Here is a 57,671-nt window from a genome sequence, read left to right as displayed (position 1 = left end):
CCCCCCCCGCAGTGCCTTCCTCTCCACCGCTGATCCAGTTGAAGCTCAAGACAACACGACCGCCAAGCCGATCCCGACCTCCAAGCTGGCATAGCACCGCTTGACACGGCCAGCCAGACGCCCGTTCGTCTGTTCGTCTGTTCATCGCCGGAGAGTTGCGAGCCGGTGTTAGTGTCACGACGGGCCTTGAAGCTTCGGCCGCAACGACTGCCGGCCGCCCCGACCCGAAGGGCCCGACCGGATTCCCTTATTTGATTGGAACTCATGAGCATTCAGACCAAGCTCACCCCTGTCCGTCGTGCCACGGCCCTGGTCGGCGGCGCTTTTGCCGTAACCTTGGCGCTCGCCGCCTGCGGCGGCGGCAGCGACACCCCCGATGGCGCGGTCGAGAACTTCCTCGACAACGGCATCGAAAGCATCGTCAACGACATCGCCGCGGGCGAGTTCGAGAGCGGGATCGACACGGCCGGAGACTACTTCTGCGCCGACGACGTCGCCAGCCTCCAGGACATGGCCGACATGTTCGCCGACATGTCCGCCGAAGATCGCGAGATGGCTCTGGGCAGCATGAGCGACGAAATGACGATCCCGGAGGACTGGTCGTACGAGATCGGCGAGACCACCGAGGAAGAGGACACCGCCACGGTCGAGGTCTCGATGACCGAGAGCGGCGAGACCACTGACGAGACTTTCGATCTGGTCAAGGAAGAAGACGAGTGGAAGATCTGCGGCGAGTTCTAGACCGCGGATCTGAATAGGACGGGGCCCGGCGACCTTCGGTCGCCGGGCCCCGTCCTATTCGGCTCGGAACGGGCGCGCACCGAGCCGTGGCTTCCGGCATCAGAACACAGGACACCGCCGGGGCGGATCTTCTCCTATGCCTGCGCGCGAGTGCGGCGGGCCGCGCGCCTTCTGGCTCCTCTCGAGGCCTGGACCGGGATTCGCGGCTCGACCGGCGGTGCGGCAGGCCGCTCCTCAGGTGGCCGGACGGCGGCTCGTTCCTCGATCGGTTCCGGCGTCTCAACCGGCTGCCTTCGCAGTCCGATGAGGTGTGCGACGGTCGCGGCTGGGCTCGGATGCGCGAACAGGTCGACGACGTCGACGTCGTGACCACGTGCTCGCAACTCCCGGTGCGCCGTCACCAGCGTCAGCGATGTGGCGCCCAGGTCGAACCAGCTCTTGTCTCCGGTCGCCTCGGCGTCGATGAGTGCCCCGAACACCGCCGCCACGTCCCGGCGCACCGCCTCGGCCGCGTCATCCGGGCGCGACCGCCGCGGAGGTTCGAGCACGAGCGCGTCCATGCCCTCGGTCAAGCACGCGAACATCCGGTCCGCCCAGACCGCGTCCACGCGCGACTGGTCGATGTCGAGGACGATCTCCAAGCGGTCCTCGACGCAGAAGAGCTGGACGTCGACGAGCACCTGCGGCGTCTGGCTGACCGCGTACTCCGTCCTGCCGATCACCTCCAGCAGCTGCGAGGCGTCGATCGAGGACGATTCGAGCGCGGCGGACACGGCGACCGGGAGGTCTACTTCGACGTGTTCGGCGCGCATCCGGCGGATGACCTCGTTGCCGTGGACGCCGCCGCGCCCGGTGCCGTGTTCAAGCGCGGCCATCAGGCGCTCCTGCAACTCGGCGGCGCTCGACCCGGTCCTGCCTGCGAGATCGAGCAGCACGGTCGAGGTGTAGTCGCCGACGACGCCGCCGTGGCCCGCCGGTCGTCCGCTCACGGTCAGAACGACGGTCGCGGACGGACGGCTCTCGGTCGCCAGGACGCCGCCGAGCAGGTCGAGCAGCAGCGCCGAAGGCGTCACTCCCTGGCGTTGCGCCTGCTCGCGCACGGTCGTCCACTGCGCCTGCGAGTATGAGCGGCGCCGACGCACCACCGCGGGATCGGCCGCTGGGTCCGTCCGACGTCCGATCTCGGGCCCGGGAGGGAGCTCGGCGGCCTGACGTCGCGCGTGGGCCAGTGCCTCGGGCGAGGGTTCGAGGGCCCGGGCCCAGGCGAGGAAGTCGGTCGCGGGCGCGGGCGGCAGCGAACCGGGCCGTTCGTATTCGGTCGCCAGCTCGCCGACCCAGACGCAGGCGCTCTCGGCGTCGAAGAACAGCAGGTCGAGGTCGAGGTGGAGCCGCCACTGCCGGTCGTCGAGGCGGACGGCGGCCGCGGCGGCCATGGGTGCCCGCCGCGGCGAGAGCAACCGGTGCGAGCGTTCGCGCCGCAGCCGCTCGCGCAGCCGCTGCTGCTCGGCCGGGGCGCGGTCGCGGGCGTCGATGACTTCGAGGTCGGGCTCGGTGGTTTCGAGGACGCGCTGAGTGCTGTCGTCGGTGACGACCGCGCGCAGCATCGGGTGGCGGGCTACGACGGTCCGCCAGGCCCGTTCGAGCCTCGCGGGGTCGAGGTCCTCGACCAGCGCCTCGGTGTAGTAGTGGGGCGCGGCGACGCGGCCGTCGCGGTCCGGGGCGCGGCCGACCAGGTAGGCGAGTTGCATCTCGGTCATCGGGGCCTCGACTGCCGCGACGGCGGCGAGGTTGGCGGGTGCCGCGGGAGGCGGCGCCGGACGGGTCCGCGAGGCGATCTCGATCGGCAGTCCGATCGCGTCCGCGCGCGACGACACCTCGTCGAGCAGGTCCGCCAGTGTCCTGAGTTCGGCGGCGAGTCCGTCCGGCGTGGCAGGGACGGTCGTGCGGGGCGGGCTCGGCGTCTCGGTCGGAGGTTGCGGTGCGGGTTGCGGGGCAGGGGTGGGGGTTGCGTCAGGTCGGGCTTCCGGGTCGTCGGCGGCCGACCACTGGTCGACCAGTGCCCGCAGCGAGGTTGCGGCGAGCAGGTCGGTCAGTGCGGGCCGGTCTCGGCCGGCGTCTTCGACGGCGTTGGCGATCCGCACCAGTTGCAGGCTCGTCAGTCCGGCGGCGACGGGTGCGCGGTCGAGGTCGACGTCGGGGCCGATCGCGGTGAGGATCGCGGCCCGTGCGGGGTCCTCGGCCCGGTCTTCGCGCTCGGCGGCGGGCGGATCGGCCGCTTCGGCGTCTGCCGGTTCCGGCTCCTTCCGTTTCGGGGCGAAGGGGTTCTCGAGCTGTTCGGGGTCGATCTTGCCGTTGGCGCTCACCGGGAGCGCCTCGACGACGACGAGTCGGCTCGGCTTCATGTACTCGGGGACCTCCTCACCCAGCTCGGCCAGCAGCCTGGCCGCGAAGGCGTCCTCGTCTTCGGCGGTGTCTCCGAGGTGGCGCGCCACGTGGGCCACGAGGCGTTTTCGGCCGTCCGGTCCGGGCATCGCCGAGACGAGGGCCTGGCGGACGTCGGGCAGGCGCGAGAGCGCGGCCTCGACTTCGCCCAGTTCGATGCGGTGGCCGCCGATCTTGACCTGGCGGTCGACGCGCCCGAGGAACTCGAGGGTGCCGTCGGGTCGCCACCGGCCCAGGTCTCCGGTGCGGTAGAGGCGTCGGCCGAGGGCGGGGTGTTCGATGAACCGCTCCGCTGTGATGCCGGGGTCGCCGATGTAGCCCTGGGCGACGCCGTCGCCGCCGATGAACAGCTCGCCGTCGACGCCGGCCGGGACCGGTGCGAGCGCTTCGTCGAGCACGAGGAAGGACTGGCCGCGCAGCGGGCGACCATAGGGGATGCTCGCCCAGCGGGGGTCGACCTCGCCGATCGGGTGGGTGATCGACCAGATCGCGGCCTCGGTCGCGCCGCCGAGGCTGTGGACCTCGGCGTGCGGGGCGAGCGCGCGGAGCCGGTCGGGCAGGGTCACCGGGATCCAGTCTCCGGAAAGCAGGCACACCCGCAGTGCGGCGAGCGCGCGAGCGGCGGCGCCGGGATCGGCTTCGGCGTATTCGACGAGCATCTCCAGCAGCGGCGGCGCGGAGTTCCAGACGGTGACGCGGTGGCGTCCCATCAGGTCGAGCCAATGCTGGGGGTCGCGGGCGCGTGCCGCGTCGGGCACGACGATCGCGCCGCCCGCGCCCATGGTGCCGAAGAGGTCGTGGACGGACAGGTCGAAGGAGAGCGCCGAAACGGCGAGGACGCGGTCGGCCGCGCCGATCGCGAAGCGGTCGTTGACGTCGTCGATGGTTGCGCGGGCCTGGCGGTGCTCGATGGCGACGCCTTTGGGTTCGCCGGTGGAGCCTGAGGTGAAGATGACGTAGGCGAGGTCGTCGTCGCGTGCGTCCCATGCGGCGGCCGGTTCGGTCCGGGGGCCTTCGGGTCCGCGTCCGAGCAGGTCGACGCCGACTCCTCGGACGCCGTCGGGCAGGTCCGGCGCGGTGCCGGCCTGTGTCACGGCGAAGGTGAGGCCGGTCTTGCGGGCGGCGGCTTCGAGGCGGCGGGTGGGCCAGGCGGGGTCGACGGGGACGTATCCGGCTCCGGCGGTCTCGACGGCGAGGGCCGCGACGGCTTGTGCGGCGGATTTGGGCAGGGCGATCATGACGAGGTCGCCGGTGCGCACGCCGGCCTCGCGGAGGCGGGCGGCGAGACGGTTGGCGCGGTGTCGCAGTTCGCGGTGGCCGATGGCGGACTCTGCGGTGATGACCGCCGGGGTGTCCCCGCGGGCGGGCTCGGCGAGGTGATGTCGCCACAGGTCGTGCAGGAGCGGCCCGGCCTCGGTGTCGCGCGGGGTCGGTTCGGCGGCCAGGCCAGAGGGGTCCCACACGGGTCCGGGCTCGTGCCATCGGTCGGCTTCGGCAAGGCCGGCGAGGAGCGCGCGTTCGGCTTCGGCGAGGCCTTCGACGACTCCCTCGGCGTAGGCGCCCTCGACCATGTCGTGGACGAGCACGAGGTCGCCGTCCTCTTCCCAGACCAGGTGGTCGAGGAGGACTTGGGGTGTCTGGGAGACGCCGAAGACGCGGTCGCCGAGCCACCGGTCGGCTTCGGCCGAGGACTGTCCGAGTCCGGAGGTGAACACGATCGGCCAGGCGGCGCCGTCGCCGCGGTCGCGGGCCACTTCGACACCGCTGTAGGCGCGGTGGTCGAGGGCCTCCCAGAAGTTCCGGCCCACGGCGCGGGCCTGGTCGGCGAAGGGGGCTGGGCCGGCCGCGTCGATGCCGTCGTTCGTGCGCAGCGCCAGCAGGGCGGTGCCGGAGAAGTCGCCGACGACGCGTTCGATGCCGGGGACCTCGGGGCGGTCGTAGACGGTGAGGTTGACGGTCAGGTCGCGCTGTCCTTGGCTGCGGCGCTGACACAGCAGCGCGAAGGCCGTCAAGACCACTGTGGTGGGTGAGACGCCGGCGGTCGCGGCGTGCGCCTGCACGGCCTGCCAGGTCTGGGCCGGGACGACGTGGCGGAGCCTGCGGAAGCGCGCGCCGCGTTCGGGTGGGCTGTGGAGCGGGAGGCCCGGGGCGGGCGGGAGGTCCCGGGCGCGCCACCAGTCGCGGTCGCGTGCGCGGGCAAGGCGCCGGTCGGGGTCGGCGGCGCGCTCGGCGAGGAGTTCGGCGAAGGTGGCGGGCGGCTCGTCGAGTTGGCGGTGGGGCTCGCGGTCGATCGCGCCCCATTCGGTCATGATCAACCCCCAGCTGGCGAAGTCGACCAGGAGGGCGTCGAGGCCGACGCACCAGCGGACGCGGCCTTCGGGGAGGAGCACGGCGGTCACGTCGCACAGCGGCCAGGTGTCGGTGGGGCGCAACTGGTGCGACAGCTCGTGGCGCAGTTCGTCGAGGCGTTCGCGCCAGGCGGGGTCGTCGCGGAGGTCGACGCGGCCGACGCGGAAGTCGCGGACGTCGTAGGTGGCCACTTTGGGCACGGCGTCGCGTCCGATGACGGTGCGGAGCATGGGATGGCGGGCGAGGACGCGTCGCCAGGCGCGTTCGAGCCGGTCGACGTCCTCCTCGGCGGTGCGCCCGGCGAACCGGTCGGGTTCGCGGTCGTATTCGTTGTACCAGAAGGTGGCGACGCCGCCGAGCGGGAAGTCCCGGCCTCGGCCGGCCCAGTAGGCCTGCTGCACCTCGGTCAGCACCGGCGAGGGCGGCGCGGGGTCGGCGCCGGAGGCGGCGGGGGTCGCGTCGGCGCCTTGCTCCGACCAGGCCGCGGCGACCTCGCGCAGGGTCCGGTCGCCGGTCATGGCGACGAGCGGGACGGTGACGCCGGTGTCGCGGGCGAGTGCCGATCGCCAGCGCAGGGCCGTCAGGGAGTCCACGCCGAGGGCGGCGAGCGGGCGGTCGTCGGGCAGGTCGTGCGGCTCGACGCCGAGTTGCTCGGCGAGCAGTCGGCGCGGCGGCGCGGCGGGCTCGGGGCTGTCGTTGCGCATCTGCGGCTTCACCGTCCCATGGGAAATCTTATTGATAATGATTATTGATATCATTTCACGGTGACCGACTCCCTTCGAGCGCTCCTCCGATTGACGCGACCCGTGCGCGGCCTCGTCGCGGCGGCACTGGCCTTCGAAGCGGTCGCCGCGACCGCGCTGCTCGCCCCCGTCTTCGCGGCGAGCCGCCTCGTGGCCGACTTCACCGCGGCCCAGGAGACGGCGTGGACCTGGATCGCCGTCGCCGCCTGCGGGGCGGCGCTCCACACCGGGACCCACGCGGCGTCCTCGTGGCTGCTCCACGTGGCCGACAACTGCCTCCAGCTGTCCTTGCGCCGCCGTGCGCTCGCGGTCTTCGGACGGCGGCCGGTCACCTGGATCGACCGGGAGGGCACGACCGCCGTCAAACGCGCCGTCGGCGAGGACGTCGACGCGCTCCACCATGTGATCGGCCACGGCCTGCCCGACGCGGTCGCCTCGGCCGCCACGGTCGCGGCCGGGCTGACGCTGATGGCGGCCGTCTCGCCGCCGCTGGCCCTCGCCGCGCTCGCGCCGGCGGCGCTGGCGGTGCTGCTCCAGCACCGCCAGCGCCGCCGTCTCCCCGAGCAGATGGGCCGCTACCTGGCGGCCGGGGCCGAACTCGACCGGGCCGCGGTCGAACTCGCCAGGACCGCGCCGGTCCTCAAGGTCTACGGCGCCGGCACCGACCGGTTCACCGCCGCCGCCCGCGGCTGGGCCGACTTCGTGCGCGGCTGGGCCAGAACCGTGACCCCCACGATGACCGCCCAACAGGTGCTGCTGTCGGGCACGGCCGTGCTCTTCGTCCTCGGCGGCGCCCTCGCCGCCGGCGCCCTCGACGGCCCGACCGGGCTCGCCGACTCGATCGCCGTCGCCCTCATCGCACCGTTCGTCGTCTCGCCGCTGTCGTCCATCGCCTTCGCCACGCAGGACCTCGCCGTCGGCGCCGCCGCGGCGGTCCGTGTGCGCGACCTGATGGAGGCCCCGGACGAGCGGCCCGAGCCCGGCGGCGGGCGGCCGTGGCCCGGCCGAACCCCCGGCATCGACGCCGACGGGCTCACACTCACCTTGGAAGGCCATCGCGTCCTCGACGAGATCGCGCTCCGCTGCCCGGCCGGAGGACTCACCGTCGTCGTCGGCGGCAGCGGCGCGGGCAAGAGCACCCTGCTCGAATGCCTGGCCGGCTTGGTCCGACCCGACTCCGGCGCCATCGCCGTCGACGGCGTGCCCCTTGAGGCGATCGGTCGCGAAGGGACCGCCGACCGCGTCGCGGCCGTCTGGCAGACGCCCCTGCTCGTGCGCGGGACCGTGCTCGACAACCTGCGGCTCGGACGTCCCGGCCTCGACTCGCGCCGCTGCGCCGAAGCCCTCGACGCGGTCGGGCTCGGCGAACGGATCCGGACGCTGCCGCACGGCGAGGACACCGTCCTCGGCGACGACATCGCACTGTCCGGCGGGGAACGCCAGCGCCTGTGCCTCGCCCGCGCCCTCGCCGCCGAACCGGACCTGTTGATCCTGGACGAGCCCTCCTCCTGGATCGACCGGACGAACGCGGCACTGATCGACCGGGCGGTCGCCGAGCTGCGGGCCGAATGCACCGTCGTGCGCGCCGACCACCGACTGGAGGTCGCGCTCGCCGCCGACCACGTCGTCGTGCTCGACCGCGGCCGCGTGGTCGACAGCGGCCCGCCCGGCCGGCTGCGGGCCTCGGGCGGCCCGTTCGCCGCCCTTCTCGACGCCCGGGCCGAACCCGCGGAGGCGCAGGCATGATCAGACGGCTGCTTCCCCTGCTCGACCCGGCTTCACGGCGGCGGATGCTCGCCGCGATCGCGCTCGCCGCAGTAGCCTCCGCGCTCGAAGCGATCACGATCCTGTCCCTGCTCGCTCCCGCCGGTCAGCTACTCGACGGCCGGGAGCCCACGGCGGCCTGGGCGGTGGTCGCAGCCGCCGCCCTGTGGGCCGCGGCGACCGCCGCCGCTACTTCGCTCGCTCGCGAATGCGGGTACGGGCTCTCGCTCGATCTGCACAGGCGCACCGCCGACCACCTGCTCCGGCTGCCGCTGCGGTGGTTCGGTCAACGCCGCGTCGGCGAGGTCAGTCGCCTGGCGGGGAGCCAGGTCATGGAGGTGATGGCCTACCCGGGCCACCTCATGCTCCCGGCGGTGCGGGCCGCGGCGACGCCGGTCGCTCTGGCCGCGGCGATGCTCGCGGTCGACCCGGTCACCGGGCTGGTCGCCGCGGCGACGCTGCCGCTGCTGCTGTGGTGCCACCGCTGGAGCCTGCGGCGCGTGACCTCGGGCGACGCCGCACTGGCCGAAGCGCGAGCCGAAGCCGCCGGCAGGGTCCTCGAATTCGCCGAGATCCAGCGCGTCAGCCGCCTCACTCCCGACCCGGGCCACGCCGAGCGGCTGACAGACGCCGCGCTGGTAGAGGCGTCCGGTCGCAGCGGGCACCTCATCCGCTCGGTCATACCGGGGATAGCGGTCTTCGCCCTCGCGGTCCAGTCCGCCGGGGCGGCGCTGCTCGCCGTCGCGGCGGTGCGCGCGGCCTCCGGATCCGTCACCGCCGTGGACGCCTCCGTGCTCCTGCTGCTGGCGGCGGCGCTGGTCGCGAGCCTGCGGTCGGCCGCCGAGCTGGGCGCCGCGACCCGCACCGCGCGTGGCTCGCTCGACCGGGTGCGCGCGTTCCTCGACCTGGAGCCGCTGCCCGAACCGGACCGGCCGCTCGCGCGTCCCTCCGATGCCGGGGCCGCCCGGATCGAGCTCTGCTCGGTCACCGTCCGCCACGACGGCGGCACCACTGCGCTTGACCGGATCGACCTCGTGGCCGAGCCGGGCACCTGCACCGCCGTCGTCGGCGCCTCCGGCTCGGGCAAGACGACCTTGTTGGGGTTGCTGGCCCGCGCCGCCGACCCCGATGAGGGGTCGGTGCTGCTCGACGGCGCCGACCTGCGTGACCTCGGCACCGTCGAGACGGTGCGGCACCTCGCCCTCGTGCCCCAGGAGCCGCTGCTCGCCGAGGGCACGATCCGCGGCAATGTCCGTCTCGCCCGCCCCGAGGCCACCGACGCCGAGGTGGACGCGGCCGTCCGCGCCGCCGGGCTCGAGGAGGTGGCGCGCCGCCTGCCGGAGGGCCTGGATTCGCCGGTCGGCGAATCGGGCGGGCTCCTGTCCGGAGGCGAACGCCAGCGCGTGTGCCTCGCCCGCGCCCTGCTGCGCGACGCACCGGTGCTGCTGCTCGACGAGCCGACCGCCGGCCTCGACGCCCGTCATCAGGGCGTGGTGGACGACGCCATCGCACAGCTGCGGGGTCGCCGGACGGTCGTCATGACCGCCCACAGACTCGAAAGCGTCCGGGAGGCCGACCAGATCGTCGTCCTCGACGGCGGCCGCATCGTCCAACGCGGCGGCCACGACGAGCTGCTGGCGCAGCCCGGCGCCTACCGCAGCCTGTGGGGCTCCCACACGACCACCGAACCTACGAGCCAGGAGGCGACGACATGACCGATACGACACCCACATCGAACGGCGACGACGTGGAGGTGCTCGTGATAGGCGCCGGACCGGCCGGGCTCTCGGCCGCACTCGTCCTCGGGCGTCAGCAGCGCCGGGTCCTGGTGGTCGACGACGGCCGCCCTCGCAACGCGCCCGCCGAGCACATGCACATGTACCTCACCCGCGACGGCGAGAGCCCCGGCCGGTTCCGGGAGCTGGGCCGCGGGGAGATCGCCGGCCATCCGCAGGTAGCGATCGAATCCGCCCGCGTCAGTGCCCTGGAGGCCGCCGACAACGGATTCGTCGCGACGGTCGGTCCGGCCGAGGACGGCCCGGCCCGGCAGGTGCGGGCCCGGCGGGTGCTCCTGGCCTCGGGCGTTCGCGACCGGCTCGACGGCCTTCCCGGGCTGGCCGAGAGATGGGGTTCGGACGTGGCCCACTGCGCCTACTGCCACGGATACGAGTCGCGCGGCCGCAGGATCGTGGTCGTCTCGGCCCAACCGGTCGACACCATGTTGGCGCGCTACCTCGCCGACCGCTTCTCCAAAGAGGTCACCGTCTGCACCAACGGGCACGGCCCCGACCCCGAGGTCGCCGAAGCGGCGGCCGCCGCCGGGGTGCGCATCGTCGCCGAGCCGGTCGCGGCGCTGTCGGGACCGGCCGGGGCTCCCGCCGTCGAGCTGGCCGACGGGACGGTCCTCGACGCCGAAATGGTCTTCCACCGGCCGGACTTCGAGCAGTCCAACGGCCTCGCCGCCGCGCTCGAATGCGAGACCGACGTCTCGGGTCTACTGGTCGTCGGCCCGACGATGGAGACGAGCCACGCGGGCGTGTTCGCCGCCGGCGATGCGGCGGTCCAGCGTGGAGCTCCGGCCCCGACCGCGTTCGTCGCCGGCGCCGTGGCCGACGGCCAGCGCGCCGCCGTCTGGATAGAGCAGCAGCTGTTCCTCACCTGACCGCGACTCGGTGAATCGAGCCCCGATGGCGCGCCGGCCGACTTGCAGCCTTCACATTCCGGCGGTGAGTCGCTGCTCGCGGCCGTGACGTCGTCGGAGGAGGTCGACCGGCCGCGGATCGAGTCGGCGCTGGATGCGGGGAGGACGGCGTGTCGACCGACGCGGTGAGGGCATACGTCGGGTCGTGCGCCGCCGGTACGGCGATCCGCACTTTCGGACCGTCATAATCGGCGGATGAAATCTGTCCGGCTCCCCGCACCGGTACTCCGCGCGGCCTCGCCGGCAGTGCGGTTGTGGTGGAGGATCCGCAAGCCCGAGACCTTCGGGGTCAAGGCGCTCCTGATCCATCCCGACGGCTCGGGCCGGTTCCTCGCCGTCCGGCACTCCTATGCCGACACCCGTCGTTGGGCACTGCCCGGCGGCGGATTCGAACCCTCCCGCGAGACACCGGAGAGTGCAGTGTCGCGGGAGATCTGCGAGGAGCTCGGCCTCAAGGTCCCCTCCAGCCGCTTCGTGGTGCTCGACACCGTGGTCACCACGCTCGAAGGCAAGCGCGACACCTTGACGATCCTCACCGCGACCGCCGCCACCGCCGTCCTCTCGCTCTCCCCGGAACTCGCCGAAGCCCGCTGGATCGGCGATCTGGCCGAGCTGGGTGACGCCCCGGTCTCCCGCTGGCTGCTCGCCGCACTCGCGCACTGCTCCTGAAGCCCGCGGCTATCGCTCCTCTTTCAAGTACTGCGTGACCGCCCGGGCGACCTCTGCGACGGCGGGGCGCTGCACGATCGAGTAGTGGTGGGCGTCGACGCCGATGATGTCCATGGGGCCGGTCACCCACGGGCGCCATCCGAGCGCATCGTCCGCGGCGTCGTCGACGCCCATACCTACGCCCGAGTTTCGCGGCGAGGTCTGGTCGGCGCGGAGCAGGAGGGCCGGCACCGATGCGGGCAGCGGGCTGGCGCGGTGTCCGGCCAGGGCGTTCAGGTGGGCGGCGAAGACCGGGGCGCGGCCGGTCAGCGCCTCCGGGTTCGGGGCGGCGCCGACCTCGACCAGCGCCTCGGCCAGAGCGCGCCAGTCGGCGTGCTCCCCCAGTTCGAGTCCGAGGAACGCTTCGACCGAGCGCAGTTGACGCAGCAGGTGGACCTCGCGGGACTGCTCGACGTCGAGCCCTTCGCGGGCGACGATCCGGTCGGGGCTGTTGGAGTCGACCATGATGAGGCGGTCGACTCGCTGCCCGGCCTCGGCCATGCGGCAGGCGACCTCGTGGGCGACGGTGCCGCCCATGGACCAGCCGCCGATCGTCCACGGGCCCTCGCCCTGGCGGTCGGTGATGAGCGCCCGGTAGGCCTCGGCCATGGCGGGGATGTCGGCGAACGGCTCGCCGCCGTCGAGGGCGGGGTCGCTGATGGCGTGGACGGGCCGGTCGGTGCCGAGGGCGCGCGTCAGTTCGACGTAGCAGAGCACGTCGCCCCCCGAGGGGTGCAGGAGGAACACCGGGCGTCCGGTGCCGCCGCGCAGCTCGACCAGCGACGGCCGCAGCCGGTCGAGGTCTGCAGCGGTGGACGACTGGTCGGCCGTCTCGGTCCGGGCGCAGGCGAGCAGTCCGGCGAAGGTCGGCTCGGCCAGGAACTCGCGCGGCGCGATGTTCACGCCGAGGTCGCGGCGCAGCCCGGTGAGCAGCCGGACGGCCATGAGAGAGTCGCCGCCGGAGGCGAAGAAGTCGTCGCCGGGACCGGGATCGGCGTCTTGTCCGAGCAGTTCGCGCCAAGCGTCGCGGACGCGGTCGACCGTCTCCGGCGACAGCGGTGCGCCGCCTCTTGCCGGGCGTTCCTCGGGTATCGGTTCGGCCGTCGGGCCGGTCCACGCGTCGGCGAGGTCGACGAATTCGAGGGGCCGGTCGAACACCTCTGCCGAGGCGAGCTTTCGCACCTGTTCGAAGACCCGGTCGATCAGGTGCTCCGGGAGTCCCTCGGCGAGCAGTTCGTCCACTGCGGCAAGTGAGAGCACGAGGTGGCCGTGGATCTCGAAGGCGCGCAGTTCGAGCTGCACCTGCGGCGTGCGCAGGTCCTGGTGGTAGTCGGTGGAGTCGATGGCGCCGAGCGGGCCGCCGTCGCGGACGTCCCTGCCGAGGGCCGTCTCCATGCCGAGTGTGGACTGGAAGACGACCGGTGCGATCGACTGCGATCCGCCGCGGCGGCGGCCGATGGCGCGTCCGACCTCGACGGCGCTGACGAGGTGGTGCTCGCCGTACTCCTGCACGGTGTCCGAGACCGACCGCGCGGCGGCGGCGAAGGTGTCGCCTTCGGCGTCGAGCGGCAGCAGCGCCGTGCGGGAGAAGGCGCCGATCATGCGCTCGACGTCCCCGTGGACGGCGATCCGGTTGTGCTGGAGGCTGTTGAGGAGCATCCGGCGCGACCCGGCGACCTCGGCGAGCGCGAGCGCGTAGGCGGTGAGCACTGCGGTGGTGGGGGTGATGCCGCGATCGGTGCACGCGGCCCGGACGCGGTCCCATTCGGCGGGGCCGAGTCGGCGCTCGCGCATGGTCATCGTCTCGACCTCGAGTCCGGCCAGGCCGCGGCGGCGCGGCAGCGCGGGCGCCTCGGGAAGGCCCTCGATGCGGTCCTCCCACCAGGCCAGGTCGGCGTCGCGGCGCGCGGTCAGCGCGGGGCCGCTCAGGGTCGCGACGTAGTCGCCGAAGTCGGCCTCCAGCGGCGGCAGCACCGCGTTGGGGTCGGTCAGGTGGGTCAGGAGCTCGCGGTCGTAGAGGCCTCCCGACCAGCCGTCCATGATGTGCAGGCTGCCGGCGATGCGGAGCCTGCCGCGTCCGTTCGGGAGCAGGACCGCGGTGAGGTGGACGCCGCAGCCGGTGCGCGGGTCGGGTCCGCGGCTCGCCCAGGTGCGGCGCAGTTCGGCGAGGCGCGCCTCGGGGTCGGCCTCCTCGCGCAGGTCGAGGACTTCGACCGGGGTGCGCCAGTCGGGGTCGCCCGCGGGCCGGAATCGCTGCGTGCCGTCGTCGAGGATCTGGGCGCGGACCATCGGCTGGCGGGCCGCGACCTTGTCGGCGGCCCGCTGGAGGGCCTCGCGCAGGCCTTCGGCGCGGACGCCGTCGAGGGCGACGTCGGTGGTGACGTGGACGGTGTCGTAGGAGATGTCCCAGCCGCCGGACTGGCCGACGAAGTAGGCCTGCTGGAGCGGGAGCAGTTCGAACGGCTCGTCGGGGTGCTCGCGGCGGGTGAGCGCGGGCAGTCCGTCGGCTCCGGCGCCGTCGACGAGGGCGGTCAGCTCGGCGAGGGTCAGGTCGGCGCGGACGTCGGCGAGCGCGAGGACGACTCCGGTGGTGCGGCGGATCTCGGCGGCCATGCGCACGGCCAGGAGGGAATCGCCGCCGAGCGCGAGGAAGGTGCTCTCGCCGATCCGGTCGGGTTCGACGTGCAGCAGGTCGCCCCAGATCCGTGCGAGGAGTGCCGCGGTGCCGGTCTCCGGTTCGGCCGCCTTGCCGCCGAGGGCTTCGAGGTATCGGTCGAACCAGGTTCGGGCCTGGTCGAGGTCGATCTCGGTCTCGCACACGTCCCATTGGAGGACGAGTTCGCCGTCGTTCTCGAAGGCCTGGTGGTCGAGCCACACCTGCGGGGTCTGACTGACGCCGCCGACGTGGTCGCCGAGCCAGTCGTGCCGGTGGGCGTCCTGGCCGGCCCAGCGGTCGAGGCCGAGCATGGAGGTGAACACGACGGGGATGTTGGCGGTGCGGCCGCGGGCGCGAGACCAGGCGGTGAGCACTTCGAGGCCGGAGTAGGCGCGGTGGTCGAGGTCGTCGACCAGGCGCGCCTGCACGGTCGCGATCCGCTCCCAGCGGTCCGCCGGCCGGTCGGGTTCGACCTCGTGGACGAGCAGGGTCGAGAACTCGCCGACGACCCGGTCGACCTCGGGCAGCTCGGGGCGGTCGAAGACGGTGAGGGTGACGCTGAACCGGTCGTCGCCGGACCATTCGGCGAGGACGTCGCGGTAGGCGGACAGGACCACGGCGGTGGGGGTCAGGCGCCGCCGCGCGGCCTCTTCGGCCAGGGGCCGCCACGCGGAGGCGGGGACGGTGCCGCTGATCCGGGTGAAGCGGGGTGCGCCTCCGGCGGCGCCGGGGTGGCGGATCGCGGGCGCGCCTGGGAGGTCGTCGACGCGGTCGAGCCAGTACTTCTCGGCGCGGCGGCGCTCGGGGCCTTCCTGGGCGCGCGCCAGAGCCTCGACGCAGTCGCCGAACGTGGTCGTCACCGACGGCAGCTCGATCGCGGGGTTCTCGTAGTGCGCGCGCAGTTCCCGGTCGACGATCATCCAGCTCGCGGAGTCGCAGACGAGGACGTCGACCGAGAGCAGCACCCGGGCTTCGCCGCCGGGGAGGAGGACGGCCTCGGGGTGCAGCAGCGGCCAGCGGTCGGGTTCGGCGACGCGGGACGACAGCCGCGCCCGGACCTGGTCGAGCCGCTCGGCGGCCTCGGCCGCGTCGAAGGCCGTGAGGTCGCGCACCGGCAGTGTGAACTCCGGGGCGGGCTCGACCAGGCGGTGGCGGCCGGAGCCGTCGATGACGGTGCGGAGCATGGGGTGGCGCGCGATGACGGCGCGCCACGCAGCCTCGTAGCGGCCTGGGTCGAAGTCGTCTGCGGAGTATTCGAGGAAGAAGTGGCATCCCACGCCGTCTTCGGCTCCGCTCGGCCGCGACGGGTCGACGCCGCGGGTGCGGCCCAGCCAGTAGGCGTGCTGCACTCGGGTCAGGCCGAAGCCGGTCGTGACGCCGCGGCCTGGCTCCGGAGTCTCGGCCGGGGCGGCGGTCCCGGTGCGATCGGCGAGGAGGGCCGCGCATCCGCGGACGGTCGGGGCGGCGAGGAGGTCGCGGAGGCGCAGTTCGACGCCGTGCTCGTCGCGGAGGGCGGCGAGCACGCGGGTGGCGAGCAGGGAGTGGCCGCCGAGCGCGAAGAAGTCGTCGTCGGGGCCGGTCACGGGCCTGCCGAGGACGCGGCCCCACACTTCGGCGACGATCTGTTCGGACGCGTCGAGTTCCTGGCCTTCGCCGGTGCCGGAGTCCGCGGAGACGCGGCGGGCGGTGTCGAGGCGGGCCGAGCGGGTGTTGAGTTCGGTGGGCGAGGCGGCCAGGTAGCCGTCGGGGGCGGCGCCCGCCAGGAGCACGATCTGCCGGAGGGCGTCGTCGAGGTCGAGTGCGTGGCGCATGCTGACCTCGGAGGCGGCTTCGGCCTCTTCGCGGGTGCCCAGGCGCAGCCGGTCCCAGCCGACCGAGAGCCAGCCGTGGCGTTGGGCGAAGCCGTCGAGGTAGCGGCCCGCGGCGACGTAGGCGCCGAGCCCGAAGCCGCCGATGGTGCCCGCGGCCGACGACATGAGGAGCACGGCGGGGGTGTGGCCTGCGAGGGCCGCCTGGAGGTTTTCGACGCCGTCCACTTTCGGGCCGAGTGCGGCCACGATCGCTTGCGCGTCGAGTTCGGCCAGGGGTGCGAGGTCGATCTGGACGGGCGCGTGGACGACGGCGGCGGGCGCTCCGAGCTCGGCGGCGAGGGATCCGACGACGGCGCGCAGCCGGTCGGCGTCGGTGACGTCGACGCGGCTGCCCCGTACGCCGCGCCCGGCCAGGCGCGCCCAGCGTTCGGCGCGCGGGCCGTCGCGGTCGGGAATGGTCCGTCCGGCCAGGACGATGCGGTCGGGGTCGGCGCCGAGGCCGATCAAGTGCTCGGCGAGGGCGAGTCCGAGGCTGCCGAATCCGCCGGTCACGAGCCACCAGCCGCGGTCGGTCGGCCCGCCGGTCGGACGGCCGGCGGGCCGCCAGGGGGTCCAGGATCGGACCCAGCGGTGCCGCCCGCGCAGCGCCAGGTGCTGTGAGAGGTCCGATTCGGATTCGGCCAGTGCCGCGAGCTCGGGCACGAGCGCGGCCGCGTCGAGCCGCGTGTCGGGTTCGAGGTCGAGCGTGCGCCAGCGGACGCCGTCGACTTCTTGGGCGAGGACGCGCGGGAGGCCGGTCGCGGCGGTCGATGCCGGGTCGATCGGTTCGGTGCCGAGGACCGACTCCGCGCCTCGGGTGATCTGGAGCAGCGGCGGCCTGGTCTGGGCTTCGCCGAGGTCGCGGGCGAGGTCCTTCCAGCGTGCGAGCTCGTCGGCGAGGTCGGGACCGGCGATGGCGACCACGAGGTCGGCCGTGCCGGTGGTCGGGTGCAGTCCGGCGTCTTCGAGGGCCCGCGCGGCCTCGGCGACGTCTTGGGCAGGTCCGGTGACGCGGACGGTGCGCCCGGTGAGCGAGGCCGGGTCGCCGGCGGCGGGTTCGGCGCGCGTCCAGGTCGGGCGCTGGAGCGGGGTCTCGGGCGAGGGCGCGTCCGCCTCGGTCGCGCCTTGGCCGAGCCGCCCGTCGGGGCGGAGCCGGTGCGGTTCGGCGAGGACCCGGCGCCGCCACGGGTAGGCCGGGACGGGGTAGGAGCGGTGCCGGGGGGCGAGCTTGTCGAGGTCGACCGGGACGCCGTGGCTCCAGCATCGGGCCAGGCCCAGGCGCAGCGCCTCGGGCGCGGCGTCCGGGCGGTGGACCTCGTCGGCCCCGGCGAGGACGGCGACGCGGTCGCGCAGTCCCAGCGGTGCCGCGGCGGCGAGCACGCTCGCGCCCGGGCCGGGCTGCACGAGGACGGTGTCTCCGGGGGCGTCTGCGGCGGCGGTCAGGGCCCGGTCGAAGTGGACGGTCGAGCGCAGGTGCCGGACCCAGTGGCGGGGGTCGACCGGGCCGTCGAGGACGTCACCGGTCACGGTGGTGACCAGCGGCAGGCTCGGAGTCCGTTCCGGGAAGCCGCCGAGCGAGGCGGCGAAGGCGTCCATGATCGGTTCGACCTGGCGGGAGTGGGCGGCGACGGCGACGCCGACGGGCCTGGCGTCGAAGCCGTCGGCGCGCAGCCGCTCGGTGAGGGCCTCGACCGCGTGCCGTGGTCCGGCGAGGACGCATGAGGCGGGGCCGTTGACGGCGGCCAAGTCCACTTCGGGGTGGGCCGGGAGCCGCTCGGCGAGGTCGGCCGGGGCGGCGGCGACGGCGACCATGCCGCCGGTGGGCAGTGAGGCCATGAGCGCGGAGCGGCGGGCGACGAGGTGGCACGCCTCGCCTTCGTCGAGGGCTCCGGCGGCGACGGCCGCCGCGTATTCGCCGAGGCTGTGCCCGAGGACCAGGTCGGGGCGGAGCCCGTACCAGGCGAGCAGTTCGTGGGCGGCCAGTTCGACGGCGAACAGCGCCGGGAGTCCGGTGCCGGGGTCGTTCGCGACCGCGGCGGGGTCGAGGGCGATGTCGCGCGGGTCGGCGCCGGTGCGCTCGCGGAGCCGCTCGGCGATCCGGTCGAGTGCGGCGGCGAAGACCGGTTCGTGCCGGTGGAGCCCGGCGGCCATGCCGGCGAACTGGGCGCCGCCGCCGGGGAAGCCGAAGACGACCCGCGGCGCGGTGGCGGTCTCGGCGGCGGGAAGCCGCCGGCCGCCGAGCACGGCGGTGCGCCAGCGGTGGGATCGGACGCCGGTCGCGAGCGTGCCCGCCAGGTCGGCGCGGCGGTCGGCCTCCAGCGTGGCGGCTTCCGCTGTGAGCTGGTCGGAGCGGGCGTCGAGGGCCTCGCGGTCGGCGGCCTGGACGAGGAGGACCGGCTCGCCGCCGGTCGCTGATGCGGCGCGGACGGGGGCCCGGGGCGGCCCGGCGATCACGGCGTGCGCGTTGACGCCCCCGATGCCGAAGGAGCTGACCCCCGCGATCCGCTCCTGAGACCGCCACGGCCGCGCCTCGGGCAGCAGCTCGAAGGCCGATCCGTCCAGGGGCAGGTCGGGGTTCGGTTCGCGCGCGCCGGGGGCGGGCGGCAGTTCGCCGTGCCGGACGGCGAGCACGGCCTTGATGAACCCGGCGATCCCGGCGGCGGCGTCGGTGTGCCCGATCTGCGATTTCACCGATCCGAGCGCGCACCACGGCCGTTCGGCCCTGCCGAAGACCTGGTTGAGGGCGGTGACCTCGATGGGGTCGCCGAGGGCGGTCCCGGTGCCGTGTCCTTCCAGCAGCCCGACCTGCTCGGGGGCGACGTCGGCGACGTCGAGGGCCTCGGCGACGACGCGGGCCTGGCCGACCACCGACGGCGCGGTGAAGCCGACACGGTCGCGGCCGTCGTTGCCCACCGCGGTGCCGAGCACGACTGCGAGGATCTCGTCGCCGTCGGCGAGCGCGTCGGGCAGGCGGCGCAGGACGACCGCGCCCGCCCCCTGGGTGAACACGGTGCCGTTCGCTCCTGCGCCGAACGAGCGCGTCGCCCCGTCGGGCGAGAACGGTCCGTCGGGCACCGCGAAGTAGCCGTGCTCCTGTGGCAGCCGCAGCGTGACGCCTCCGGCCAGCGCCGTGTCGCATTCGAAGGCCAGGAGTGAGGCGACGGCGGTGTGGACGGCGACCAGGGAGGTGGCGCAGGTGGCGCCGACCGCTACGGCCGGTCCGGTGGCCCCGAGCAGCCAGGCCGTGCGCAGCGGGAGGTAGTCGGCGACGTTGAGGCCGTGGAGGTGGAGGCTCTCGACCGGGTCGTCGCCGCCGCGGGGGTGGAAGCGGTGGCCGAGGTTGTCGAGCAGGTAGGACGGCAGGGACTGCCCGGCGAAGACGCCGGTGGCGCCGCCGCGTTCGCCGCCGGCGCGGCCGCACGCTTCGAGCGCTTCGACGGCGCATTCGAGGAAGAGCCGCTGCTGAGGGTCCATGAGGGTCGCCTCGGTCTCGGACAGGCCGAGGGCGGCGGGGTCGGTCGCGGTCGGGTCGTCGAGCAGGCCCGCGACCGGTACGTAACCGGGGCGGCGGGTCAGCGACGGCGGCACGCCCGCCGCGCGCAGGCGGTCGGGGTCGAGTCGGGTGAGGCCGTCGCGTCCGGAGCGGATGAGGTCCCAGTAGGCGGCGGGGTCTCCGGCGTCGGGGAACCGGCAGCTCATCGCGACGACGGCCACCTGCTGCTCTTGTTCGATCATGCTGTTCCAATCTCGGGGGCGACTCGGCGTGCGACGAGGAGGTGCTGGTCGTATCGGGCCGCCGGGTGCGACGGGTCGGGTCCGGGGGCGGTGAGGTCGAGGCGCCAGCCGGAGCGGGCGAGCGCGTCCTTCCATTCGGGCAGCGAGAGGAAGATACGGCCGGTGGCGGCGCGGTGGTCGGTGAACCGGGCGCCGGGCCCGGGCGGCGACATGAGGAAGCGCATCGACACCAGCAGGGGCAGGTGTTCGCGCGCGGTCTCGATCATGACCAGCAGGCCGTCCTCGGCGACGGCGCGGGCCACGGCCGTGAGGGTGCGGGCGGGGTCGGCGGCGTTGTGCAGGACGTTGGCGGCGAGCGCGACGTCGTAGCCGCCGGCAGGAGGCAGCGCGAGGTTCGAGGCCAGGTCGGGGTCGTTGATGTCGGCGAGGCCGGTGGTCAGGCCCGCCCGGCCGGCCCAGCGGTCGAGGGCCTGATCGAGGAACCAGCGGCCGACGTCGGTGAAGTGGTAGCGCAGGTCGAGGTCGCGGACGGCGTCGAGGACGGGTTCGGTGGTCGCGCCGGTGCCGCCGCCGATCTCCCACACGGCCGTGGCGGTGCGGGGTTCGAGGTGGGCGCGGACGGCGGCGGCCGCGGCGGCGTTGGTGTAGCGGCTGGCCTCGTTGGAACGGTAGATCTCGTCGGTCACGTCGTCGTCTTCGAACAGGAGCGACTGGGCTTGGACGGTGTCGGCGAGCAGTTCGGGGAGGTGGTCGGCGGCGCGGGCGAAGAAGCGGGTCAGGGCGGCCCCGGACCGGTGGGAGCGGGCCTCGGCCCAGGCGTCGGCGGTCTCGCGGGGGCTCGGCGCCTCGCACCGCCATTCCAGTTCGGTCCGGCCGCCTTCGGCGGGGCGGGCCCGCAGTCGGCCGCGGATTTCGAGCTCGTCGATCCAGCGGGCGACGATGGGCGCGTGGCGCTCGGCGAGGGCGCCCGCAGCGGTCAGGGCGGCCGGGTCGAGGACGCCGTCGGGGCACAGGTCGCGGACCGCTCGCGCGATCGAGGCGGCGCTGGCCCGGTCGCGGGCCCGGTCGAGTTCGACGGGGGCCCGCTCGCCCTCGGCCCAGGCGCGCTCGGCGGCGCGTCGGACGGCGTCTCTCACGGTCGGCCTCCTCGGTCGCGACACTAAATGAAATTGATTATCATTTTAAACATGTCGTTCGCCGGACTCCCCCATCAGGTCCAGCTCGCCTGGGCGACCTGCGATGCGCACGTGGAACTGCCCCTGGTGGAGCACCAGGCGGTCGCCGGAGCGGTCGCGTCTCGGCGGCGCGAGTTCACGACCACTCGGGCGCTGGCCCGTGCGGCGCTGGCACGGGCGGGCGGGCCCGCCGTCGCCGTGCCGGTCGGCGCCGACCGGGCCCCGGTGTGGCCGCCGGGATGGGTCGGCAGCCTGACGCACTGCGAGGGCCTGCGCGCCGCAGCGGTCGCCCGGGCCCGAGAGGTGGCGGCGGTCGGCATCGACGCCGAGCCGCTGACCGTGCTCGGAGCGTCGGTGACGGCGGCGGTCCTCGACCCCGAGGAGCGGCGAGTCGCGGCCCGGCTGGGCCCGCACGGCCCCGTCACGGCCTTCAGCGCGAAAGAGTCGCTGTTCAAGGCCTGGCACCCGGCCACGCGAATCTGGCTCGACTTCGACGGGGCCCGGCTCGCCGACGTCAGAACCGACCGAGCCGGCAGGTCGGGGACGATGGTCTTGGAGATCGGCGCCGCGAATCTCGAACGCTGGCCGGGGCCGCGTGCGGTGGAGGCCGCTTGGGAATGGGAGGGCGGCCGCGTCCACACCAGCGTCGCCGTGGCCGCGCGTACGGACAGTGGGCCGGAGCCTCGACCTGCCGAGTCCTCCCGCCGCGGGGCCTGAGCCTGCACATCGAGCCGTGGTGCGGTCCGGCTCGCCGGCGACTCGACCACGTACGGCGTCCCGCCGAGGCCGCTGCGAGGCCACCGTCCACATCGCTGATGCGATCGCCGACCGGCTCGGCCTAGGATCGACGCATGGCGACCGAGCGGGACGTCGAGATGGTCCTGGACCGGGTGAAGGTGCCGCGCCGTCGGGCGGACGCGGCCCGACTGCTCGCGATCATGCGCGAGGTCACCGGCGAGGAGCCCGCGCTCTGGCCCGGCCACATCATCGGCTTCGGCGAGTACCACTACCGCTATGCGACCGGCCGCGAGGGCGACACCGTCAAGGTCGGCTTCGCGCCCCGCGCGCAGGCGCTCGCTCTGTACGGTCTGATCCGCCGCTACGGCGAGGAGGCCGAGCAGATCGAGAACCGCGACCTGCTCGAGCGGCTCGGCGCCCACACGACCGGCGCAGGGTGCCTCTACATCAAATACCTCGACGACGTCGACCTCGATGTGCTCAGGCACCTCGTCCGCGCCTGCTACGAAGCCGACTGAGCCGGCCCCGGCGCCTTCCCTCATCGCTCACGCACCGCCGCCTTCGTGCTTCATCGAGCCGTACTTCGAGGGGCCCGGCAATCGCGGATCGGTCCGGCCCTCATCGAGGACCACCCTCGACCGGTATGGGCCCGCGGAGACCCGGTGGCGCTCGTGGGCGCGGTCGGCGATCTCGGCGTCGTGGGTGATCAGCAGGACCGCACGGCCCTCGGCCGCCAAAGCGGCCAGCAGGTCCACGACCGCGTGCGCGGTATCGGCGTCGAGCGCCGACGTCGGCTCGTCGGCGAGCAGCACCCGCGGCCTGGCGGCCAGAGCCCGGGCGAGCGCCGCCCGCTGACGCTGCCCGCCGGAGACCTCCGAGGGGAGGCGGTCGGCGATCTCGGGTCCGAGCCCGACCGCCGCGAGTGCGGCCCGAGCCTCCGAACGCGCCGCCGCGCCCGACAGTCCGCGCAGCGTCCGGGCGGGCCGGGCGACCTGCGCACCGATGCGGCGGCTCGGGTTGAGCGCCAGCGCGCTGTCCTGGGCCACCAGCTGCACCCCGGCGCGCTGCGCACCGTCACGGTCGGCGACCCTCCCGACGGCCCTCGCCGTCGGCAGCGGCTCGCCGTCGAACAGGACCGCGCCGCCCTCGACCGGGTGGAGCCCCGCCAGCGCGCGAAGCAGCGTCGACTTTCCCGATCCAGAGGGCCCGAGCACGGCGGTGAGCGTGCCCGACCGCAGCGACAGGTCGACATCGGCGAGCAGCGGAAGGCCGTCGTAGTCGGGGATCGCGACGCCGTCGAGCCGCAGCAGCTCGGGTCCAGGGGCCGACCGTTCGAAGGCCCGGGGCCGCGCGGGCGACTCGGCGGCCTCGCGCAGCGCCCCGGCGTCGAGGGCGAGCACGCGGTCGCAGGACCGCGCGAGCCAGTCGCGGTCGTGGCTGACCACGACCGCCGCACCGCCGCCGTCGGCGTGCCGCCGCACGAGCGCGGTGACCGCCGCGACGCTCTCGGCGTCCAAGGCGGCCGTGGGCTCGTCGAGCAGCAGCAGCTCGGGCCCGGCGACGGTGGCGCGCAGCAGCGCGACGCGCGCGGCCTGGCCGCCGGAGAGCGCACCGGCCGGGCGGTCGAGGGCGTCGGCGGGCAGTCCGACCGATTCCGACGCGGCGTCGAGTCCGCGGACGCGGCGGCCGTCGGCCACGGCCGCGGCGACCGACAGGCCCGGATCGAGCGTGCCGGCAGGGTCCTGCCGGAGCAGGCCGACGCTGGCGCGGCGGCGGCGCCGCCGCGCCGTGGCCGATCGCGGCCACGGCCTCCCGAGCAGCAGAACGGTCCCGGCGACCTCGACGCCCGGTTCGCGGAGCCCTGCGAGCACCCGCAGCAGCGTCGACTTGCCCGCACCGGAGGGCCCGGCCACGCCGACGACCTCGCCGGGGGCGAGGCGCAGCTCGTCGACGCGCAGCAGCCGCTCCCCGTCCCTGTCGACGGTGACCCCGCGCAGTGAGGCGACCGCCTCGTCGTTCCGGTCCGCGGCCACGTCCGTCCAGCGTGTACGGGATCGGCGTCGCGCGGTGCCCGCCAGCGCGTCCAAGCCCAGGGTGATCGCCGCGGCGAGCGCGGCGATCGCCGCCGCCGGAGCGGCGACCGAGACCCAGGACAGGAGGACGCCGGGGAGGTTCTCGCGGATCATCAGCGCCCAGTCGGCGGTCGGCGGAGGCGGCCCGAACCCGAGGACGTGCAGGGCGACCAGCAGTTGGAGCGCGGCGATGCAGCGCACGCCCGCGTCGGCGACGACGGTGCCGCGCACCGCCGGAAGCAGCTCGCCGACGGTGATGAACCAAGGGCGCTCGCCGCGAGACTGGGCGGCCTCCACGAACCCCGAGTGCGAAAGCCCGACGGCCGCGGCATGAACGATCCGCGCCGACAGCGGCACGCCGAGCACGAGCATCGCGGCCGCCACCGCCGCCCACGACGGCAGCAGGACCGCCGCTGCCAGGACCACCACCGCCCCCGGTATCGCGAGGGCCGCGGCGGTGACGGCCCGCAGCAGGCGTCCCAGCACGGCGATCCTGAGGGCGAGCAGCCCGATCACCGAACCGGCCGCGGTGGCCCCGACCCCGATCGGGAGGGCGACCAGCAGGCCGCCGCCTCCGGCGAGCAGCCGTGACCACACGTCCCGGCCGAGGTTGTCGGTGCCGAGCGGGAACTCCCCCGGCGGCGTCCAGGGCATACCGACCGGGCGGTCTACCGGCGCGGGTGCCAGTGACGGGGCGAGCGCGATCGCCGCGAGCACCGCAAGCAGCACTGCCGACACCACGGCCGCACGGACACGACGTCGTCTCATGGTCTCCCCGCCCGTCGCTTCGTCAGCGCATCGGCGGCGGTCAGCGCGAACACGCTCACCGCGGTCAACACCAGCGCAGCGCCCTGCACCACCGGCACGTCCCGCGACGCCACCGCACCGACGAGGAGCCGCCCCAGGCCCGGGTAGTCCAGGAGGCTCTCGACCACGGCGCCGCCGCCGAGGACCGCGCCGGCCAGCACCGCCGCGGACTGCGCCAACGGCGGCGCGAGCCGCGGCAGCACGTGCCGCCACCCCACCCGGAGCAGCGGCACGCCGCGCTCCACCGCCGAGGCCACGACCGGATCGCGAAGCGCGTCCTCGGCCGGACCCCGCAGCGTCCGGGCGGCCCACGCGGCGGACGGCAGCGCGAGCGCCAGCACCGGCAGCACCAGAACCTCCGGGGCCGCGACCGGCCCCACACCGGGCGGCAGCGTCGAGACCGCGGGCAGCCATCCCAGACCGGTCGACAAGACCAGCACCAGCACGATGAGCAGCACCGACTCCGGGACCCCCGCCGCGACCGCGACGGCCGCCGTGGCGGCGCCGTCACCTCTCCTGCCGCGCCGGGCCGCCGCGAGCACGGCGATCAAGGCGCCGACGGCGACCGCCAGCGCCCACGCGGGCGCCGCCACCGCCAGGGTCGAGCCGAAGCGCCGCAAGACCAGCGGGGCGACCGGGGCGCCGTCCACCAGCGACGACCCCAGGTCGCCGCGCGCCACGCCCCACCACCAGTCGCCGAGTCTTGAAAGTGCGGACGCGTCCTGGCCCGTGGCGCTGCGGATCTGTTCGGCGGCGGCACGGTCGGCCCCGGCCGCGACGTCGGCGGCGTCACCGGGGAGCAGTGCGGTGACGGCGAAGACCGCGCTGGCGACCACGGCGATCACCAGCGCGGCGCGGACCGCCCACACGGTCAGTCGCCGACGGTCGCTTCGGCGAGGTAGAACCTGCCTGGGCCTTCGGGCAGCCCTTCGACCGCGGACGTGCGGAGGTCGAGGCCGTCGCCGAAGCCCCACACGGCCCAGCCGCCCTCGGCGGCCATGCGGTGGTGCAGCTCGCCGAGCGCGTCGTTGCGCGCCTGGTCGTCGACGGTCGCCATCGCGGCGGCGAACGCGGCGTCGAAGTCCTCGTCGCTCCAACCGGTGTCGGAGAACGCGGAGGTGGTGAGCGTGGTCTGGCGAACGGTGGTGGCGAACGGGGTGTCGGTGTAGTAGCCGACGGTGAACGACTCGACCGTGTAGGCCTCGGACCAGTAGGTGCTCGGGGAGTGCTCTTCGACGGTCACGTCGATCCCGATCTCGCCGAGCTGCTGGGCCGCGACCGTCGCGGCGGTGAGCATGCTCGGGTAGGCGGTCGTGGTGTGCAGGTCGATCGCGAAGCCGTCCGGGTGTCCGGCCTCGGCGAGCAGGTCTCGTGCCTGGTCGAGGTCGTGTTCGACCGGCTCGGCGTCGGCGGGCACCGACGGGTCGGCCAGTTTGATCATGTCGTTCCCGACGGTCCCGTAGCCGAGGTACACCTGCTCGACCATGGCAGGGCGGTCGAGGGCGAGCTTGACGGCCCGACGGACCTGCGGGTCGTCGAAGGGGGCCGCGTCCAGGCGCATGAGCAGCGGCGCGGTCTCGGCTCCGGTTCGGCGGACGAGTTCGAGGCCGCCTTCGGCGACCGCGGCCTTTGCCGCGGCGGGAGAGACGCCGGCGGCCACGTCGAGCGCTCCTGAGGTGAGGGCCGAGGCCAGTGCCTGCGGGTCCTCGAATCCGTGGAGTTCGAGGACGGCGGGGCCGTCGGTGCCGCCCCACCAGTCGGGGTTGCGGCTCAGGCGGGCCGTGCCGGCCGCGTCGATCTCGTCGAGGAGGTAGGGGCCGGAGCCGACCGGCTCGTCGAACTCGGTCGCGCGGTCGGGGACGACGAAGACCATGCCGGCGAGGATGCGGGGCAGCTCGGCGTCGGGCGTGGTGGTGGCGACGACGAGGGTGGTCTCGTCCACGGCCTCGCTGGAGGAGACGTCGACCGTGCCGAGCCGGCCGCCGTTGGCCGCCGCCTGCTCGTCCATGCGCTCCATGCTGTACAGCACGTCGGCGGCGGTGACGGGCGAGCCGTCGCTGAACTCGGCGTCGTCGCGGATGGTGAACGTCCACTCGGTGGCGTCGTCGTCGGCCTCCCAGCCGGTGGCGAGCGCGGGGGCCGGTTCGTGGTCGTCGCCCAGGCGCAGCAGCAGGTCGTAGACGGCGGTGTGGCGGACCCAGTCGGACTCGTTGAACAGGGAGCCGTGCGGGTCGGTCACGGGCGAGGCCCCGCCGGCGGCCACGGTGCCGTAGCGCAGGACGCCGCCTCCGGAGGCGTCCTCGTCGGCGGCCGATCCGGCTGAGCAGGCGGCGGTGATCGCCATGACTGCTGCGACGGCGACGGGGAATGCGAACCGGCGTCGCCGGTCGGGTGGGTGCTGCACTGAATCTCCTCCGCAAGGGGCCTGGCGGGCCGGTGCCCGCTCGCAAGGGCGGCCGGAGACGCCCGGCCATGAAGATTATGATAACCATTGTCATTATGACTTCACGCATCACCGTCCGCCAGATCGATCAGAGCGGCCTCGACGCGCTGCTGCCCGCCTACGCGGAAGCGTTCGCCGACGAGCCGCTGAACGTGTGGATCATGGGCGGCGAGGTCCCCGAGGAGCACCGTGTGGCCTTCTTCCGGGACCTGCTGCGCCGGGCGCTCGCGGGCGACGAGGTGTGGGCGGCCGAGCTGGACGGGGCGATCCGGGGCTCCTCGACCTGGATCCCGGCCGATTCGGCCGACCGCTTCCACGCCGAGGCCGCCGAGCTCGCGGCGATGGCCGAGATAGCCGGGACGGCGGCACTGGGCCGCGCGGCGACGGTGGCGCGGCTGACCGCCGAACGCCATCCGACCGCGGCGGGGCACCTGTACTTCCATTCGCTGGCGGTCCAGCCCGGCTACCGCGGCAGCGGGGTCGGAAGCGCGATCATGCGCGAGCGGCTCGCTATCGCCGACGCCGAGCGGATGCCGACGTACCTGGAGGCGAGCAACGAGGGATCGGCGCGGCTGGTCCGTCGTTTCGGGTTCGAGCCGACCGGCGAGCCCATCCGCCTGCCAGGCGGCGGTCCCGCCCTCATCCCGATGTGGCGCGATCCGGTCTGCTGACACGTCGCCGAAGCATCAATACCACGTGGTATCACGCGGTAGCATCAACTGATGGCCATGACGTTGCGACTCTCAGAAGAAGACGACCGCCTGCTGACGGAGCGTGCCGCACAGGAGCGCCGATCCAAGCACGACATCGTCACCGAAGCGGTGCACACGTTCCTGACCGAGCGGCAGCAGCGGTTCGATGAGCTGCTGGCTCAGACGCTGGAAGAGGACAAGGAGATCCTGGACCGGCTCGCGAAATGACCTTGTATCTGAACCTCGACGACCTGACGAAGATCGCGCGCGGGGTCACCGGATTGGAACCGCCACCGGTCCGGGACTGGGGACTGCTCGAATCCGCGTTGGCCCGACCGCAGGCCTGCGTGTTCGGCGTCGAAGCGTATCCGCCGCTCCATGAGAAAGCGGCAGCCCTACTGCACTCCCTCGCCCGGAACCACGCCATGATCGACGGCAATAAGCGCCTCGCCTATGTGGCGGCGAAGATGATGTATGGCATGAACGGCTCTCACCTGCGACCTCCGTCCCCGGACGAAGCCGATGAATTCGTTCGGGCGGTCGCCCAAGGCGACTACGAAGTCGATGAAATCGCCAACGTCCTGGTCAAGTGGGTGTCCCCGCGGAAATGACCGAGCGGGCAGGGGCCGGAGCGCGAAGCGCTCCGGCCCCTCGCCGTCGCTACAGCTTGCGGACCGCTGCCTTGACGCTCTGGCCGTCTCCGGCCTCGCCCGCCGTCGCGTCCTCACCCAGATCGCCGAAGCCGAGCTCCAGCGCCAGGGTCTCGCCCTTGACGAACTCCTCGTGCGCCTCGACCGCCGACCGGACTTCGTCCGGCGCGTCGACGGTCACCGCCACGCGGTCGGTGATGTCCAGATCGGCGTCCTTGCGGGCCTGCTGGACGACGCGCACGACGTCACGGGCCGCGCCCTCGGCGGCCAGTTCGGGCGTCACCTCGGTGTCGAGCACCAGCACCCCGGCGCCGTTCGGCAGCGCCTCGGTGTGGTCGGCGTCGACCGCCACGGTGGTCAGCTCGTACTCGCCCTCCTCCAACTCGACGCCGCCGGCGGTCACCGTGCCGTCCTCGACGGTCCAGTCGCCGCCCTTGACGGACTTGATGACCCGCTGCACGTCCTTGCCGAGCCTCGGTCCGAGGACGCGCGGCACCAGCTTGAGGTCGGACTTGGAGTACGCGTCGATGTCCGAGTCGAACTCGACGGCCTTGACGTTGAGCTCGTCCTCGAGCAGTTCCGCGAACGGCGCGAGCCGCTCGGCGTGGCCGGTGGCGACGGTGACCGAGGCCAGGGGCAGGCGCACGCGCAGCCTGCGGTCCTTGCGCATGAACAGGCCGACCGAAGCGATCTCGCGCACCGCGTCCATCGCCTCGACCAGCTCGTGGTCGGCCGGAAGGTCCTCGGGGTCCGGCCAGTCGGCCAGATGCACCGAGCGGCCGCCGGTCAGGCCGCGCCAGACGTCCTCGGTGATGAGCGGCAGCAGCGGCGCGGCCACCTCGCAGGCGGTCTTGAGCGCGACGGCGAGCGTCGCGAAGCCGTCCTCGTCGCCCTCCCAGAACCGGTCGCGCGAGCGCCGCACGTACCAGTTCGTCAGCGACTCCAGGTAGGCGCGGAACGCGGCGGTCGCGCCGGCGAGGTCGTAGGCGTCCATGGCCTCGGTGGAGGCCTCGACAAGTTCGCGGGTCTTGGCCAGCAGGTACCGGTCGAGCTGGTTCTCGCTGGCGAGCGCACTCGCGCGGGCCTGCTCGGGCGTCGCCTCGTATCCGGCGGCCCCGGCGTACAGCGTGTAGAAGTACCACACGTTCCACAGCGGCAGGACGATCTGGCGGACCGCGTCTCGGAACCCGGTCTCGGAGACGGGCATGTCGCCGCCGCGCAGCACCGGGGAGGCCACCAGGAACCAGCGCATCGCGTCGGAGCCGTACTGCTCGAACGAGGTGCGCACGTCCGGGTAGTTCTTCAGCGACTTCGACATCTTCGCGCCGTCGGCGCCCAGCAGCGTCCCGTGGACCAGGGCGGTGCGGAACGCGGGCCGGTCGAACAGGGCCGTCGCGAGGACGTGGAGCGTGTAGAACCAGCCGCGGGTCTGCGCGGTGTACTCGACGATGAAGTCGCCCGGGTAGTGGTGCTCGAACCAGTCGGTGTTCTCGAACGGGTAGTGGACCTGCGCGAACGGCATCGAGCCGGACTCGAACCAGCAGTCGAGGACCTCGGGGACGCGGCGCATGGTCGACGCCCCGGTCGGGTCGTCGGGGTTGGGCCGGGTCAGCTCGTCGATCCCGGGCCGGTGCAGGTCGGTCACCGCGACGCCGAAGTCGCGCTCCAGCTCTTCGAGCGAGCCGTACACGTCGACGCGGGGATGGGCGGGGTCGTCGCTCACCCATACCGGGATCGGCGCGCCCCAGAAGCGGTTGCGGCTGATGTTCCAGTCGCGGGCGCCCTCCAGCCACTTGCCGAACTGGCCGTCCCTGACGTGTGCGGGAGTCCAGTCGATCTGCCGGTTGAGCTCGACCATGCGGTCGCGGAACTTGGTGACCGCGACGAACCACGCCGACAGGGCGCGCTGGATCAACGGCGACCCGCAGCGCCAGCAGTGCGGGTAGTTGTGGTTGTAGGTGTCGTGGCGCAGCAGCCGCTCGGTCGCCTTGAGGTCCTTGATGATCGCCTTGTTCGCGTCGAAGACGTGCATGCCCGCGTACGGCGGCACCTCCTCGGTGAACTTGCCGGAGTCGTCGACGGGCACCACCGGTTCGATGCCGGCGGCGTCGGTGACGAGCTTGTCCTCCTCACCGAATGCCGGTGCGATGTGGACGACGCCGGTGCCGTCCTCGGTCGTGACGTAGTCGGCCGCGAGGACCTGGTGGGCGTTGGTGCGCCCGGCGAAGAAGTCGAACGGCGGGTTGTAGGTCAGGCCGATCAGCTCGGTGCCCTTGTGGCGGCTCACGACGTCGGCCTGTTCGCCGAGTTCACGGGCGTACGCGGCGAGGCGGGCCTCGGCGAGCAGGTACCGCGAGCCCTCGGCCTCGACGACGACGTAGTCGACGTCGGGGTGGACGGCGGCGGCCAGGTTCGACGGCAGGGTCCACGGCGTGGTCGTCCACACCAGGAGCTTGGTCCCCGCGAGCGGTCCGTCGCCGGTGACGTCGAGCCCGACGGTGACGGCCGGGTCCTGCCGGTCCTGGTAGGTGTCGTCCATCTTGGTCTCGGTGGCGGCCAGCGGCGTCTCGCAGCGCCAGCAGTACCACAGGACGCGGTAGCCCTCGTAGATCAGGCCCTTGTCGTAGAGGGTCTTGAAGGCCCACATGACGCTCTCCATGTAGTCCAGGTCGAGCGTCTTGTAGTCGTTGTCGAAGTCGACCCAGCGGGCCTGGCGGGTCACGTACTCGACCCACTCGTCGGTGAACTGGAGGACCGAGGCCTTCGCGGCGGCGTTGAAGCGGTCGACTCCGTATTCCTCGATGTCGGCCTTGGACTTCAGGCCGAGCTCCTTCTCGGTCGTGACCTCGGCGGGCATGCCGTGGGTGTCCCAGCCGAAGCGGCGCTCGACGCGTCGGCCCCGCATGGTCTGGTAGCGGGGCACGATGTCCTTGACGTAGCCGGTGAGGAGGTGCCCGTAGTGCGGTAGGCCGTTGGCGAACGGCGGGCCGTCGTAGAAGACGAACTCGTTGTCGCCCCGGTCGCCGGCCTCGCGGGCCTCCACGGAGGCGCCGAAGGTGTCGTCCTCAGCCCAGAAGTCGAGGACGCGGCGTTCGACCTCGGGCAGGTTCGGGCTCGCGGGCACGCCCCGTTTGGGGTCGTCGAGTGGATAAGCCATTGGCTCGGTGTCTCCGTCTCCTCATCACACCTTGCGGACATCTGGTGTGCGAGGACGGACCCGGAGGGCCCGCGGTACCACCTCGCTTGACGCACCCGAAGGCGCGTCCGCTCGATTCGGCGGCGTGACGGGCCGCGTCCGTCCGGGTCTAGTGGGGCCGTGGGCCCGTTCTTCCGGAAGCTCACCGGTGATCGCCGGGTCGACGCTGTTGCGTGCAAGTGTAGCGCCACCCCGGGTCGGGCTCCTACCGGATTTCGTTCGGCGCCCCGGGCATGTACTATCAGCGGCGTGAGAGTTCACGCACGCAACTGGTGGTGGCGTCGCTGAGGCGGCGTCCATTGCTCCTGCGTGCAGTAAGCAAGCGACCGCCTCGATGGCGGTCGCTTCGTCGTATCCGGGGTCGGCCGCCTCGACGCGGGACCGGTATCCCAGCAGAAACCGAGGCCCGATGACCACCTTCCACACACCCGCAGGCGTGAAGGTTCGGCGCACCGTCGCCGACCTGCCCGACCACGATCTGACCTCGATCGTCGCCGAAGTGGAGGCGCGGCGCGGCGGCGTGCTGTCCTCCGGGATGGAGTACCCGGGTCGCTACTCGCGCTTTCACCTCGCCTATGTCGACCCGGCCATAGAGGTCGCGGCGCGCGGGCGCGAGGTGACCGTGCGGACGCTGAACGCGCGCGGGCACCTCCTCGTCGACGTCCTCGCCGACGCCCTGGAGGCCGCCGGGATCGGCGAGACGACCCGGTCCGACCAGGAGGTGCGCGTCGAGATCCCGACGCCGACCGGCCGGGTGCCCGAGGAGGAGCGCTCGAAGCTGCCGACGGCGTTCTCGGCGCTGCGCGTGCTGCGCGACGCGCTCGCCTGCGACGACCCCTACCTGGGGTTCTGGGGCGCGTTCGGCTACGACCTGGCCTACCAGTTCGAGCCGATCGCGCTCGCGAAGGACCGGGCCGACGACCAGCGCGACCTGGTGCTGCACCTGGCCGACGAGGTGTACGTGGTCGACCGCAAGCGCGAGACCGCCCAGGTGAGGCGCTACGAGTTCGAGCTCGGCGGCCGCACCACCGAGGGCCAGCCGCGCAGGACCGAGGTCCTCGCCTACTCGCCGGCCGAGGCGGTCCCCGACGGCCCGGTGCCGGGCGTGTACGCCGACACGGTGCGGCGCGCCAAGCGGGAGTTCAAGGCGGGGAACCTGTTCGAGGTCGTCCCCGGCCACGAGATGTACGCCGCGTGCGACTCGCCGACGGCGTTCTACGAGCGGCTGCGCGAGGCGAACCCCGCGCCGTACGAGTTCATCTTCAACCTCGGCGGCGGCGAGTACCTCGTCGGCGCTTCCCCGGAGATGTTCGTTCGGGTGCAGGGCAAGCGGGTGGAGACCTGCCCGATCTCGGGCACGATCGCGCGCGGCGACGACCCGCTGCACGACGCCTCCCAGATCGCCGAGCTCATCGGCTCCCCGAAGGAGGAGTCGGAGCTGACGATGTGCACCGACGTCGACCGCAACGACAAGGCCCGCGTGTGCGTGCCGGGTTCGGTGAAGGTCCTGGGGCGCAGGCAGATCGAAATGTACTCGCGACTGATTCACACGGTCGACCACGTCGAGGGGCGGCTTCGGGACGACATGGACGCGCTCGACGCGTTCCTGACGCACATGTGGTCGGTGACGGTGACCGGTGCGCCGAAGACGTGGGCGATGCGTTTCATCGAGGAGCAGGAGACGACCCCGAGGCGCTGGTACGGCGGCGCGGTCGGCTTCATCGGCTTCGACGGGTCGATGAACACCGGGCTGACGCTCCGCACCGCGCAGATCCGCGACGGCGTCGCGTGCGTCAGGGCCGGCGCGACCCTGCTGTACGACTCCGACCCCGACGCAGAGGAGGCCGAGACGCATCTGAAGGCACGCGCGCTGCTGGAGACGGCGGCGGGCGGCATCGGGGCGGCCGCGGCGGTCCCGTCGCCGATCGAGGTCGCCGGCGGTCCGGCCGGCGAGGGCCGCAAGGTCCTCCTGGTCGACCATGAGGACTCCTTCGTGAACACCCTCGGCGACTACTTCCGGCAGCACGGCTGCGAGGTCACGACGCTCCGGTTCGGCTTCGACGCCGCCGCGACGCTCGACGCCCTGGCACCCGACCTGGTGGTCCTGTCGCCCGGTCCGGGCCGGCCCGAGGACTTCGGGACGTCGGCGCTGCTCGACGAGATCGAGCGGCGCGCCCTGCCCGCGTTCGGCGTGTGCCTCGGCCTCCAGGCGATGGTCGAGCACGCCGGTGGTGAGCTGTCGCTGCTGCCGGAGCCGAGCCACGGCAAGCCGGGCAGCGTGAAGGTGTCGGGCGGCAGCCTGTTCGAGGGTCTCCCCGACGAGGTGACGGCTGCGCGCTACCACTCCCTGTACGCCACGGCCGACCAGGTCAGGGGCGACTTCGCGCCGACGGCGGCGATCGACGACGTCGTCATGTCGATCGAGGCGCCGAGGCGGCGGTGGTTCGCCGTCCAGTTCCATCCTGAGTCGATCCTGACCGCGGCCGGAGCTCACGGACACCGGATCATCGGGAACCTCCTGCGCCTGACCGCGAAGTAGATCGAGATCTTGCGCGTGCACACCCTCCACGGCAGTGTGGAAGCACGCAGCTGCTCACAGTCCTGCTTCGCAGGAGGCCGAAACCCTCGGGCTCCTGCGGGACCACCCGCGATGTCGGCGGGTCGTGGTTGGCTTGATCGATGGCCAGAACGATCTACAACACCGCAACGAGCATCGACGGATTCATCGCCGATCCCGATAACTCGCTCGAATGGCTCTTCGGCGTCGAAGGAGGCCACCCGGCGGACCCGGCCGCCGAGGAGGGGCCACTCGACGAGTTCGGGCGGTTCATGGACGGCGTCGGCGCGATCTGCATGGGGGCGACCACCTACGAGTGGGTCGTCGACTTCGAGAACCTCACCGAGAACCCCGGCAAGTGGGCGTACTCGCAGCCGACGTGGGTGTTCACCCACCGCGAACTGCCGGTCCTCGAGGGCGCCGACATCCGCTTCGTCTCCGGCGACGTCGCCGCCGTCCACGCCGAGATGGTCGAGGCGGCGGGAGAGAACGACCGATGGATCGTCGGCGGTGGCGAACTCGTCGGCCAGTTCTGCGACGCCGGACTACTCGACGAGATCGTCGTCAGCGCGGCGCCGGTGTTCCTCGGCGGAGGCGCGCCGCTGCTGCCGCGGCGGATCCTGTCCGACCGGCTCGACCTGATCGAGGCCAGAGCCGCCGGGCGGTTCGCGGTCCTCAAGTACCGGGTCGAATCCGCATAGCCCGAAACGAAGCGAACGAGAGTTCGAGGAACGGGCGGATTAATACAGCCGCAACAAGAGCCACTTACGATGGCGGGATGAAAACTTGGATTCCCCACAAGGAGGCCCTGCCGCTGCTCGGTGAGCTGCCCGACGGCGTCGACATCGAGGTCTTCGAAGGCGACGAATACCCCTCTGACCCGGCCGACGTCGAATTCTGGGTGCCGCCGTTCCTCGGCGACGACCCTGTCGACCTGCTCAAGGAGATGCCGAACCTCAAGGCCGTGCAGCTGCTCAGCGCCGGCGCCGAGGCCTGGGTGCCGAACATGCCCGAGGGCGTCGCGCTGTGCGACAACCGGGGCGCGCACTCAGAGACCACCGCCGAATGGGCCGTCGCCGCTGCCCTGGCGTCGGTGCGCGAACTCGACCGCTTCGCGCGCAAGCAGACCGAACGCGCGTGGGAGCCGCGGCGCACCGGCACCCTGTTCGGCGCTTCCACGCTCATCCTCGGAGCCGGCTCCATCGGCGAGTCCATCGCCCGGCGCCTGGAGGTCTGCGGCAGCACCGTCACCAAGATCGCGCGCACCGCCCGGCCCGGCGTAAGCACCACCGCGGACCTGCCCGAGCTGCTGCCCCAGGCCGACATCGTGTTCGTCATCGTCCCTCTCACCGCCGAGACCGAGGGCATGGTCGATGCGGAGTTCCTGGGCCGCATGAAGGACGGCGCACTACTGGTGAACGCCGCACGCGGAAAGGTCGTCGACACCGAAGCACTCACCGCCGAAGTCGCCTCCGGTCGCCTGCGCTGCGCGCTCGACGTCACCGAGCCCGAGCCGCTCCCCGCCGACCATCCACTGTGGGGACTTGAGGGCGCGTTCGTGACCCCGCACGTCGCCGGTGCCGTCGACGGCTTCCTCGAACGCGTCTACCCGCCCGTCGGCGACCAGATCCGGCGGCTCGCCGCCGGCGAGCCGCCGACCAACGTCGTCGAGAACGGCTACTAGCGGTAGGACCAGCGGGCAAGCCGCCGCTAACATCGATGCCATGAGCTCCCAGTCCCAGCCGGCCACGCCCGCCGCTGCGCGCGTCGCCGGCTGGGACTGGCAGGTCCCCCGCGCCGAGGCCGAGGCACCGACCGAGGCGCCCGCGCCGCCGCGCGGCCCGCGCACCGGCCTCATCGTCGCCGCCGTCGTCGCGGCGCTCGCGGTGGCCGTGACCGGACTCGTCGCCGTCCTCGGAGGCGGCGGCCCGCCGGTCCCGGAGTCCTCGCGCTGCGAGGGCGCCGACTGCGGCCAGACGGAGACCGAGGGCCCGAGGGCGATGGAGATCCCCGAGGGCCACCTCGGAGTCGTCTCGCTCGGAGCGCTCACACCGCACCCGGGAACGCCCTGGTCCGACTACGCAGGACCCGGTGCCGACGAGCTGCTCGCCGACGACGCGCACGCGCTGGCGATCCGCCACACCGACCGGTGGATCTCGTACTTCATGGTCGGGCGGCTCGGCGAGTTCGGACTCATCGCCGAGCCCGAGAACCTGCGCCGGGCCGCCGTCGAGATCGTCGACACGTGGGTGTTCGACTACCCGTACAGCGGGACGACGGGCCTGGAGATGTCCGATCCGAAGCTGACCGAGACCGTCGTGGACTCGCAGCCGGCGGTGCTGCTGGAGACCCGCGTCACTTGGGACACGCTCGACTCGTCGCCGGACGCGTTCGAAGACCTCGCGCTGCTCCTGGTCGATCCGGGCGAAGGCGGGATCTTCCTGGGCGTCGCGGCCGTGCCGGAGTCCGGCACGGCGCACTACGAGGCGGCGGTCGATGCGCTCATGCGAACGACCTTCCGGCACAACACCTATCTGCCCTAGGAGATGCGGGCGCCGAGCGGCACGTCGGCGTCGGGGGCGAGGAGGACGACCTCGTCGGTGCCGGGTACGGGCACCCCGAGCACCAGGACCTCGGACTTGAAGTCGGCGATCTGGCGCGGCGGGAAGTTCACCACGGCCACGACGGTGCGCCCGACCAGTTCTTCGGCCGGGTAGCGGGCGGTGATCTGGGCGCTGGAGCGCTTGACGCCGAGCTCCCCGAAGTCGATCCAGAGCTTGTATGCCGGTTTCCGGGCCTTCGCGAAGACCTCGGCCCGCTCGATGCGGCCGGTGCGGATGTCGGTGCGGAAGAAGTCCTCGGCGGTCGTCTGCTCCGCGACGGCCGAGTGCTGCGTCGATGCCATTGGGTCAAGGTACAGCTAGCCGTCGGCGAACCGCCGGTCAAGCTCAGTCAGCGACTCGGGGGTGAGCGTCCCGTACAGGCGCAGGCGGGCCATGCCGCCGTCGGGGAAGATGTTGAGCCGCACGCCGGTCGCGGGCCGGTCGTTGTCGAGGACGAAGCGGTGGGGGGTGTCGGGCTGGAGCCTGGTGAGAGGCAGCAGCTCGAAGGAGTCCTCGCCGTCGCGGGCCTCGATGGAGGCCCAGCCGGGCGCGTTGTGCTTGAGGTGGGTGGTGTCGAGCTCGGCGACGCGGATCGTGCCGCGTCCGGCGAGGGCGACGTCGAGCCATTCGTGGCCCTCGGTGCGGCGGCGTGCGGTCTCCCAGCCGTCGGCCTGGCTGGCGGCGAGGCCGGGCATGAGCACGCCTGCCGGGTCGGAGTAGAAGGCGTTGGAGGCGTCGGTGACGCCGGCGCCGTTGACGAGCGCGGCCAGGTCGAGGGGCATCCGCGCGAAGGCCGCAGGGTCGGGGATCGGGGTGCCGTGGACGCGGAGGCGGGCGACGCCGCCGTCGGGGTGCATGTTGAGGCGCACGTGGGTGAAGCGTCCGGGCTCGTCGACCTCGTACTCGTTGCGGGCGTCGCCTTCGGCGGGGCTCGGCGGGACGAGGCAGCGCCACTTCGCTGCTTGCAGGTCCTCGACGGAGGGGTGCCCGTCGACGGTGCAGGCCTCGACCGAGACGCGCGGCGGGTAGTTGCCGGTGAAGTAGGCGGTGTCGACGACGACGCCGGCGACGGACCCGCCGACGCCGAGGCGGACGATCGCCCAGTCGTGGCCGTCCTCGCGGCGGCGCCTGGTCTCCCAGCCGTCGTAGACCTGCCCGTTGTGGCCGAAGGTGTGCGCCTGGTGCAGGACAGGGTAGGGACGGATGAGGTTCTCCTTCTCGGCGAAGGACTCGTCGTTGGCGGCGAGGACGGCGCCGCCGAGAGCTCGTGCGGCCAGGTCCGGAAGGTCCGTGAAGGGGCCTTTGTCGTCGGTGGCCTCGGCGGTGAAGGTCATGTGCGGCTCCGTTTCAGTTGCCGGCCGGCGGGGGCGGCTTCGGTGTCGATGCGCTCGCCGCGCAACCAGGTGGAGACCACCGCCCCGGTGAGCGCCCGTTCCGCATACGGCGTCACCGGGTGGCGGTGGTGCAGGTCCTCGGCCCGGACGATCCATTCCCGTTCGGGGTCGAAGACGGCGAAGTCGGCGTCGCTTCCGACGACGATGCGGCCCTTGCGGTCGAGGCCCGCGAAGGCGGCGGGGCGCTCGGCCATCCAGGCGACGACGTCGGAGAGGGTGGCGCCGCGCCTGGCGGCCTCGGTCCAGACGACGGGCAGGCCGAGCTGCACGGAGGCGATGCCGCCCCAGGCGGCGGCGAAGTCGGGCGGCTTGAGGTCGGGCGGGCTGGGCGAGTGGTCGGAGACGACGAAGTCGATCCGACCGTCGCGCAGCGCATCCCACAGGGCGTCGCGGTTGGCGTCGGTGCGGATCGGCGGGCAGCATTTGAACTCGGTGGCGTGGTCGGGGACGTGCTCGGCGGCGAGGGCGAGGTAGTGGGGGCACGTCTCGGCGGTGATACGGACGCCGTCACGGCGGGCGGCGGCGATGTCGTCGGCGGCCTCGGCGGCGGCGAGGTGGAGGATGTGGACGCGTGCGCCGGTGTCGCGGGCGGCGGCGATGACCGCGCTGACTGCGCTGGTCTCTGCGGCGCTCGGGCGGGTGGCGAGGAACTCGGCGAAGCTCGGAGCGGCGTCGGCATCCGAGAGGTGGGCGGGGTTCTCGGCGTGGACGATGAGGACGGCGTCGAGCTCGGCGACGATCTCGCAGACGCGGTGGAGTGCTTCGGGGTCGAGCGGCGGGAACTCCTCGACGCCGGAGGGCGCGGTGAAGCACTTGAAGCCGAAGACGCCGGCGTCGTGCAGGGCCTTGAGGTCGTCGATGCCGGCGGGGACCGCGCCGCCCCAGAAGCCGACGTCGACGTAGGTCTTGCCATTGGCGGCGGCACGCTTGACGGCCAGTGCCTCGGCGTCGACGGTGGGCGGGAGGCTGTTGAGCGGCATGTCGATCAGGGTCGTGACCCCGCCCGCGGCGGCGGCCTTGGTAGCCGAGGCGAAGCCCTCCCAGTGGGTGCGGCCGGGCTCGTTGACGTGGACGTGCGTGTCGACCAGCCCGGGCAGCAGGGCGAGGTCGCCGAGGTCCTCGGTGCGGCGGGCGGCGATGCGGTCGTCGTATCCGCCGACGGCGAGGATGCGGCCTCCCTCGACAGCGACCGAGGCGGGCCGCCGGCCGTCGGGCAGAACGGCCCTGCGCGAACGGATCACGAGGTCGTAGACGATGGGCGCGGAGATGTCGGAGGGGTCGGCGATCATTGTGACTCCAGGTATCTGTTCCAGGACGCGACGTCGGAGATGTCGATGAGATCGGAGGCGCCAGGGAAGGACCGGCGCAGGACCATCGCGAGCGAGTCGACACCGTCGGCGAGGGCCACGGCCCCCAGTTCGAGCTCAGGCGGCTCGGCGGGAAGGAGGGAATCGCGCAGGACGCTCATCGGCAGCTCGTAGAGCTCGCCGGCCACGGCGACGCCCTCGCCCGGCGGCGCGGCGGCGAGGCCGGGGCAGCGGTCCCCGATCGAGTAGAACCGGTAGAGCGGCTGGGTCGTCGTCTCGGACAGCAGGGTCGCGCCGTCGAGGAGGTAGTGGAGCGGGCCGCCGCGCATGGCGCCGCCGTTGAGGAACATGTAGACCACAGTCAACTCCCTAGTGGTGGATGGGACCGTCGGATGAGGTGAGGAATCCTGCCTGGGCGCCGTTGCGGAGCGCCACGATCTCGGCGACGATCGACAGCGCGGTCTCTTCGGAGGTGCGCCCGCCGAGGTCGATGCCGATCGGCGAGCGCAGCCGGGCCACAGAGGCCTCGGCCACGCCGGCGGAGCGGAGCCGTTCGACTCGGTCGCGGTGGGTGCGCCGCGAGCCCATGGCGCCGACGTAGGCGGCCTTGGACTCGAGGGCGCGCTCCAGGAGCGGAATGTCGAACTTGGCGTCGTGAGTGAGGACGCACACGGAGGTGCGCCCGTCCACGGAGGCGTTCTCAAAGTGGCGGTGGGGCCAGTCCACGACGACGGCGTCGGCGTCGGGGAAGCGAGCGGGGGTGGCGAACACGGGCCGCGCGTCGCAGACCGTGACGTGAAAGCCGCAGAGCTTGGCGGCCTTGACGACCGAGGAGGCGAAGTCGGCGGCGCCGTATACGAGCAGCCGGGGAGGAGGCGCGTAGACCTCGAAGGAGAGCCGCCCGACACGGCAGGAGGACCGGGGAGGCTCCAGCCCGCCAAGATCGCGAGCCGAAGAAGCATCGGCGGCGAAGCCCGAGCCGGGGCCCGGGGCACCGGGCTCGGGCGAGCCGCCCGCCGCACCGCGATCGGCTGTGCCGCATGTGGTGTGGGCGTCCTCGGTGGCGGCCGGGGCCCTGTCCGGTCGTGCCTTCGCGGCCGCTCCGGGGTCCGGTGTCGCGGTGTCGGGCGCGAACTCCTCGGCTACCGCCAGGTCTCCGGTGATGCCTTGTTCCGTCATGGCGATCGCCTTGCCGATGTCGGGGCCTTCCACGGCACGCACCAGCGTTGCCCCTTCTCCCGCCACCACGGCCTCCAACACCGCCCGAATCGGGGCGTCCTCCGGCTCGACCCGCACCACCAGAACGTCTATCTCTCCGCCGCAGGTCAATCCGACAGCGAACGCGTCGGCCTCGGAGTACCCGAACGACTCGACCACGGCTTCTCCGGTCTCGAGCACCTCCTGGCAGCGGGCGTACACGGCGGCCTCGACGCAGCCGCCCGAGACGCCGCCGACAGCCGATCCTTGAGCGTCGACGGCGAGCGCGGTGCCCGGCGGTCGCGGCGACGAACCCCTCACTCCGGCCACCGAGGCCAGCGCGAACGGGCGCCCCGCGTCCATCCAGGCGACGAGTTCGGCCGCGATGTCCCTCATGGTGTCCCTACCAGGTGCTCGGGCCGCACCGGCACCCGCGTCAGCGGCAGCCCGGTCGCATCGCGGATGGCCGCCACGATCGCGGGCGTGGCCGAGAGTGTCGGCGGCTCCCCCGCGCCGCGCAGCCCGTACGGTGCGGCTGGGTCGGCGTTCTCGAGGATGTCGAGCCGCATCGGCGGCATGTCGAGGATCGTCGGAATGAGGTAGTCGGTGAAGGAGGCGTTGCGGACCCTGCCCTCGTCCATGACGAGCTCCTCCATGACCGCCAGGCCGAGCCCCTGCGCGCTGCCGCCGTGGATCTGGCCTTCGAGCGCGACGGGGTTGAGGATCGTGCCGACGTCCTGGACGGCGGTCAGCTCCACGACCTTCACGAGCCCCAGCTCGACATCGACGTCTACTGTGGCGCGGTGGACGCACAGCGCCATCTGGACGTGCGAGTCGCCTTGCCCCGTCACGGGGTCCATCGGCTTGGTCTCGCGGTGGCGGAACTCGCGGACGGCCTCGATCGGGCCGTCTGCCAGGTCGCGCTCGGTCCACAGCTCCCGCACCGCCTCGCAGGCGGCCTTGACCGCTCCGCCGGTCATGTACGACTGACGCGAGGCCGAGGACGAGCCCGCCGATCCGACGCTCGTGTCGGCAGGGAGCAGTTCGACCCGTTCGACGCCGAGTTCGGTGCGCGCGATCTGGGCCTGGAGCGTCTGGTGTCCCTGCCCGACCTCGGCGGCGGCGGTGTGGACGAACGCCACCGGTTCGCCGTCGACGAGTTCGAGCCTGACGCGCGCGGTCGAGTAGTCGTCGAAGCCTTCGGAGTAGCAGATGTTCTTGAGTCCCACGCCGTAGCCGACGCCGCGCACCACCCCCTCGCCTCGGGTGGTGTTGCCGAAGCCGCCGGGCAGGTCGGCGGCGTCGCGTTCGGCCGCGATCGCCGGAACGGGCATGGCCGTGAAGCGGCCGAGCATGTCCGCCAGCGGGGCCGGGGCGTCGATGAGCTGCCCGGTGATGAGCTTGGATCCTTGGGAGACGGCGTTGCGGCGCCTGATCTCGACCGGCGAGATCCCGAGCTCGTCCGCGAGCGCGTCCATCTGGGACTCGTAGGCGAAGCAGGTCTGGACGCCGCCGAAGCCGCGCATCGCCCCGCACGGCGGGTTGTCGGTGATCGCGCCCCAAACGTCGACGGCGACGTGCTCGACCTCGTAGGGCCCCACCGCGAGCGAAGCGGCGTTGGCGACGACCGCGTCGGTGGTGGAGGCGTAGGCGCCGCCGTCGAGGACGATCTCGGCCTTGACGTACAGCAGGCGCCCTTCGGCGTCGGCGCCGTGCTCGTAGCGCATGCGGGCCGGGTGGCGGTGCACGTGGCCGAGGAAGGACTCGGCGCGGTCGTACATCATCTTCACGGGGCGGCCGGTTTTGAGGGCGAGCATCGCCATGTGGATCTGGACGGAGAGGTCTTCGCGGGCGCCGAAGGCGCCTCCGATCCCGGCCATGGTGATGCGCACCATGTCCGGCTCCAGGCCGAGGCAGGGCGCGATCTGGTCGAGGTCGGAGTGGAGCCACTGGGTGGCGACGCGCAGTTCGACGCCGCCGTCCGGGGACGGGACGGCGAGGCCGGATTCGGGTCCGAGCGGTGCCTGGTCCTGCATGCCGACGACGTATTCGCGGGTGACGACGACTGCGGGCTCGGTCAGGTCGGGGTCGCCGATGCGGACGGGCTGGTGCCGGAAGACCTCGCCGAGTTCGACCGCTCGTCGCGGGTCGCATCGCGGTTCGAGCACTTCGTAGTCGACCTTGACGGATTCGGCTGCGAGGCGGGCGGTCTCGAGGTCTTCGGCGGCGACGAGCGCGACCGGTTCGCCTTGGTAGTGCGTGCCGTCGGCGGCGAGTACGGGCTGGTCGGACTCGATGAGGCCGTAGTGTTTGGCGGCGGGGACGTCGGCGTGGGTGAGGACGGCGGCGACGCCGGGGATCGCCTCGGCGGCCGCTGTGTCGACGCCGAGGATGCGCGCGCGCGGGTGGGGGCTGCGGACGGTGTGGCCCCAGAGCATCCGGTCGGCGCGCAGGTCTGAGGCGTATTCGAAGGCGCCGTTGACCTTGGCGGTCGCGTCAGGCCTGACGGGGCTGGTCCCGACCCCGCCGGCTGCCCTTTGCGGCGGGGTCGGAGGCTTGTGCGGCTCAGGCATCGGCGGCCTCCTTCAGTCGTGCACAGGCGGCCTTGAGGTCGGCGGCGAGTGCGTCGGTGTCGGCGGTGGCGAGGGCTCCGTCCTCGACGACGGTCTTCCCCGCGACGGTGAGGAGCCGCAGCGGGGCGGGCGGTCCGAGGACCAGGGCGGCGACGGGGTCGTCGATGCCGGCGTGCCCGAGACCGCCAAGATCCCACAGCGCGATGTCGGCTTGTTTTCCGATTTCTAGCGAGCCGATTTCGGATTCTCGGCCGAGGACGCGGGCGCCGCCGATGGTGCCGAGTTCGAGCGCGCCCCTGGCGGTCATGGCGGAGGGGCCGCCGAGCTGGCGGGCGGTGTAGAGGGCCTGGCGCAGTTCCTCGCCGAGATGTCCGGCCTCTTGGCTGGCGGCGCCGTCGACGCCGAGACCGACGTCGATGCCGGCGGCGAGCATGGCGGGCACATCGGCCGGGCCGGTACCGAGGCGGGCGTTGGAGGAGGGGCAGTGGGCGACGCCGGTGCCGGTGGAGCCCAGGCGTTTGCGCGCGTCGGCGTCGAGGTGGACGGCGTGGGCGAGCCAGACGTCGTCGTCGAGCCAGCCGACCGCGGCCATGTATTCGACGGGGTCGCAGCCGTGGGTGGCGCGGCAGAACTCGGCTTCGTCGATCGTCTCGCACAGGTGGGTGTGGAGGCGGACGCCCTTGTCGCGGGCGAGTTCGGCTGATTCGCGGAGCAGGTCGGTGGAGACCGAGAACGGTGAGCAGGGCGCGACTGCGATGCGCAGCATGGACTCCGGCGACGGGTCGTGGTGGCGATCGATGGCCTCGACGGTGGCGGCGAGGGCAGCGTCGATGTCCTCGACGATGCGGTCGGGCGGTAGCCCGCCTTCGGAGACGCCGCGGTCCATGGAGCCTCGGGCGAGGTGGAGGCGCAGTCCGACGGCGGCGGCGGCCTCGATCTGGACGTCGACGAGGTCGTTTGCGAGGCCGGTGGGGTAGACGTAGTGGTGGTCGGCGGCGGTGGTGCAGCCGGAGAGGGCGAGCCAGGCGAGCCCGGCGCGGTTGGCGGCGGTGACGTGCTCGGGGCGGAGGTTCGCCCACACGGGATAGAGGTCGACGAGCCATTGGAAGAGCGTGTGGTCGGTGGCGTAGCCGCGTGTGGCCCATTGGTAGAGGTGGTGGTGGGTGTTGACGAGCCCGGGCGTGGCGAGGCATCCGGATCCGTCGACGCGCCGTGCGCCGGGGATCTCGGGGGCCGGGCCGGCCCCGATTCCGCTGATGCGCCCGTCTTCGACGGCCAGGAACCCGGTCGCGTGCTCGGTGCCGCCGCCATCGACGGCGGCGATGGCAGTGTTCTCGATCACGAAGGCATTCATGTCCGACCCTCCGTCATCACACTGTCACACCCGTGCGGGAGGGTGGGATCCTTCTCAGGTGATGGAGAAGGTGGGAGTGGGCGGGTACCCGGGGCGCCGGTGTGCGTGTTCTCAGCGGTGCGAGCTGTCGCGGCTCGGTGGACCGCCTCGATGATCTTCTCGTAGCCGGTACACCGGCACAGGTTCCCCGCCAGTGCCTCGCGGATCTCGGCGTCGGCCGGGTCCGGGTTGCGTCCGAGCAGGTCGGCCACGCTCACCAGCAGGCCAGGCGTGCAGAAGCCGCACTGCACCGCGCCGCAGGCCGCGAATGCCTCGCGCACCTCGCCGGGAACCGCGCCAGCCACGGTCCGCACCTCGCGGCCTTCGCATTGCGCGGTCGCCACCAGGCACGAGACCACCGCCTCACCGTCGAGCAGCACTGTGCACGAGCCGCACTCGCCCTGCTCGCAGGCGTTCTTCGCGCCGGTGCGGCCGAGCCGCTCGCGCAGCGTCCGCAGCAGGCTCTCGCCGGGCCGGTCGAGGACGGCGGTCACCGCCTCGCCGTCCACAAGCAGTGTCAGTTCCAGTCGCACAGCAGCTCCTTCCAGGCTCGCAGCAGCGCGCGCCGTGCGCACACCGCCAGCGCGTGGCGCCGGTACGCGGCCGTCCCGCGTACGTCGTCGATCGGCCGCGCCGCCTCCGCGACGAGCGCCCCGAATCGCTCGACCGTCTCGTCACCGAGCGGTCCGGACTTGTCCCACGGCAGCTCGATGGACTCGGCTTCGGTGGCGCGCAGCGGTGTCGGACCGGCCGAGCCGATGCCGGCGCCGACAGCGCGGCCCTCGACGTCGAGGCTCAGCGCGAACGAGCAGACCGAGATGACCATGGCGCCCCGGTTGCCGACCTTCAGGAACTGCTGCGGCCCGGCGGCTTTGGGGACGATGACCGCCGCGATGAGTTCGCTCTCCGCCAGGACGCTTCTCTTGGGGCCGGTGTAGAAGTCGGCTGCGGGGACGGTGCGCCGGCCCGCGGTCGAGGCGATCTCGACCTTCGCCCCCGCCGCGAGCAGGGGCGGGTGGGCGTCGCCGGCCGGCGAGGCGGTCGCGAGGTTGCCGCCGAGGGTGCCTCGGTTGCGGATCTGCGGCGAGCCGACCGTCCGCGACGCCGCGGCCAGCCCCGGCAACACGCCGCCGAGATCGTCGATGATCCGCGCGTACGGGACGCCGGCGCCGATGCGGATCGCGTCGCCCTCGTCGGACCATTCGCGCAGTTCGACGACGCCGGTCAGGTCGATCATCGCCGCCGGGCGCAGGCGCCTGTAGTTGACTCCGACCATCACGTCGGTGCCGCCGGCGATCGGGACGGCCCCGGGGTGCGCGGCGAGGCACGAGACCGCCTCCTCGATGTCGGTGGGCCTGTGGAACATTTCTTTCGTTCGACCGACAGAAACATCGTTCGGGTCCTTGAGCTGCGTGTTCATTCGTCGGCCCTCGCTATCGTGCCCTCGATGAGGCCGTAGGGGCGGTCGCCCGCCTGGAAGACCACGCCGGGGTTGTCGAGCCCGAAGGGCTCGAGGTCGAACAGGTAGTGGTGCTTGTTCGGCAGCGACAGGCGCACCTCGGCCGCTTCCGGGACCGCCGAGAGGACGCGCTCGCCGATCGCGTACAGGGTCTGCTGGAGCGAGCGCGAGTACGTGTCCCGGAACGCCCCCAGGAGGGCGTCGGCGGCGGCTGCGAACGCCTTGTCGAAGTCGACGCCCTCGGCGTGCGAATACCGCCAGCTCGCGTCGACCGCGGTGGCGAGGATGCGGTCCTCGGTCGGCTGGAGGGTGGTGTGCTCGTCCACCGCGAAGCCCTGGAACTCCGAGTCGGTGGTGTTGAGCAGCAGCAGGTCGCGGATCCCGGCGGTGATCCGGGTGTGCTCGCCGCCGTAGACGGCTTCGGCGGTCCGCGCCTCGCCGCCCTCGCCGCGCGAGAACGAGTGCGGGCCGAACCGGGACCAGGTCCGCTCCTCGATCGCGATGCGGGCGGTGTCGATCGACCCGGTCCGGTCGACGAAGTGGCGGGCCAGCCGTTCGGCGAAGGACTCGATCGGGCCGATGCGGTCGCGGGCGAGTGCGTAGACCGTGTTCTTCTGCGTGTCGGTGGGGAGCACGCCCGCGTTGTCGCCGGTCAGGTGCGTCGCCGCGAGGTCGCCGGATAGTTCGGTGTGGACGGTCAGGTCGCGGATCACGTGTTCGGCGCCGTCGCGCTCGACGCGGACCAGGCGCACGCCCGCCTTGCCGTAGTTGTTGGCGCCCAGCCGGAAGGCGGGGCTAGGGAGATGGTCCATCAGCTTCCTCGATAGGTGGAGTAGGCGAACGGGCTGAGCAGCAGCGGCACGTGGTAGTGCCCGTCGTGGCCGACGGTGAACGCGACGGCGACCTCCGGGTAGAAGGCCTCGACGCCGCGGGCCTCGAACCAGGCGCCGGTGTCGAACACGAGCCGGTGCGCGCCGGGGAGGGTCTGCCAGCCGGCCACGCGCCCGCCCGCGTCGGTTCGGCCACTGCGGACTACGGCGAACGCGCCGTCGCCCTCGCGCCGGAAGAGGGTGAGGCGCAGGCCTTCGGCGGGGCGGCCGGCGGCCGCGTCGAGGACATGGGAGGAAAGCCCGGTCATGCCCGCACCGCCCTGCCCAGTCGCAACATGACGATCGCGCGGAGCTGCGCGGCCGCCTCGATCGACTCGGCCTCGTAGTCGTTGTCCAGGCGGCGCCTGGCCTCGGCGAGGATCTCCTCGGCGGTCCGGCCGGTCGCGCGGATCAGGAAGACCCTGCCGAACTTGTGCTCGTAGGCCTCATTGGCCGCGCGCAGGGCCGCGCGAACCGCGTCGTCCCCGGTCATGGCCCGCGACTGCTCGCGCCTGGACCAGGCGTTCGAGGCGGGTTCGCCGATGCGCGGGTGCGCGGCGTGCGCCACGGCCAGTTCGGATTCGTCGAGCTCGTCGAACGCCGCCGACGCGGCCGACAGCAGGGACGCGACCGAGCCGTAGGGCCGTCCGGCGGTGACCTTCTCGACCCACGGCGTCGAGGCGCAGCACGCCGTCAGGCCGCCCGCGACCATGCCCGCGTCCAAGGTGTTGAACTCTCCGAGAGTCCACATCGGCGCCTCCTGCTTCGACGGTCTTCGCTGTGTCGACCCAGTGAAGCCGAATCCCAAGGCAGGGGCCACTGTCCACCGCTATGAAACCTTGATTTCGCCTTCGTTAAATGCTGGAGGATCGTCCAGGCGGCGCTCCGGATCGGCGCTATCGTGGCCCTCACAGCAGGCGGCGCCGGACCGTGAACGGCATCGCCCACGAGCCGTCACCGAGCGCGCGGCCGGAACCCTGGGGGTCACCATGCGACTTCGCTCCCTACTGCAGATGCCCGAGCTGGGCCTGACACTGCTGTCCGGCGGGCACCACCTCGAACGCCGGATCCGCTGGGTCGTCCCGACCGACCTGCACGACCCCCGCCGCTACCTCTCGGGCGGCGAACTCGTCCTCACCGGCCTGATGTGGCGCCGCGCCGAGTACGACTCGGACGCGTACGTGCGCAATCTGATCGCCGCCGGAGTCACCGCCCTCGGCGCGGGCGACCACCCGGACTTCCACACCGTCCCCGCCGACCTGGTCGCCGCCTGCGAGGCCCACGACCTGCCGCTGTTCGCCGTCGACGCCGACGTGGCCTTCGCCGAGATCACCGAGCGGATCGTCCAGCGCCTGTCGGTCGGCCGCTCGGGCGACCTCGCCTCGCTGCTCGACCGGCACCGGCAGCTCATCGCCGCCGACGGCATCGGCCAGATCCTCGAGCTCCTGCGGGTCGAACTCGGCATGGAGTGCCTGGTCCTGTCCCCCACAGGACGCCCCATCCGCGGCGGCCTGACCTTGAGCGAACCCGACCGGGCCGCCGTCGTCTCCCGCGCCCACGCCGCCGGCGGCCTTCCCCAGCGAGTCACCCTCGACCGGCACCGCCGCTACTCCGTCTTCGGCATCGGATCGACCATCCAGACAGGACGGTTTCTGGTGATCGACGACGACCACACGCGGTGGCCTCCCGAACGGCGCCTCGTCGCCGAGCAGCTGTCGGCGCTGCTCATGCTGGAGCTCGACGACCCGGCCGTGCGTCCCACCGGTCATACCGAGCTCATCGCCGCCACGCGCGAGGGCGCCGTCGACGACGGCTTCCTGCGCCGCGCCGGCCTCCCGACCGGCGAGCACCTGGCCGTCATCGTCGCCGCCGGCGAACCCGAGGAGCTCCGCGAAGTCTTCATCGCCGAGACGCTGGCCGGGCCCTGGGCCGAGGACGACCCGTACGCCGGGCCCGTCGCCGCCTGGGCCACGCACGGGTCGGAGACCGTCGCCGTCCTCGCCGGCGACGCCGCCGGGCCCGGCGAGCGCGGCCGGCTCCTGCAGTGGGCCCGCCGCTGCGCCGACGTCCTCGTCGGCGGCGGCGCCGGCGGCTCGATCAGCGTCGGCCTCGCCGACCCCGTCCGGGGCGCCCAAAGCCTGCGCGGCGCCCTCGAACAGGCCCGCCACACCGCCGCCCTCGCACAGCCGCGGCCCGGCGGCATCGACGTCGCCGAACCCGACCACCTCGTCTCGCACCGGATGCTGCTCGCGGCCGTCCCCGCCGACGTCAGCCGTGCTTTCCGCACCCGGGTGCTCGACCCGCTCATCGAGTACGACGCCCGCCACCGATCCGACCTGCTGCCGACCCTGCGGCGGTTCCTCGAATGCGACGGCTCGTGGCGCCAGTGCGCCACGACGCTGCACCTGCACGTCAACACCGTCCGCTACCGCATGCGGCGCGTCGAGCAGCTCACCGGGCGCGACCTGCGAAACCCGTTGGACCGCATGGACCTCGCACTCGCGGTCAGCCTCGAATAGACAGCCGACAGCACGCATGAAGGAGAGAACGATGAAGAACGTCGCGGGACTGGTCCTGGCCGCCGGCGCCGGGCGCCGATTCGGGCAGCCGAAGGCTCTCGTCCGATACGCCGGCCGGAGCCTGCTCGACCGCGCGGTCGCCACGCTCCGAGACGGCGGCTGCCGCCAGGTCCTGGCCGTGCTCGGCGCGCAGGCCGAACAGGCCATGGGCGATGCGACCGAACCGTTCACGCCGGTCCTGAACCGGCGCTGGGGACGGGGGCTGTCGACCTCGCTCCAGGCCGGGCTCGCGGCCGTCCCGGACCGCTACGACGGCGTCGTGGTGACGCTGGTCGACCTGCCGCGCATCGAAGCCGAGGCGGTCAGGCGCCTCATCGCGGCCGCGGCCGGCGGCGCGTCACTGGCGGTCGCCACCTACGAAGGCCGACGCGCCCACCCGATGCTGTTCGCGCGCAGCCATTTCGACGGCATCGCCACCGAGTCGTCAGGGGACCGGGGTGCGCGGGACTACCTGGCCGCCAACGCGTGCCTCGTCCACGAGGTGCCCTGCCCGGGGGATCCGAGCGACGTCGACACTCCGGCGGAGCTGGCCGCGCTCAGGCGTTGAACCAGAGGTCGATCTCGCGCTTGGCCGACTCCTCGGAGTCCGATGCGTGGATGAGGTTCTTCTGGTTCGACAGCGAGAAGTCGCCGCGGATCGTCCCGGCCTCGGCCTTGCGGCCGTCGGTCGCTCCCGCGAGGGTCCGCACCACAGGGATCGCCTCGTCGCCCGAGGCGACCAGGGCGACCAGCGGACCGGAGGTCATGAAGGACTTGAGGCCTTCGTAGTAGGGCCGGCCCACATGCTCGGCGTAGTGCGCGTCGGACAGCTGTGCGTCCATGGTGCGCAGCTCCATCCGCTCGATGCGCAGCCCCTTGCGCTCCAACCGGGCGAGGACCTCGCCGATGAGTCCGCGCTCGACGGCGTCGGGTTTGATCAACACGAGCGTGTGCTGCTCGGCCACGGTCACTCCTTAGAGTTGCTGTCGGATTTCTGCGCAGATTCACGGCTCCGCAGGTGGTCTTGGCAAAGCTCGCGAGCCATGAATCGGCATTGACGTGGGTGCCATCCTAAGCGATGTTGTGCCGTTCGCCTCTGGCACGTAGCATTCTCGTAGAAACCCGGTTTCCATATGTGGATGAGGTGTCGGCGATGCCTGCGAGACAACCACCCCGGCCCGCCCCCAAGGCCGCGAAGGCGCCGAAGGGCGGCGGCGGCAAAGGGGGAGCCCGAGGCGGGGCCAAAGGCGGCGCCAAAGGCGGGGCGAAGGGCGGCGCGAAACCGCGCGGCGGCGCCCGCAAGGCCGCGCCGCCACCGAAGGGCGCCCCCAAGGGCAAGCAGCCGCAGGGCAGGCCGAACTCCGCCGAGCAGCTGCGACAGCAGCGCATCATGCTCGACCAGCAGCGACGCCAGCGCGAGGCGACGTGGTGGGCGGTCAACCAGGTCGCGATGAACCGGCTCCACTCCACCCAGCACCACGCCGCGGGCGGCGAGGCCATCGGCACGGTCCTCAACGGCGACCGGCGGCTGCGCTGGCGCACCTCGCACGCGGTCGGCGCGATCACTTTACTGATCCTCGCTGCTTTCTTCGCCTCCATGGCCCTCGGGGCGCAGAGCATCGGCATCGCCGTGCTGGCGTTCCTGTGCGTGGCCGGGTGCATCGCGTTCATCACCGTCGAGTACTCCGCTCGGCGCTTCCCGCAACCGGTCCCGGCTCCGCCGCTCATCGGCGAGCACCGTCTCGAAGACCTCATCGTCGAGGACGACCTTCCCAGGAGCAAGCCCCCGGCCGACGAGAAATCGACCACATTGGCCGCTCTCGACGACCTTTTGGACGATCCCGGCGCCGCCGCGCCGCCGCGCCCGGAAGCGGCCGGGCCCACTGAAACGCCGGCCCCCGAACCTGCCGAGGCCGCCCCGGCGCCGACCGTCGCCGCGGTGAAGGAGGAGCCGCCCGCCGAGCCGGAGGCCGCGCAGCACCTCCCGTCCCCGCCCCTGCAGCGCAGCTCCGCGGAGAAGCCGAGACTCCCCGACGACGTCTCCGACCTGCTGCTCGCCGAGGGCGCCCTCGCCGACACCGACGTCACCGACGTCGCCGCCACCCTGATCGTGGCCGATCTGCGGCGATCGGTCGAGTTCTACACGGAGGCTTTGGGACTGGCGATCGCCGATCGCACCGACGAGGCCGCCGTCCTGGAGGCCGGATTCGGGAAGGTCCTGCTGTGGGAGCGGCCCGACGCGCCTCCCGGCGAGACCGGCGTCATGCACCTGACGTTCGAAGTCGGCGACATCGACCAGACGTTCGCGCAGATGAACGACGCCGGCGTCGAGTTCCTGCACCTTCCGCGCACCGCGCTGCTGGGCCAGGACTACGAGCTGCGCGCCGCCGCGTTCCGCGACCCCGACGGCCACGGCCTGGCGATCACCGAGCACCGGGAGCGCTAATGGTGCTGGTCCTCGGCGAGATCCAGACCGCGCTGCTCCCCCATTCGCGGCCGCTCACGCCGGAGGAGGCGCGCTCGGCCCTGGCGCTGGCCGTCGGCGAGGGCGTCACGCAGTGGGCGAGGCCGGTGCCGCACACGGCGTCGCCGACGCTGCTGCACGGCGTGGACTGCAAGCTGCCGCTGGGCCCGAAACCGGGCCGCAGGCACACCGATCCGAACGGCGACAACGGGACCGTCCGGTCGGTCGGGACGGTGTGCTCGCGCGCGGTCCTCACCAGCGGGCACCTGCTGCAGGGCTCGGCGTGGACGGTGGTGTCCCCGCAGGAGCGCCCACGGCGGATGCCCTGGTCGTACTACCTGGCCCGGCCCGGGACGGTCCACCCGATCGGGAACCCGGAGATCCGGCGGCTGGCCGAGGGTTTCCTTTACGCCGACGCCCGGCACGACCGCTCGGGGCTGCTCGACACGGCCGCGATCGCCCGGCATTCGAGCCGCGACGTGCTGTCGCGTCCCGTGCTCGATCAGCGCCCGCCGATCAAGACCGGGTCGACCCGGCTGCGCTGGGCGGCGATCGCCGACCCCGGCTCGAAGTCGGCGGTGGCGTTCCGCCTGGTCGGCACCGACCGGCGGCGCCTGAGCCTCGTCACCGGCACGATCGATCCCGAGCGGATCGCCTCGGCGGCAGAGGATCTGGCCGTCCACGACTGGCTGCTGACGGCGGTGGCCGCGCGGATCTCGCTGGCGAAGATCGGCGAGGACAGCCGGCGCACCCTCAGGATGCTCAGGCCCGTCGTCGACCACCTCATACACCTGTGGTCGCCGGGCGCGCGCACCTCGCACGACCTCGGGTTCGTATGGGACGTCCTGGAGCGGCGCCCGGGCCTGACACGGCAGTGGAACACGATGACCGAGCGGGTGCGCTCGCAGATCGACTACGGCGCGGCCGACCTGGCCGACAAGGTCCTGTCGATCATCGAGCAGAACCCGCAGCTGCTGCAGCGCGGCGACGACCGGTACTGACCCCTAAAGGGGCCCTTGGAAGATGTAGCTGAGACGGTCGACCAGTTCGGCGGGAAGGTCGACCTTCTCGCGTGCGGCGGCCTTCGTGATCGCCTCGAACGCGCCCGGGTCGGGGCGCACGCACGAGCAGATGACGCGGACGGCGTGCTCCACTTCGAGGAAGTCTCCCGACAGGACGGACACGGTCCGGTAGGCGGGGAACGGGAACGCCTCGGGATCGAGCTGGATGATCGGCGGCATCGCCGACCACTGGTCGGGGAATCGGCCCGCCGGCCGCCCGCCGGGCTCGTGGCTGAGTTCGACGCCGACGACCTGGTCGACCGGGACGGGCGCGCCGATGCGCTTGCCGTGGTTGCGCAGGACGCCGAGTCGCATGAGCTGCCACACCGCCGCGAGCATCGGGCACGACCAGCGGCGTCCGTGCTCGGTGTCGTTCCACAGCTCGACGTCGAGGAAGATCGAGTGCTCGCGGGCCGAGTTCTGGCTCGGCGGGCGCCACGTGTCGGGCTCGCTCATGGCGACGCGCGGGCGCTGGGGCGTGGGCACGCCGTTGCACAGCCAGCCGGAGCGCGAGACCGGTGGGCGGGAGCCGTTGGTGCCCGGCGTCGGCTCGAACACGATCCGGCCGGCGACCAGGGCCGCCAGGTCCAGCTCGCCCATGCGGGCGCAGCCCGATTCGCGGGCGAGGTAGTCGATGCGCAGCCCGGCGTCGGCCGCGGCCTCGCTGATCGCGGCGACGAGCTTCTCGGGCGACGGCAAGTCGTCGTGGAAGTAGTCGTCGACGAGGTAGCAGGTGGACACGCGCGGTCGGCGACCGCCGAGCCGGTGGGCGAGCGCCTCGGTGGTGCCGCGGACCCAGGCGGCCGCGGAGGCCATCTCGGCGCGCAGCGCGTCGGGGCGCGCGGCGAGGTCGTCGGCGTAGAGGTGGCCGACCTCGATCGACAGGTGGGACATGCCGAACCGCTCGGTGGCCTGCTTCGCGCTGGTCTCGCTGTAGCTCATGTCCGGCTCCTCACGCGGTCCCGTCGAAGCCGGGGATGAACGTCTCCTCGCTGGAGCGCTTCGCGAGCTCGTTGAACGCGTCCACGGTGCGCTGGTTGGCGATGTCGAGAGTGGCGCTGTCGGCGTCGGTGATGATCTGCTCGCGCCACTGCAGGACCGGGTCGAGCGGCACCGAGCCGAGCAGGTTCATGCGCCCGACCCGCAGGGCGGCCGCCATCTGGTGCAGGTCGGCGTCGATGCGGCGCAGCCAGCGCACCTGCGTGGGTTTGAGCCCCGACAGCTCGGCGCCGTCGGGGTTGACCACGGCGGTGCGCACGAAGCGGATCGCCGACATCAGCCGGGCGTGGTTGTGCCGCCAGGACTTCCCGGTGTCCAGCAGGCCCCGCTCGCCGTGGACGAGGCTGTGGGCGGCGAGGACGTGCTGCTTGGTCCAGCGGTGGAACACGAGCCAGCGCCACGGGATGGTCGCGAGCTCGGGTTTGGAGGTGGCGGCCATGACGATCTCGGTGGCGTGGCTGCGCCCGGCCGACAGGTCGACGATGACGAGGTCGAACTCGGAGGCGAGCTGGAGGAACAGGTCCACGCAGCGGTCGATGGTGTCGCTGTCGCCGGGGAACTCGCCGCCGTCGGAGTCTCCGGGGTAGAGGACGAGCTCGCCGGCGCCGTCGGGGCGGACGCGCAGCTCCTCGCGGTCGGTCTCGGCCCACACCGAGTGCCGTTCGGGTTCGGAGGCGAGACCGTGGAGGTAGTCGTGGATGCCGTCGCCGACGGTGCCGTGCTTGAGCTCGTCGATGCTGAAGATCGCTCCGGCGGTGGGCGAACCGAAGTCGAAGTCCACATAGCAGACGTTGCCGCCCTGGATGGCGCGCCGGTAGGCCAGGTTGCTGGAGGTGACCGAACGGCCCGTGCCGCCCTTGTCCGACGTGGCGAACAGAAGCATCGCTCATTCCCCCGTCTCGGCGTCGCGCCCGGCGGCGATGAGCCGGTCGAGGTCGATCAGGGCCCGGACCCCGAGCGAGAACGCCGTGCCGGGCCGCTCGCCGACGATGTCCTTGGCGTGACGGATCGTCGTCCCGACCGCCTGGATCTCGTGGGCGAGCGAAGGGCCGGCGGCCCCCGATCCGCGCATCAGCTCCTGGTCGTAGACGTGCTCGGCCTCGACCAGAAGCTCCTGGGCCAGGTTCTCCAGTTCCCTGGAACGGGCCGGCTCCGAACCGGCGAACCTGGCGGCGAGCACCATGGACTCGACGATGCGGATCGTGAAGTGCCAGGACGGGTCGTCGAAGCGCTGCCCGATGCCCTCGAACACCTGGCCGGGCTGATCCCACAGCTTCGCGGCCGGCCCGATGCGGATCCTCCTGCGCTCCAAGTGGTCCCACACCTGGTCGGCCACGTCGAGGATCTCGGCTCGAGCGTCGATCGTGTTGAGCAGGCTCGCGGCGTGGAGAAGGCGCTTGAGCAGCAGCGGGGCGTAGTCGACCATGTGCCACACCATCGGAGGCCCGTCGAGTTTCTCGATGCCGGTCAGCTCCGAAGGGACGCCCGGGAAGTGCATCTCGACCGCCTTCTCACCCGACAGGGCGCGGCGGGTGATGCGGCCGCGGTTCGCAAGCTCGATGAGGACCTCCCCGAGGCGGATGAGATCGTCGTCGCCGCCGCGGGCGGCGCCGAACCGCTCGGTGGCGACGGCGCAGACCAGGAGGCTGTAGTAGTCGTATTCCAGACCGTCGGTGGTGCGCCAGGGGACGTCCTCCAGCGGCCACTTCGAGCCGCCGCCGAACGAGGCGATCGCGGCCCAGTAGCGGCGGGTGATGTCCAGGCGCAGCTGGAGCGCCTGCACCAGCTGCTGCTCGGCGTCCGACAGGAGATTGCGGCGCAGGACCCGTGGGGAGAACAGCGTGGTGATCGCCTCGAGAGCGACGACGGTGAAGTACAGGTACGGGGCGTCCTGGGCGCGGCCGGGCCGCTGCGTCTCGCGGTCGGTCACGATCTCGATCTCGGGCGCCTTCTCGACGACCGACCAGGACCAGCCGATCTCGAACAACTTCGTGGGAGCCTCGACGCCGGCGGTGCCGCCGGAGCCGACGGTGATGTCCTTGAGCGTCGCGATGATGTCGCTGGTCTGCTCGCGGAAGCGGCGGATGATGCGCTTGGCCGGCTGGCCGTCGACGTTGATGAGGTCGAGGAGCCGCACCCCGTAGTCGTCGTCGGCGTCGAAGGCAGCCACGGCGAACGAGCGCAAGAGACCGGTGAGAGCGCCGACGAGGCGGCGGCGGACCATCGCCTCGGCCTCATCGCGTTCCTTGAGCAGGTCGGTCCGCCCGATCCTGTCCACAGTCGCAGAGAAGTCCATCAGGAACGACAGCGACGACAGGCACAGCGGGATCGCCAGAGCGAAGCCCTCGGTGACGTCGATGCCGCGCTGCTCCGCGCTGGCCTCTTTGCTGCGGTCGAGGCGGTGCATGTTGGCGCCGCCGGAGTAGCTGGGCACGCCCTCGTCGTCGGAGTGCTTGATCATGTAGTCCTTGATGATCCGCATGATCAAGATGGGGATCTCAACGGCGTCGCCGAGGCCGCCGAGTGCGTCGAGGACGGCGTCGCTGGTGGCGTCGGGGTCGGCGTAGTTGAGTTCGGGGAGTTCCTGGGCTGGGTAGAGCAGGCACAGGAGCTGCTGGGCGTCGCCGACGGGGTCGGAGTCGTTGCGACCGCCCCAGTGCCAGGTCTTGTGGCGGCGGCCGTCCTCTTCGGTCACAGCCCGCAGGCAGTATGACACCTGGGCGCGCCAGATGTCGAGCAGTTGCTGCTGAGGCTGCATCTTCACGGGGGACCTCCGCCGGAGGGTTCTGGACCGTCAGGACCTGTTCACTATGGCATGGGGGTGCCAAGATCACAAGCAGGCCAATAGCTCTCGCAGAACGTGTTCTGTCGGCTACCGGACTCCGCGTTTTCGGGACGCCTGGGGAGCCCGGAAATGGCCCTTGGGCGGTTGGCGGGGTGCCAGTGTGTGGGTGGTTGTTGTGCGCCAAGGGCGGCAGCGACAAAAGCGTGAGTGGATGGGCGAGCCTGGTTTCGGGCCGCCTGGCCGAATGAAGTCGGGCGAGATTTCCTCGTGTTGTGTTTGGCGGCAGGCGGTCCGGGCCCCGAACATGAGGGGTTTCTCCCCCTATCAGGTGATGATTTCCGCTGGTCAGGCCCGTATCATTGAAGTATAGGACGAACAATCGGAAACAGGGAGATTGTTCGAAGGCTTGGATGACGGAGGGGGTGTGTGATGGCGGAGACGATGGCGAACGGGTCGGTGCGGAGCGAGAAGTCGAAGGTCATCCACACCGAGTTGGGCGCCTTCGCCGATGCCATCAACAGCGCGCACGCCGGGATCCTGTCGCGGGTGATCGAGGCGCGGGATTGGAACATTCACCGGGACGTGGACGGGTTCTCCGCGTTGCGGGCGTGGCTGATGGAACGGTTCGACTTCCACGTGCGCACCGCCGCCGACATCGCCGCGATCGCCCGCCTGTCCAAGAAATTCCGGGCACTCGCTAGTGCGGCGTGTGCCGGGGAGGCGCGGATCGATCCGGTCGCGTTCGCCGTCCGCCAGTTGGACAAGACTCCCGCGATGCGCGTGTACGCCCGCACCCCCTACGCCGAACCCGTCCCCTCCCCCTGGAACGCCTCGGTCGCCTGCCCCACCCCCGAGCACCTGATCGCCCAGTACTGCGCTCACGCGACATTCGACCAACTCGCCACCCACCTCGCCGAACTCGCCGCCTCCCTCGCCGAGTCCGCTGAGTTGTTCGACGGGCTCTCCCAGCAGTCCCTGCAGCGTCTGGAG

At 72.6% G+C, this 57,671-nt stretch carries 42 protein-coding genes; 19 read left to right on the top strand and 23 right to left on the bottom strand.

Translation table 11 applies throughout. The annotated features are described in order from the left end of the window. Positions 1-264: 264 nt before the first annotated feature. The gene (locus tag L0U85_RS14205) at positions 265-741 is read left to right on the top strand and encodes a DUF4878 domain-containing protein (RefSeq protein ID WP_241378419.1); all 477 of its coding nucleotides are present in this window, start codon (positions 265-267) and stop codon (positions 739-741) included. A 134-nt stretch (positions 742-875) separates the two neighbouring features. Here the strand turns inward: L0U85_RS14205 and L0U85_RS14200 are convergent, their stop codons facing one another. Then, positions 876-6,248, bottom strand: coding sequence for a non-ribosomal peptide synthetase (locus tag L0U85_RS14200; RefSeq protein WP_241378418.1), 5,373 nt, complete (start codon positions 6,246-6,248; stop codon positions 876-878). 48 nt (positions 6,249-6,296) lie between these two features. On the opposite strand from L0U85_RS14200, the gene L0U85_RS21370 reads away from it, so the two are divergent. The 4 genes from L0U85_RS21370 (at position 6,297) to L0U85_RS14180 (ending at position 11,409) form a co-directional block, all read left to right on the top strand. Next, entirely contained in the window at positions 6,297-8,021 is a 1,725-nt protein-coding gene (locus L0U85_RS21370) for an ABC transporter ATP-binding protein (RefSeq protein WP_241378417.1), read from the top strand. Then, on the top strand, positions 8,018-9,754 hold the full coding sequence (locus tag L0U85_RS14190; RefSeq protein WP_241378416.1) for an ABC transporter ATP-binding protein: 1,737 nt from the start codon (positions 8,018-8,020) through the stop codon (positions 9,752-9,754). Before L0U85_RS21370 ends, L0U85_RS14190 begins: the two co-directional genes overlap by 4 nt. Beyond that, positions 9,751-10,701, top strand: coding sequence for an NAD(P)/FAD-dependent oxidoreductase (locus tag L0U85_RS14185; RefSeq protein ID WP_241378415.1), 951 nt, complete (start codon positions 9,751-9,753; stop codon positions 10,699-10,701). The genes L0U85_RS14190 and L0U85_RS14185 overlap by 4 nt, the downstream gene beginning before the upstream one ends. 234 nt (positions 10,702-10,935) lie before the next feature. After that, positions 10,936-11,409: an NUDIX hydrolase gene (locus L0U85_RS14180; protein ID WP_241378414.1), complete on the top strand. Its 474-nt coding sequence runs from the start codon at positions 10,936-10,938 to the stop codon at positions 11,407-11,409. A gap of 9 nt (positions 11,410-11,418) precedes the next feature. Here the strand turns inward: L0U85_RS14180 and L0U85_RS14175 are convergent, their stop codons facing one another. Both L0U85_RS14175 and L0U85_RS21365 read right to left on the bottom strand, forming a co-directional pair. Next, a complete protein-coding gene (locus tag L0U85_RS14175) occupies positions 11,419-19,689 on the bottom strand; it encodes a type I polyketide synthase (protein ID WP_241378413.1) in 8,271 nt (2,756 codons plus the stop codon). Continuing rightward, positions 19,686-20,825, bottom strand: a complete 1,140-nt coding sequence (locus L0U85_RS21365) for a class I SAM-dependent methyltransferase (protein WP_241378412.1) — start codon at positions 20,823-20,825, stop codon at positions 19,686-19,688. The genes L0U85_RS14175 and L0U85_RS21365 overlap by 4 nt, the downstream gene beginning before the upstream one ends. 51 nt (positions 20,826-20,876) lie before the next feature. Between L0U85_RS21365 and L0U85_RS14165 the strand changes: the two genes are divergently transcribed. Together L0U85_RS14165 and L0U85_RS14160 are read left to right on the top strand one after the other, a co-directional pair. Continuing rightward, a complete protein-coding gene (locus tag L0U85_RS14165; protein WP_241378411.1) occupies positions 20,877-21,581 on the top strand; it encodes a 4'-phosphopantetheinyl transferase superfamily protein in 705 nt (234 codons plus the stop codon). A gap of 134 nt (positions 21,582-21,715) precedes the next feature. Next, positions 21,716-22,120, top strand: coding sequence for a DUF1801 domain-containing protein (locus L0U85_RS14160; protein ID WP_241378410.1), 405 nt, complete (start codon positions 21,716-21,718; stop codon positions 22,118-22,120). 27 nt (positions 22,121-22,147) lie between these two features. Here L0U85_RS14160 and L0U85_RS14155 read toward each other — a convergent pair whose 3' ends face one another. Genes L0U85_RS14155 through L0U85_RS14145 form a run of 3 tightly spaced genes read right to left on the bottom strand, consistent with a single transcriptional unit; the run spans position 22,148 to position 26,885 of the window. Continuing rightward, positions 22,148-24,442, bottom strand: coding sequence for an ATP-binding cassette domain-containing protein (locus L0U85_RS14155; RefSeq protein ID WP_241378409.1), 2,295 nt, complete (start codon positions 24,440-24,442; stop codon positions 22,148-22,150). Then, positions 24,439-25,350, bottom strand: coding sequence for an ABC transporter permease (locus tag L0U85_RS14150; RefSeq protein WP_241378408.1), 912 nt, complete (start codon positions 25,348-25,350; stop codon positions 24,439-24,441). The genes L0U85_RS14155 and L0U85_RS14150 overlap by 4 nt, the downstream gene beginning before the upstream one ends. Before the next feature lie 2 nt (positions 25,351-25,352). Further along, the gene (locus L0U85_RS14145; RefSeq protein WP_241378407.1) at positions 25,353-26,885 is read right to left on the bottom strand and encodes an ABC transporter substrate-binding protein; all 1,533 of its coding nucleotides are present in this window, start codon (positions 26,883-26,885) and stop codon (positions 25,353-25,355) included. 95 nt (positions 26,886-26,980) lie between these two features. Between L0U85_RS14145 and L0U85_RS14140 the strand changes: the two genes are divergently transcribed. From L0U85_RS14140 to L0U85_RS14130, 3 genes are read left to right on the top strand one after another with little or no spacing between them, the layout of a single operon-like run. Continuing rightward, positions 26,981-27,595: a GNAT family N-acetyltransferase gene (locus tag L0U85_RS14140; RefSeq protein WP_241378406.1), complete on the top strand. Its 615-nt coding sequence runs from the start codon at positions 26,981-26,983 to the stop codon at positions 27,593-27,595. Between the two features lie 51 nt (positions 27,596-27,646). After that, a complete protein-coding gene (locus L0U85_RS14135; RefSeq protein WP_241378405.1) occupies positions 27,647-27,844 on the top strand; it encodes a ribbon-helix-helix protein, CopG family in 198 nt (65 codons plus the stop codon). Further along, positions 27,841-28,227 (top strand): type II toxin-antitoxin system death-on-curing family toxin, encoded by a 387-nt coding sequence (locus L0U85_RS14130; protein ID WP_241378404.1) that lies wholly within the window; start codon positions 27,841-27,843, stop codon positions 28,225-28,227. The genes L0U85_RS14135 and L0U85_RS14130 overlap by 4 nt, the downstream gene beginning before the upstream one ends. Before the next feature lie 49 nt (positions 28,228-28,276). On the opposite strand, the gene ileS is transcribed toward L0U85_RS14130, so the two are convergent. After that, positions 28,277-31,423, bottom strand: a complete 3,147-nt coding sequence (gene ileS, locus L0U85_RS14125; protein ID WP_241378403.1) for an isoleucine--tRNA ligase — start codon at positions 31,421-31,423, stop codon at positions 28,277-28,279. Positions 31,424-31,871: 448 nt separating this feature from the next. Between ileS and L0U85_RS14120 the strand changes: the two genes are divergently transcribed. The 4 genes from L0U85_RS14120 to L0U85_RS14105 all read left to right on the top strand — a co-directional run bounded on the left by L0U85_RS14120 (position 31,872) and on the right by L0U85_RS14105 (position 36,562). Then, positions 31,872-34,001 (top strand): anthranilate synthase component I, encoded by a 2,130-nt coding sequence (locus L0U85_RS14120; RefSeq protein ID WP_241378402.1) that lies wholly within the window; start codon positions 31,872-31,874, stop codon positions 33,999-34,001. Between the two features lie 140 nt (positions 34,002-34,141). Continuing rightward, positions 34,142-34,720, top strand: coding sequence for a dihydrofolate reductase family protein (locus L0U85_RS14115; RefSeq protein WP_241378401.1), 579 nt, complete (start codon positions 34,142-34,144; stop codon positions 34,718-34,720). A 77-nt stretch (positions 34,721-34,797) separates the two neighbouring features. Next, positions 34,798-35,703, top strand: coding sequence for a 2-hydroxyacid dehydrogenase (locus tag L0U85_RS14110; RefSeq protein ID WP_241378400.1), 906 nt, complete (start codon positions 34,798-34,800; stop codon positions 35,701-35,703). 40 nt (positions 35,704-35,743) lie between these two features. Next, positions 35,744-36,562 (top strand): hypothetical protein, encoded by an 819-nt coding sequence (locus L0U85_RS14105; RefSeq protein ID WP_241378399.1) that lies wholly within the window; start codon positions 35,744-35,746, stop codon positions 36,560-36,562. Here the strand turns inward: L0U85_RS14105 and L0U85_RS14100 are convergent. From L0U85_RS14100 to uraD, 12 genes are read right to left on the bottom strand one after another with little or no spacing between them, the layout of a single operon-like run. Continuing rightward, positions 36,559-36,924: a tRNA-binding protein gene (locus L0U85_RS14100; protein WP_241378398.1), complete on the bottom strand. Its 366-nt coding sequence runs from the start codon at positions 36,922-36,924 to the stop codon at positions 36,559-36,561. The genes L0U85_RS14105 and L0U85_RS14100 overlap by 4 nt on opposite strands. A 15-nt stretch (positions 36,925-36,939) precedes the next feature. Then, positions 36,940-37,956, bottom strand: coding sequence for an allantoicase (gene alc, locus L0U85_RS14095; protein WP_241378397.1), 1,017 nt, complete (start codon positions 37,954-37,956; stop codon positions 36,940-36,942). Continuing rightward, positions 37,953-39,305 carry an allantoinase AllB gene (allB, locus tag L0U85_RS14090; RefSeq protein ID WP_241378396.1) on the bottom strand — a complete coding sequence of 451 codons (1,353 nt, stop codon included), beginning with the start codon at positions 39,303-39,305 and terminating at the stop codon, positions 37,953-37,955. Before allB ends, alc begins: the two co-directional genes overlap by 4 nt. Then, positions 39,302-39,673, bottom strand: a complete 372-nt coding sequence (locus L0U85_RS14085) for a gamma-glutamylcyclotransferase (protein WP_241378421.1) — start codon at positions 39,671-39,673, stop codon at positions 39,302-39,304. The genes allB and L0U85_RS14085 overlap by 4 nt, the downstream gene beginning before the upstream one ends. A 19-nt stretch (positions 39,674-39,692) precedes the next feature. Next, positions 39,693-40,916, bottom strand: a complete 1,224-nt coding sequence (locus L0U85_RS14080) for an XdhC/CoxI family protein (protein WP_241378395.1) — start codon at positions 40,914-40,916, stop codon at positions 39,693-39,695. Next, positions 40,913-43,093, bottom strand: a complete 2,181-nt coding sequence (locus tag L0U85_RS14075; RefSeq protein WP_241378394.1) for a molybdopterin cofactor-binding domain-containing protein — start codon at positions 43,091-43,093, stop codon at positions 40,913-40,915. Before L0U85_RS14075 ends, L0U85_RS14080 begins: the two co-directional genes overlap by 4 nt. Continuing rightward, a complete protein-coding gene (locus L0U85_RS14070) occupies positions 43,086-44,447 on the bottom strand; it encodes an 8-oxoguanine deaminase (protein WP_241378393.1) in 1,362 nt (453 codons plus the stop codon). Before L0U85_RS14070 ends, L0U85_RS14075 begins: the two co-directional genes overlap by 8 nt. Then, a complete protein-coding gene (locus L0U85_RS14065) occupies positions 44,444-45,013 on the bottom strand; it encodes a (2Fe-2S)-binding protein (protein ID WP_277605812.1) in 570 nt (189 codons plus the stop codon). Before L0U85_RS14065 ends, L0U85_RS14070 begins: the two co-directional genes overlap by 4 nt. Beyond that, positions 45,004-45,852: a xanthine dehydrogenase family protein subunit M gene (locus tag L0U85_RS14060; protein ID WP_241378391.1), complete on the bottom strand. Its 849-nt coding sequence runs from the start codon at positions 45,850-45,852 to the stop codon at positions 45,004-45,006. The genes L0U85_RS14065 and L0U85_RS14060 overlap by 10 nt, the downstream gene beginning before the upstream one ends. Positions 45,853-45,902: 50 nt before the next feature. After that, entirely contained in the window at positions 45,903-46,757 is an 855-nt protein-coding gene (gene pucL, locus L0U85_RS14055; protein WP_241378390.1) for a factor-independent urate hydroxylase, read from the bottom strand. Then, positions 46,757-47,083 (bottom strand): hydroxyisourate hydrolase, encoded by a 327-nt coding sequence (uraH, locus tag L0U85_RS14050; protein WP_241378389.1) that lies wholly within the window; start codon positions 47,081-47,083, stop codon positions 46,757-46,759. The genes pucL and uraH overlap by 1 nt, the downstream gene beginning before the upstream one ends. After that, positions 47,080-47,565 carry a 2-oxo-4-hydroxy-4-carboxy-5-ureidoimidazoline decarboxylase gene (uraD, locus tag L0U85_RS14045; protein WP_241378388.1) on the bottom strand — a complete coding sequence of 162 codons (486 nt, stop codon included), beginning with the start codon at positions 47,563-47,565 and terminating at the stop codon, positions 47,080-47,082. Before uraD ends, uraH begins: the two co-directional genes overlap by 4 nt. 238 nt (positions 47,566-47,803) lie before the next feature. Here uraD and L0U85_RS14040 point away from each other — a divergent pair, with 238 nt between their 5' ends. Both L0U85_RS14040 and L0U85_RS14035 read left to right on the top strand, forming a co-directional pair. Then, complete coding sequence (locus tag L0U85_RS14040) at positions 47,804-49,333, top strand: PucR family transcriptional regulator (RefSeq protein WP_241378387.1); 1,530 nt, start codon at positions 47,804-47,806, stop codon at positions 49,331-49,333. 31 nt (positions 49,334-49,364) lie between these two features. Next, on the top strand, positions 49,365-49,940 hold the full coding sequence (locus tag L0U85_RS14035; protein ID WP_241378386.1) for a nucleotidyltransferase family protein: 576 nt from the start codon (positions 49,365-49,367) through the stop codon (positions 49,938-49,940). Here L0U85_RS14035 and ndk read toward each other — a convergent pair. Further along, positions 49,930-50,343, bottom strand: coding sequence for a nucleoside-diphosphate kinase (ndk, locus tag L0U85_RS14030; protein ID WP_347177441.1), 414 nt, complete (start codon positions 50,341-50,343; stop codon positions 49,930-49,932). The genes L0U85_RS14035 and ndk overlap by 11 nt on opposite strands. A 182-nt stretch (positions 50,344-50,525) precedes the next feature. Here ndk and L0U85_RS14025 point away from each other — a divergent pair, with 182 nt between their 5' ends. Both L0U85_RS14025 and L0U85_RS14020 read left to right on the top strand, forming a co-directional pair. Continuing rightward, positions 50,526-51,818: a VOC family protein gene (locus tag L0U85_RS14025; RefSeq protein ID WP_241378384.1), complete on the top strand. Its 1,293-nt coding sequence runs from the start codon at positions 50,526-50,528 to the stop codon at positions 51,816-51,818. Continuing rightward, complete coding sequence (locus tag L0U85_RS14020) at positions 51,818-52,837, top strand: SCO2521 family protein (protein ID WP_241378383.1); 1,020 nt, start codon at positions 51,818-51,820, stop codon at positions 52,835-52,837. Before L0U85_RS14025 ends, L0U85_RS14020 begins: the two co-directional genes overlap by 1 nt. A gap of 3 nt (positions 52,838-52,840) precedes the next feature. On the opposite strand, the gene L0U85_RS14015 is transcribed toward L0U85_RS14020, so the two are convergent. From L0U85_RS14015 to L0U85_RS14005, 3 genes are read right to left on the bottom strand one after another with little or no spacing between them, the layout of a single operon-like run. After that, the gene (locus L0U85_RS14015; RefSeq protein WP_241378382.1) at positions 52,841-53,839 is read right to left on the bottom strand and encodes an SCO2522 family protein; all 999 of its coding nucleotides are present in this window, start codon (positions 53,837-53,839) and stop codon (positions 52,841-52,843) included. A gap of 10 nt (positions 53,840-53,849) precedes the next feature. Then, entirely contained in the window at positions 53,850-54,779 is a 930-nt protein-coding gene (locus L0U85_RS14010) for an SCO2523 family variant P-loop protein (RefSeq protein WP_241378381.1), read from the bottom strand. A gap of 3 nt (positions 54,780-54,782) precedes the next feature. Continuing rightward, positions 54,783-56,654 carry an SCO2524 family protein gene (locus tag L0U85_RS14005; protein ID WP_241378420.1) on the bottom strand — a complete coding sequence of 624 codons (1,872 nt, stop codon included), beginning with the start codon at positions 56,652-56,654 and terminating at the stop codon, positions 54,783-54,785. Positions 56,655-57,110: 456 nt separating this feature from the next. Here L0U85_RS14005 and L0U85_RS14000 point away from each other — a divergent pair. After that, a partial coding sequence (locus L0U85_RS14000; protein WP_241378380.1) for a hypothetical protein occupies positions 57,111-57,671 on the top strand: 561 nt, incomplete at its 3' end.

This window comes from Glycomyces sp. L485 (assembly GCF_022548875.1).
Classification (GTDB): Bacteria; Actinomycetota; Actinomycetes; order Mycobacteriales; family Micromonosporaceae; genus Glycomyces.
Note: the sequence above shows the minus strand (reverse complement) of the source record. Positions and strands in the feature narration are given on the sequence as shown.

Coding starts and splice junctions, on each gene's coding strand:
- L0U85_RS14155 (WP_241378409.1), bottom strand. CDS start 24,442: ATGAGACGACGTCGTGTCCGTGCGGCCGTGGTGTCGGCAGTGCTGCTT.
- L0U85_RS14020 (WP_241378383.1), top strand. CDS start 51,818: ATGGTGCTGGTCCTCGGCGAGATCCAGACCGCGCTGCTCCCCCATTCG.
- L0U85_RS14060 (WP_241378391.1), bottom strand. CDS start 45,852: ATGTTCCACAGGCCCACCGACATCGAGGAGGCGGTCTCGTGCCTCGCC.
- L0U85_RS14160 (WP_241378410.1), top strand. CDS start 21,716: ATGGCGACCGAGCGGGACGTCGAGATGGTCCTGGACCGGGTGAAGGTG.
- L0U85_RS14175 (WP_241378413.1), bottom strand. CDS start 19,689: ATGATCGAACAAGAGCAGCAGGTGGCCGTCGTCGCGATGAGCTGCCGG.
- L0U85_RS14080 (WP_241378395.1), bottom strand. CDS start 40,916: ATGAGGGACATCGCGGCCGAACTCGTCGCCTGGATGGACGCGGGGCGC.
- L0U85_RS14005 (WP_241378420.1), bottom strand. CDS start 56,654: ATGCAGCCTCAGCAGCAACTGCTCGACATCTGGCGCGCCCAGGTGTCA.
- L0U85_RS14180 (WP_241378414.1), top strand. CDS start 10,936: ATGAAATCTGTCCGGCTCCCCGCACCGGTACTCCGCGCGGCCTCGCCG.
- L0U85_RS14040 (WP_241378387.1), top strand. CDS start 47,804: ATGCGACTTCGCTCCCTACTGCAGATGCCCGAGCTGGGCCTGACACTG.
- L0U85_RS14070 (WP_241378393.1), bottom strand. CDS start 44,447: ATGAATGCCTTCGTGATCGAGAACACTGCCATCGCCGCCGTCGATGGC.
- L0U85_RS14105 (WP_241378399.1), top strand. CDS start 35,744: ATGAGCTCCCAGTCCCAGCCGGCCACGCCCGCCGCTGCGCGCGTCGCC.
- L0U85_RS14085 (WP_241378421.1), bottom strand. CDS start 39,673: ATGTTCCTCAACGGCGGCGCCATGCGCGGCGGCCCGCTCCACTACCTC.
- L0U85_RS14015 (WP_241378382.1), bottom strand. CDS start 53,839: ATGAGCTACAGCGAGACCAGCGCGAAGCAGGCCACCGAGCGGTTCGGC.
- L0U85_RS14190 (WP_241378416.1), top strand. CDS start 8,018: ATGATCAGACGGCTGCTTCCCCTGCTCGACCCGGCTTCACGGCGGCGG.
- L0U85_RS14165 (WP_241378411.1), top strand. CDS start 20,877: ATGTCGTTCGCCGGACTCCCCCATCAGGTCCAGCTCGCCTGGGCGACC.
- allB (WP_241378396.1), bottom strand. CDS start 39,305: ATGATCGCCGACCCCTCCGACATCTCCGCGCCCATCGTCTACGACCTC.
- L0U85_RS14035 (WP_241378386.1), top strand. CDS start 49,365: ATGAAGAACGTCGCGGGACTGGTCCTGGCCGCCGGCGCCGGGCGCCGA.
- L0U85_RS14130 (WP_241378404.1), top strand. CDS start 27,841: ATGACCTTGTATCTGAACCTCGACGACCTGACGAAGATCGCGCGCGGG.
- L0U85_RS14075 (WP_241378394.1), bottom strand. CDS start 43,093: ATGCCTGAGCCGCACAAGCCTCCGACCCCGCCGCAAAGGGCAGCCGGC.
- L0U85_RS14115 (WP_241378401.1), top strand. CDS start 34,142: ATGGCCAGAACGATCTACAACACCGCAACGAGCATCGACGGATTCATC.
- L0U85_RS14100 (WP_241378398.1), bottom strand. CDS start 36,924: ATGGCATCGACGCAGCACTCGGCCGTCGCGGAGCAGACGACCGCCGAG.
- L0U85_RS14135 (WP_241378405.1), top strand. CDS start 27,647: ATGGCCATGACGTTGCGACTCTCAGAAGAAGACGACCGCCTGCTGACG.
- L0U85_RS14010 (WP_241378381.1), bottom strand. CDS start 54,779: ATGCTTCTGTTCGCCACGTCGGACAAGGGCGGCACGGGCCGTTCGGTC.
- pucL (WP_241378390.1), bottom strand. CDS start 46,757: ATGGACCATCTCCCTAGCCCCGCCTTCCGGCTGGGCGCCAACAACTAC.
- L0U85_RS14205 (WP_241378419.1), top strand. CDS start 265: ATGAGCATTCAGACCAAGCTCACCCCTGTCCGTCGTGCCACGGCCCTG.
- uraD (WP_241378388.1), bottom strand. CDS start 47,565: ATGTGGACTCTCGGAGAGTTCAACACCTTGGACGCGGGCATGGTCGCG.
- alc (WP_241378397.1), bottom strand. CDS start 37,956: ATGACCTTCACCGCCGAGGCCACCGACGACAAAGGCCCCTTCACGGAC.
- L0U85_RS14140 (WP_241378406.1), top strand. CDS start 26,981: ATGACTTCACGCATCACCGTCCGCCAGATCGATCAGAGCGGCCTCGAC.
- L0U85_RS14025 (WP_241378384.1), top strand. CDS start 50,526: ATGCCTGCGAGACAACCACCCCGGCCCGCCCCCAAGGCCGCGAAGGCG.
- uraH (WP_241378389.1), bottom strand. CDS start 47,083: ATGACCGGGCTTTCCTCCCATGTCCTCGACGCGGCCGCCGGCCGCCCC.
- L0U85_RS14185 (WP_241378415.1), top strand. CDS start 9,751: ATGACCGATACGACACCCACATCGAACGGCGACGACGTGGAGGTGCTC.
- L0U85_RS14120 (WP_241378402.1), top strand. CDS start 31,872: ATGACCACCTTCCACACACCCGCAGGCGTGAAGGTTCGGCGCACCGTC.
- ileS (WP_241378403.1), bottom strand. CDS start 31,423: ATGGCTTATCCACTCGACGACCCCAAACGGGGCGTGCCCGCGAGCCCG.
- L0U85_RS14110 (WP_241378400.1), top strand. CDS start 34,798: ATGAAAACTTGGATTCCCCACAAGGAGGCCCTGCCGCTGCTCGGTGAG.